Origin of the sequence: Micrococcus sp. KRD096 (genome assembly GCF_017168495.1) — a bacterium.
GTDB classification, from domain to species: domain Bacteria; phylum Actinomycetota; class Actinomycetes; order Actinomycetales; family Micrococcaceae; genus Micrococcus; species Micrococcus luteus.
The window spans coordinates 159454-214936 of record NZ_JABFAY010000018.1; the positions used below are offsets into that span (position 1 = coordinate 159454).

Sequence of the window (55483 nt, forward strand, 5' to 3'; positions counted from 1 at the left end):
CCTCCTCACCCCCGACAGGCAGGTGTCCGCATGACCCCCGTCCCCCCGTCCCGCCTGGACGCGCTGACGGCGCCGACCGCCCGGCACGCCCACCGGCTGCTCGTCGCCAAGGCGATCCGCGAGTTCACCCATGAGCGGCTCCTGACGCCGGTGCGCGGCGAGCGGGTCGACGACGCCGGCCGCCACGCCTACACGCTCACCCTGGGCGGGGTGCGGTGGACGTTCACCGCGCGTGCCCTCCCGCTCGAGCACCTCGGCGTGGATCCGGACTCGGTGTGCCGTGCCGGGGATCCGGACGCGGTGGCCGTCGACCGCTTCGTCCTCGACGCGGCCGAGGTGCTCGGGCTGGCCGGCGAGGCGCTGGACGTCTATCTCGAGGAGCTCGCCTCCACCTTCGCCGCCCGGTGCCACACCCTGGCCGGCGAGCGCCCGTCCGCCGCCGACCTGGTGGACGCGGACTACACGGCGGTGGAGGCCGCCATGAGCGAGGGACACCCGGGCTTCGTGGCCACCAACGGCCGCATCGGCTGGGGGGCCACGGAGTACGCGATGTTCGCCCCCGAGGGCGGGCGGGCGCTGCACCCGGTGTGGCTCGCGTTCCCCTCCGAGCTCGGGGGACGGTGGACCTGGCCCAAGACCGCGAGCGCGGGCGCCGCCGTGCCGGCGCCGCCCCCGCCGATCACCGAGGCGGTGGCGGGCCTGTGGGCGGAGCGGGCGGCGGCGCTCGACGTCGATCCGGAGGCGTACACGCTGATCCCGGTGCACCCGTGGCAGTGGGAGCACCGGATCCAGGTGGCGTTCGCCCCCGACCTCGCCGCGGGGCGGCTGGTGCACGTGGGCGAAGACCCGGACGCGTTCACGGCCATGCAGGCGGTGCGCACCCTGTTCAACGCGAGCGACCCGCACGCCCCGCAGCTGAAGACGGCGTTGTCCGTGCAGAACATGGGGTTCGTGCGCGGCCTCTCCCCCGCGTACATGTCCGTCACCCCGGCGATCAACGCGGTGGTGGCCGACCTCGTGGACTCCGACCCCCTGCTCGCGAGGTGGGGCTTCGGGGTGCTGCGGGAGTACGCCTCGGCCGGGTACACCGGGGACGCCTTCCATGCCGTGGGCTCGAAGGGTCCTCACACGAAGATGCTCGCCGCCCTGTGGCGGGAGAGTCCGCTGCCGCGCCTGGCGGAGGGCGAGCGGGTCATGACCATGGCGGCGCTGCTGCACCGGGACGGCGGGGGCCGCTCCGTGGCGGGGGCGCTCGTGGAGCGCTCGGGGCTGACGGCGGCGCAGTGGCTGCACGGGGTGGTGACGGCCTACGTGACCCCGCTGGTGCATCTGGCCGCCGCCTACTCGACCGTGTTCATGCCCCACGGGGAGAACATCGTGCTCCGCCTGCGGGAGGGACGGGTCACCGGCGCCTTCCTCAAGGACATCGGGGAGGAGGTGGTGGTCGGCGCGGACGGCGTCCCGCTCACGGAGCAGACCCGGCGCATCCGCATCGACCTCACCGACGAGGACCTCTCCCTCTCCTTCTTCACGGACATGCTGGACGGCGTGCTGCGCCATCTGGCCGACGTGATGGACGCGGACGCCCTGCTGCCGGCGGAGGAGTTCTACGCCGTGGTGGGGCGGGTCCTCGCCGAGTACACGGCCCTGGGGCTCGCGGATGTGGAGCGCCTCGGCCTGGACGCGGAGGACTTCGCGCACTCGTGCCTGAACCGGTTGCAGCTGCGGAACGCCACGCAGATGGTGGACCTGACGGACCCGTCGGGCTCGCTGCTCTACGCCGGTCGCCTGGCCAACCCGGTGGCCGCGCCGCTGCGCCGCGCGCTGGCGGAGCTCCGGCAGGACGCCGCGGCATGAGCGCGGACGCGTGGACCGGGACGGCGACGGGTGACGTGGCGGGCCGTTGCCACCGGGACGCGCACGGCGTGCCGACGCTCGTGGCCGCGTCCCTGCCCGAGCTGGCCTACCTCCAGGGGTGGCACGTGGCGACGGAGCGGGCCTGGCAGGTCGACTGCGAGCACCGCCGGGTCACCGGCATGGGCGCCGAGGTGTTCGGCCCGCCGGCGGTGGCGAACGACGTCGCCGCCCGGCAGATGGACCTGGACGGCGCGGCCCGCCGGGCGTTCGACGCCCTCGACGACGCGGAGGACCGGGCCTGGTTCACCCGGTTCGCCGACGGCGTGAACGCGGGGCTGGACGCCGGGGCCCGGCGCGCGCCCGAGTTCGCCGCCCACGGGGTGAAGCCGCTGCCGTTCGACCCGCACACGGCGCTCGCCCTGCACCTGGGCTACAACGTCTGGCTGACCAACGCGCCGGCCGCCCTGTTCCGCACCCTGCTGGCCGAGCGCTTCCCCGCGCTCGCCGCGGCGCTGATCTCGCCGCGCCCCGACGCGGACGGCTCGAACGCCTGGGCGGTGCGCGTCGGCGCCGAGGGCGCTCCGCTCGTGGCCGCCGACCCGCACCGGCTGCTCGAGCTGCCCGGCGTCTACCAGCAGGTGCGCCTCGTGGTGGAGGCCGAGCGTCCCCGGGACCGCGTCGACGTCGTCGGCCTGGCCTTCCCCGGTGTGCCGGGCGTCCCGCATGTGGGGCAGTCCGAGCACGTCGCGTGGGTGACGACCTCGGCGATGGTGTCCTCGCTCGAGATGGTCCTCGAGGACGCCCCCGAGGGGCCGGAGGTCCTCGACGCCCGGACCGAGCGGGTGCACGTGCGCGGCGGCGACCCCGTGGACGTGCGGGTGGCCCACACCCCGCGCGGGCGGCTCGTGGACGTGCCCGGCGCCGGCCCGGTGAGCATGCGGTTCCCCGCCTGGGACCGCGCCGACACCGGCCTGCCGAGCGCGCGCCGGCTGCTCACGGCCGCGAGCGCCGCGGAGGCCTGCGCGGTGCTGGACGGGCACGTCGAGCCGGTCAATCGCGTGATCGTCGCGGACCGGCGGACGGTGCTCACCCGGCACGCCGGGGCCGTGCGGCGCCGGGATCGACGCTCGGCCTGGGGTGCGGCGCGGGCCTCCGCGCTGGGCCGGGGCTCCGCCGACGGGTCCCTCGATCAGCGCTGGGTGCGCTGGCCCGCGCCGGCCGCGGCGGACGACGTCGTGGTGGCGGCCAACGAGCCCCACCCGGACACCGCCTGCCTCACCGTGGACGCGTGCGCGCCGTGGCGGTCCCGCCGCATCCGGGAAGCCCTCGAGGCGCTGGCACCGCAGGAGCGGACCGTGGACGCGATGGCCGCCCTGCAGACGGACACCCGGACCCCGGGCGCGCCGCGGGCCTGGCTCGCCGACGCCGTCGACGCGCTCGTCGCGGACGGCGTGCTGGCCGCGGAGTCCGTCCCGGCGTGGGCCGGCGACGCCGCCGCCGGATCGGCCGCGGCCCGCTGGTGGCTCCTCGTGGAGCACGAGGTGGCCGCCGCCCTGATCGCGCACCTGCCGCCCGCCTCGCGGGCCCTGCTCGGCGGCCCGTGGGCACCGTGGGGCGACGCCGCCGCATGGGTCGGCGCGGCGCTCGCCGAGCGCGGGCCGGAGCCGCTGCGCGCGGCCCTGGGGATCACAGCGTCGACGAGGGACCTCGTGCGGGCCGCCGTCGCCGCCGTCGACGACGCCGCCGAGCCGCCGGGCCCCGACGGCGCGGCCCGGACCTGGGGCGAGGCGCATGCCCTGGCCCCGTTCCTGTTCACGCACGAGCATCCCGGCGGGCCGGACGAGCCGGGGCTCGCCGACGTGCTCGACACGATCGGGTCCGTCCGGGTGGGCGGCACCGCGGACGCGGTCTGCGCCACCTCGCACGCCCCCGGCCTGGCCGTCGGCACCCACCGCGGGCCGGTGGCCCGGGTCGTGTTCGACCTCGGCGACCGCACCCGCAGCCGGTGGGTCGTCCCGTTCGGCGCCTCCGGTCTCGGAGGCGGGCACGTGACGGATCAGCTGGACGCGTGGGCCGCCGGCCGCCTGCTGCCCGTGCCGTCCCGTCCCGTCCCCCCGTCCGCCGGCAGCGGCGTCGCACCCGCCCGCTCCGTCCCCGGCGGGGCCCCTCCGGGACGCATCGTGGCCGAGGTCGGCGTCGGGGCGTTGGGCCTGACCATGACGCGCGTCCGCCCGGCCCTGGACGCCCCGCTGATCCACGCACTCGTCACGGAGCCGCGGGCGGAGTTCTACGGGATGCGCGGGCACAGCGTGCAGGACGTCGAGGAGGTCTACGACTTCCTCGAGTTCCAGCCCACCCACGCGAACCACCTCGTGTGGCACGGCGGGACCCTCGTGGCCCTCGTGCAGACCTACGACCCTCGCGCGGAGGAGGTCGGCGGCGCCTACGAGGTGCGGGACGGGGACCTCGGATTCCATTTCATCACCGCCCCCGGCGGCCTGCAGGGGCGCGCCCGCGCCACGGCCTACCGGAGCATTGTGGACTGGTTGGGCGCACGCCCCGGCACGCGTCGGCTCGTGATCGAGCCGGACGTCCGCAACACGCGGGCCGTGAAGACCGCCCGGGCTCTGGGCTTCACGGTGGACCGGGAGGTCGAGCTGCCGGGCAAGCGGGCGGCGCTGTGCTTCCGCGACGTGCGCTGACCCGGCCCCGCACACGGCGACGGCGCGCACCCGCCTCGGTGCGCGCCGTGATCGTGCCGGTCAGGGGCGGTGGCTCACTTGTGCTCGGCCACGCCCGTCTGGCCCTCCCGGACCAGGGCGGTCATGCGGGAGACCGTGCGGAAGTACTTCTTCATGTAGCCGCCGTGCATCATCTCCTGCGTGAACAGGGCGTCGAAGGGCACGCCGGAGGCGAGGACGGGCACGTCCTTGTCGTACAGGCGGTCCGCGAACACCACGAAGCGCAGGGCCGTGGCCTGCTCCGTGATGGTGTGCACGTCGTGGAGGGCGAGCACGTCCACGTCCTTGACGAGCTCGCGGTAGCGGGAGGGATGCACGCGGGAGAGCATCGCGGTGAGGTCCGCGAAGTCGTCCACGGCGAGCACGCCCGCGTCGGGGAAGTTCTCCTGGGCGGTGGTCTCGACGGCGGCGTCGTCCAGGGGCGACGGGGCGGCGGAGAGGCCGCGGTGGCGGTAGTCCTCGCCGTCCACGCGGATGACCTCGAACTGGTCGGCCAGGACCTGGATCTCGCGCTTGAAGTCCTGCGCCGCGAAGCGCCCCTCGCCGAGCGAGCCCGGCAGGGTGTTGGAGGTCGCCACCAGGCGCACGCCGGCGTCGGCCAGCTCGCGCATGAGGCGGGACATCAGCACGGTGTCCCCCGGGTCGTCGAGCTCGAACTCGTCGATGCACACGAGGGTGTACTCCTTGAGCTCGTCCACCGCCTTGCGGAAGGACAGGGCGCCCACGAGGTTGGTGTACTCCACGAACGTGCCGAACGCCTTGGGTCCGGGGGCCGCGTGCCACGTCGAGGCCAGCAGGTGGGTCTTGCCGACACCGAAGCCGCCGTCGAGGTAGATGCCGGCCGGCCCCGCCGCCCGCTTCTTCCCGCCGAACAGGCCGCCGAGGAACCCGCCGCCCGAGCCGCCCCGGCCGAGGTCTGCCGCGAACCGGCGCAGCCGCTCCACGGCCTGTGCCTGCGAGGGGTGCGCGGGGTCCGGGATGTAGGTGTCGAAGGACACCGTGCCGAAGCGGTACGACGGGTGGAAGCCGGCCAGCAGCTGGTCCGGGGTGACCTGCGGCGAACGGTCGGCGAGGTGGACGATCTGAGCCACGGGACACTCCCAGGGTCGACGACGGGGATTCCGGGCCATGCTATCGGGCCGCGGACCCGACCCATGTGACCTCGCGTGTCCCGGACTGAGGGGCCCCTACCCTCTTACGTGACACCGATGTGCCGTAATCTGGCGCGCAGGGCACGGACACGGAACCCGCCGTCGTCGTGCCGCCCGCCCCGGGCCCGTGCGGGCCCGCCCCGACGCGAAGGAAGGCAGTGCCATGACCGATACCGCCGCGAAGTTCTCCGAGTACGCCCACCCCGAGAAGCTGGTGTCCACGCAGTGGGTCGCCGACCATGTCGGCGACGAGGACGTCGTGGTCCTCGAGTCCAACGAGGACGCTCTCCTCTACTCCACCGGCCACATCCCCGGCGCCCAGCGCGTCGACTGGCACACCGAGCTCAACGACCCCGTCACCCGCGACTTCGTCGGCCCCGAGGCCTTCGCCGAGTTCGCCGCCTCCAAGGGGATCTCCCGGGACACCACCGTGGTGTTCTACGGCGACAAGTCCAACTGGTGGGCCGCCTACGCCCTGTGGGTGTTCACCCTCTACGGCCATGAGGACCTGCGCCTGATGGACGGCGGCCGTGACAAGTGGATCGCGGAGGGACGCGAGACCACCCGCGAGGTCCCGACCGTGGCCCGCTCCGAGTACCCGGTGATCGAGCGCGACGACCACACCGAGCGCGCCGCCCGCGAGGACGTCCTCAAGGCCATCGGGACCACCCCGCTGATCGACGTCCGCTCCCGTCCCGAGTACACGGGCGAGACCACGCACATGGCCGGCTACCCGCAGGAGGGCACTCTGCGCGGCGGCCACATCCCCACGGCGGCGTCCGTGCCGTGGGCGTCCGCGGCCAACGAGGACGGCACCTTCAAGTCCCGCGCCGAGCTGGAGCAGGTCTATCGCGCCGGCGCCGGGCTGCAGGAGGGCGACGACGTGATCGCCTACTGCCGCATCGGCGAGCGGTCCTCCCACACCTGGTTCGTGCTCAAGTACCTGCTCGGCCACGAGGACGTCCGCAACTACGACGGCTCCTGGACCGAGTGGGGCAACGCCGTGCGCCTGCCGATCGCCGTCGGCGAAGAGCCGGGCGAGGCCCCCGCGCGCTGAGCCCCCGGCACGGCGTGGATCACTAGACTGGGACACCATGACCGAGAACCACGCCGTGCCCGCCGCCCTGGCCGAGATCATCGACGACTTCGCCGGGGTGCCCGATCCCGAGAAGCTCGAGCTGCTGCTGGAGTTCTCGGACGAGCTGCCGGCGCTGCCGGAGCGCTACGACGGCCACGAGGCCGAGATGGAGCAGGTCGTGGAGTGTCAGACCCCGCTGTTCCTGGCCGTCGAGCTCGAGGGTGAGCCCGGCCCGCAGGCCCCGGTCCGCCTCTTCATCACCGCTCCCCCGGAGGCGCCCACCACGCGCGGCTTCGCCTCCGTGCTCACCCAGGGCCTGGACGGGCTGAGCGCCCTCGAGGTCGTGGACGTGCCCGAGGACATCCCCACCCGCCTCGGTCTGGCCAAGGCCCTCACCCCCCTGCGCCTGCGCGGCATGTCCGCCATGCTCGGCCGCATCAAGCGCAACGTACGCGAGCAGGCCGGGATCGCCTGAGTCCGCCGTGGGCCAGCGCAAGAAGGATCGCGGCGCCCGGCACGGGGCGGCCACGCCGGCCGTCGCCGCCCTCGAGGCCGCCGGCGTCCCGTACCGGCTGCACACCTTCGACGTGGCCCTCGACGCCGGCGGCGAGCGGTTCGGCGTCCAGGTCGCCCGGGCGCTCAGCGTGCCCGCCGATCGACTGTTCAAGACGCTGATGGTGGCGGACCCCGACGGCGCGCTCGCCGCGTGCGTGGTGCCCGTGTCCGGTCAGCTGGACCTGCGGGCCGCCGCCGCAGTGCTGGGCGTCAAGCGGCTCGCCCTGGCCGATCTGGCCGTCGTCGAACGCCGGACCGGCTACGTGCGGGGCGGCGTCTCGCCCCTGGGCCAGCGCCGGCCCCACCCCGTCGTCCTGGACTCCTCCGCTCTCGACGCGGAGCTCATGTACGTCTCCGGCGGGCAACGCGGCCTGGATGTCGAGATCGCGCCCGCCGACCTCGTGCAGGTGACGGGCGCCGTCGTCGCGGAGATCGCGGCGGACTGACGGGCGAGTCCTGCGGCGGACCGGTCAGGCGTCGTCGCGCGCCTGGCGGCGCACCGCGACCATGCGCTGGCCGACGGTGACCAGGGAGGCGGCGGCGAGCAGCCCCAAGGTGACGGCCAGGACGACCGGGGGCAGACCGAGGCCGGTGAGGCCGGCGACCACGAGGGTGGCCACGAGCCGTTCCGCTCGCTCGGCGATGCCCACGTGCGCGTCCCAGCCGAGGGCCTCCGCCTTGGCACGCACGTAGGAGACGAGCATGCCCAGGGCGAGGCAGGCCCCGGAGAGCGCGCCGACCGCGGGTGCGGCGCCGAAGCCCCACAGGCACAGCCCGAGGAACACGGCCGCGTCCTGCACGCGGTCCAGGGTGGAGTCGAGGAACGCGCCCCAGCGGCCGGTGGACCCGGCCTCGCGCGCCATGATCCCGTCCACCAGGTCCGAGAACACGAACGCGGTGATGAAGAGCGTGCCCCAGAACAGGTGCCCCAGGGGGAACAGCACGAGCGCGCCCAGGCTCACGCCGAGCGTGCCGACGACCGTCACGGTGTCCGGACTGACCCCGGCCCGCAGGAGCGTACGGGCCACCGGGGTGAACAGGCGGGTGGTGACGCCGCGCGCGTGACGGTCCAGCATCAGGCGGGGTCTCCGGCCCCCGGGCGAGGATGCTCGGCCGCGGCACGGGCGTTGGCCGCCTGGCGCACACCGTGGTCCTGGGCGGCCCGGTCCCAGACGTCCGCGAGAATCTGCCGGGTCTCCCCCAGGGTCTGCGACATGTTCTTGGTCCGGGCGATGATCGGCAGGAAGTTGCCGTCGCCGGTCCACCGCGGCACCACGTGCTGGTGCAGATGGGCTGCGATCCCGGCGCCGGCCACCGCCCCCTGGTTCATGCCGAGGTTGTAGCCGGAAGCGCCGGCGGCCTGGCCGAGGGCCAGCATCGCCGTCTGGGTCAGCTCCGCCATCTCGGCGGCCTCCTCCGTGGTGGTGTCCGTGTACAGGGGCACGTGGCGGTAGGGGCAGACGAGCAGGTGACCGGGGTTGTACGGGTACAGGTTCAGCACCACGTAGGCGGTGCGGCCGCGGTGGACGATGAGGGAGTCCTCATCGTCGCGCTGCGGGGCCGCGCAGAACGGGCAGGTGTGCTCGTCCTTGACCTGGCCCGTCCCCTTGGACACGTACGCCATGCGGTGGGCGTTCCAGAACCGCTCGAAGGCGTCCGGGGCGCCGGGCAGCTCGAAGCCGTCCGTGGCGGCGGCGTCCGCCGACGCGCGGGCCTGCGCCCGCGCGTCGGGTCCGCCGGTGCCGGGGCTGGTCATGGGGTGACCTCGCGCTCGCGCACCGCCTTCACGATGCGTTCGATCGCCTCCTCCACCGGCACGCCGTTGTCCTGGGTGCCGTCGCGGAAGCGGAAGGACACGGCGCCCGCCTCCTTGTCCTCGCCGCCGGCGATCAGCACGAACGGCGCCTTCTCCTTGGCCGCGGTGCGGATCTTCTTCGGGAAGCGGTCCGAGGAGTCGTCCAGGCGCGCCCGGATCCCCTCGGCGCGCAGCTTCGCGACGACGTCGTCCAGGTAGTCGTTGAATGCCTCGGCCACCGGGATGGCCACGACTTGCTCCGGGGCGAGCCAGGCCGGGAACGCGCCGGCGTAGTGCTCGGTGAGGACGCCCAGGAAGCGCTCGATGGAGCCGAAGAGGGCGCGGTGGATCATCACGGGGCGCTGACGGGTGCCGTCGGCGGCCTGGTACTCGAGGTCGAAGCGCTCGGGCAGGTTGAAGTCCAGCTGGATGGTGGACATCTGCCACGTGCGGCCGATGGCGTCCCGGGCCTGGACCGAGATCTTCGGGCCGTAGAACGCGGCGCCGCCCGGATCCGGGACGAGCTGCAGACCGGAGGCCTCCGCGACCTCGGCGAGGGTGCGGGTGGCCTCCTCCCAGATCTCGTCGGAGCCGACGAACTTCTCCGGGTCCTTCGTGGAGAGCTCGAGGTAGAAGTCGTTGAGGCCGTAGTCCTTGAGCAGGTCGAGGACGAAGTTGAGCGTGGTGGTCAGCTCCTCCTTCATCTGCTCGCGGGTGCAGTAGATGTGGGCGTCGTCCTGGGTCATGCCGCGCACGCGCGTGAGTCCGTGGACCACGCCGGACTTCTCGTACCGGTACACGGAGCCGAACTCGAACAGCCGCAGTGGCAGCTCACGGTAGGACCGGCCGCGGGAGCGGTAGATCAGGTTGTGCATGGGGCAGTTCATCGGCTTGAGGTAGTAGTTCTGCCCCTGGCGGGTGATCTCGCCGGTCTCGGGATCACGGACCTCGTCGATGTGCATGGGCGGGAACATGCCGTCCGCGTACCAGTCGAGGTGGCCGGACACCTCGTAGAGGTGCTGCTTGGTGATGTGCGGGGTGTAGACGAACTCGTAGCCGGCCTCGGTGTGGCGCCGACGGGAGTAGTCCTCCATCTCCTTGCGGATGATGCCGCCGCGCGGGTGGAACACGGGCAGGCCGGAGCCGAGCTCGTCCGGGAAGGAGAACAGGTCCAGCTCGGCGCCGAGCTTGCGGTGGTCGCGGCGCTCGGCCTCGGCGAGACGCTCCTGGTAGGCCTTGAGGTCGTCCTTGCTGGCCCAGGCGGTGCCGTAGATGCGCTGCAGCTGCTTGTTCTTCTCATTGCCGAGCCAGTAGGCGGCGGCGGAGCGGGTGAGCGCGAAGCCGTTGCCGATGAGCTTGGTGGAGGGCAGGTGCGGGCCGCGGCAGAGGTCGCACCACACGGCGTCGCCGGTCTTGCGGTCCACGTTGTCGTAGATGGTGATCTCCCCGGCCCCGACCTCCACGGAGGCGCCCTCGCCGGCGGTGTCCGCGGCGTCCTTCTTGCCGAGCAGCTCGAGCTTGTAGGGCTCCTCCGCCATCTCGGCGCGGGCGGTCTCCTCGTCCACGACGCGGCGGCGGAAGGTCTGGCCGGACTTCACGATCTTCTGCATGAGCGAGGAGATCTGCTTGAGGTCCTCGGGGGTGAAGGGCTCGTCGACGTCGAAGTCGAAGTAGAAGCCGTCCGTGATGTACGGGCCGATGCCGAGCTTGGCGCCCGGACGCAGCTGCTGCACGGCCTGGGCCATCACGTGGGCGGTGGAGTGCCGCAGCACCTCGAGGCCCTCGGGCTCCGTGATGTCCACCGACTCGACGGACGCGCCGGCGGGGATCTCGCGGGCCAGGTCCCAGAGCAGGCCGTCCACCCGCATCACGGCGGTGGTCGGCTTCTCGCGGAAGAGGTCGAGGCCGGTGGTGCCGTGCGTCACCTCCCGCAGCTCTCCGTCCACGGTCAGCAGGATGTTCTTCGGCTCCGACACGGTGCTCCTTCGAGGTCTGGCTTCGGGATCGGTGGCGTACGGGGGCCACCGTCGGCCGCGTCCCATTCTAGGGGCGCGGCCGGACGGCGGGGCACGGAGGCGGACGGTCTCATCTGTCCGGGGTGGGCAGCAGCTCCCACGTCTCCGGGTGGGGCACCGGGATCGGGGTGTGCTCCGGAGCGGGCCGATCGGGTGCCGCGCGGACGGGGCGGGCCCCGCCGGCCGGCCCGACGTCGGTGCGCACCTTCACGGGCCGGCCGCCCGTGCCGTGGTGCGGGATGTCCGGCAGGGGCTGCGCTCCGGTGCCCGCCCGGCCGCTGCGGCGCGCGGCGGCGGCTCGGCGGTCCGCCGCGAGCCAGTCCCGCCACTGCTGCCGGGTGGCGTCCAGGTAGTCGGGGTCCGGGAGCGTCTCGGGCCGGTGCAGGTCCCAGGCGCGCACGGCCTGGACGGACACGGCCCGGTCGCCGGTGCGCCGGACGGTGCCCTCGATCAGCAGGAGGCGGGCGGAGAAGAGCATCTCCCCGGAGGCGTGCTGGGCCTCGGTGAAGAAGGAGGCGTCCACGCAGCCGGTGCCGTCGTCCACGGAGAGGAACACCACCCGCTTGCCGCTGCGCATGGGCGGGGTCTGGGTGGCCACGCGCACCCCGGCCACGAGCACCCGGGACTGCGTGCGCAGCCCGAGCAGGTCCTTCGCCCGGGTGACGCCGAGCGCGTCCAGGTACGGGGCGTGGGAGTCCATGAGGTGGGCGGTGACGTCCAGGGCGGTGAGCTCCAGCTCGGTGCGGACCCGGGCGGCCGGGGCCGGGTCCGGGAAGAGCGGGGCGAGGGTGGTGAGCTCGGTGTCCGGCAGGTCCAGGGCCAGCTGGCCCTCCACCTGCCGTGGACGGGCGGACCGCGAGCGCGGGGCGGTGCGGCCGGGGGCGGTGCCGCGGGTGGTGGAGACCATGAGGCGGGCGGGGTACATGCCGGGGTCGTGTTCGAGGATGGCGGCCATGAAGGCGGCGGGGTGGTGGGTCTTGAGCCAGGCGGAGTGGTAGGTGGGGACGGCGAAGGCGGCGCCGTGGGCCTTGCAGAAGCCGAAGGAGCCGAAGGCGGAGAGGGTGGCCCAGACCTCGTCGATGACGTCGAGGGAGTAGCCGCGGGCGAGGGCGCCGGTGCGGAAGGCCTCTTCGACGAGGTGTTCCTGCGGGCCGCCGAGGAGGCGGCGGTGCTCGTCGGCGCGGGCCAGTCCGCAGCCGGTCATGACGTCCATGGTGCGCAGGACCTGTTCGTGGAAGACGGTGACCCCGTGGGTCTCGGCGAGGACGGGCCGCAGGTCGGGGTGCGGGTAGTGGGCGGGTGCCCAACCGTGCCGCTGTTCGAGGAAGGGCCGGACCATGTCGGACTGCATGGGGCCGGGGCGGAAGAGGGAGATGTCCACGGTGAGGTCGTTGAACTCGTGGGGGGCGAGCTTGCCGACGAGTTCGCGCTGACCCGGGGACTCGATCTGGAAGCAGCCGAGGGTGTGGGTGGTGCGGATCATCGCGTAGGTGGCGGCGTCGTCGAGGGGCACCTGTTCGAGGTCGATGTGCTCGCCCGTGGTGCGTTCGACCTCGGCGATCGTGTAGGCGATGGCGGACTGCATGCGCACGCCGAGGATGTCGAGCTTGAGGAAGCCCATGGGGTCCATGTCGTGCTTGTCGAACTGGCTCATGGGCAGGCCCATGCCGGAGGGCTGGACGGGGGTGCGGTGCAGCAGGGCGGCGTCGCCGAGGATGACGCCGCAGGGGTGCATGGAGATGTGGCGGGGCAGGCGGTCGAGGCGTTCGGTGAGGTCGACGAGCAGGTCCAGCTGGCGGTCGCCCTCGGCGCGGCCGGACTCGATGCGGCGGGAGAGACCGCCGAGTTCGGGCATGCGCTGGAGGGCCTCGCGGAAGTTCGAGGCGGAGAAGCGCCAGAGCTGCTTGGCGATGGCGTCCACCTCGGGTTCGGGCATGCCGAGGGCGAGGCCGGCGTCGCGGACGGCGCCGCGGGCCCGGTAGGCGTTCTGCATGCTCATGAGGGTGGTGCGCTCGGCGCCGAAGCGCTCGACGACGGCGTGGTAGATCTCGTGGCGGCGGGCGGACTCCACGTCGATGTCGATGTCCGGGAGGGTGGAGCGGTCAGTGGAGAGGAAGCGCTCCATGATCAGGCCGTTGGCCATGGGGTCGACATGGGAGATGCGCAGGGCGTGGTTGACGAGGGAGGAGGCGCCGGAGCCGCGGGCGGCCACGCGGATGCCCATGCCCTCGATGAGGTCGACGACGGCGGCCACGGTGAGGAAGTAGGAGGAGAAGCCGAGTCGGGTGATGATGCCGAGCTCGTGCTCGGCGCGGTCCTGCAGGTCCCGGGCCGCCTGGCTGGTGCCGGGGAGGCCTCCCCCGGTGTGGAGGTGGGGGTAGCGGGCGAGGAGGCCGGTGCGGGTGCGCTCGCGCAGCACGTGCTCCGGGGGGCCGTCGATGCCGATGATGGCGGCCTCGGGGACGCGGGGCACACCCCAGCCGAGGTCGGTCTCGGGGGGGTTGTCCCGGTTGGCGGCGGTGGGGACCCGGCCGGCCGCCGCGGCGGCGAGCTCGGCGACGCTGGCCCACGGGCTGCCGCCCGCCGCTCCCCCGGTGGTGCGGGCGTGGGCGGCGGAGACGAGCTCGCACAGGGAGCGGTAGCCGGAGCCATGACAGCCTCCTCGGGCGAGCACGACCACGCGGCCGGCGTCCTCGTCCTCGCTCCACCGGACGGCCAGGTCCACGCCCACGATCGGGGTGATGCCGTGGCGCAGGCAGGCGCCCACGTGTTTGGCCATGCCGTAGAGCCCGTCCCGGTCGGTGCAGGCCAGCAGGTCCATGTCCGCGGCCGCGGCGGCGGCCACGAGGTCCTCGGGCCAGCTGACCCCGTAGTGGGCGCTGAACGCGGAGGCGACGTGCAGGTGGGCGAAGGGTGCGGCGGTGCGTCCGGCCGCGGCGGCCCGGCTCATGCCGACCGCCTCAGGTCCTGGGCGTGCTCGTGGACGCGCACGAGCCGCCACCGGCCGGAGTCCAGGTGGTGGGCGACGTCGAGGGTCTGCAGGGGCGCGGCGCCGGCCCGGGCCAGGCGAACCTGCAGCCGCCACATCTCGTGGTCCACGAGACCGGCGCCGCGGCCCTTCTCCGCGCGGACCTCCTCCGCCCACCAGCGGCGCCGCTCGAACCAGCGCACGGGGCGCTCTGCGAGGACGTAGTCCCGCCCGTTCCAGCGCAGCCCCTTCGGGGTGCCGTCTGCCCCGTACTCCACCGCCACCGACTGTGTGAGGACTCCCATTCTGCTTCTCTCCCTGTGCACTGCTGACCGGACCGACGACGGGGTGCCGTCGCGCGATGGGAGCGCGGCCCGTCCGGCGGACCGGACGCGGGGAAGAAGTGGGAAGGTGGGGCCGCACCCCCGATCGTACTCGAACATGTGTTCGAATGCGATGGGTGCGAAGGTAGGGCGGCCGCCGGACACGTTAAGGACGCATCGCCCCCGAGACAGGAGGGGCCGAGTCCTGGCCGTGGGCCTCGACCCCGACACTGGGGTGCACATGCACGAGAAAATCGTCTCTTGGGCTGGAAGAAGTGCGCCGGCACGGTCCTGTGGACAATGCGAGCAGGACCACAATCCGTCTGCGTATACTCCGAACCAACCGGGCCTCGCATGCCACGGGCACCGCGCTGCGGGATCAGCGCGGGAGGCGCGGACACACGACGGACGTCCAGTTGGAGGGGAAATGTCTCTCACCGCACCCGGGCGCGCCCTGCGCCGCCACCGATTCGCCCAGGCCGGCACGCTCAGCGTGGCCTTGGCGCTCGCACTGACCGCCTGCGGCGGGCAGTCCGAGCCCGCCGAGTCGTCGACGACGTCGCCCTCGTCCGCCAAGCCCGCCGTCGAGACGTCCGCGCCCGCGAGCACGAGCGAGACCGCAGGCGTCAGCTCATCCTCCACGGCCACGGAGAGCGGGTCCGGCGAATACGTTCCCGCGTCTGCCGACGGTCCCGCGCGGAACGTGCCCAAGCCGGAGATGCCCGCCGCCATGAAGGAAGAGACCAAGGAGGGCGCCGAGGCGGCGATTCGCTACTTCTGGGAGGCTATTTACTACACCGACCAGACCGGAGAAACTGCTGATTTTGATTCGACATACAGCGAATACTGCGAGCTTTGCCAAGCCGTATCCGACTCAACTGCCCAGCACTACAAAGAAGGTGGCTGGTCAACGGGAGAGCGCACCTCGATCAAATCGTTAACTCTCACCCCGTCAGAGTTTGGCTACACCGCTACTCTTGTTCGTGACGCATCCGCTGTAGAGGTCTTCGACTCACAGGGCGTTAGAGACGACTCTGCCAGTGGGGCGGAAACTCACGACGAGACCTGGCTGGCCGACGTAGTCTACGAACCCTCCAAGGGCCACTGGGTGATCGATGAGATGCAAAATCACCAGGATGCTCAATAATGCCTTCCATCTCTCGTATTTTGATTGCGATAGCAACTGCCTGCATTGCCTTAACGCTGATTCAGGCGCCATCGGCACACGCACAGCGCGCGAAGACCTGCACCGATGTTCCCATTAGTGGCAAGCGAGAAGACGTCGAATTTAGGATTCGAACGCAGTGCAAGAAACAGTCGCGAACACAGCCCCCTCAGCCGGCCTCCGAACCGGTGTCCGCAGTTACCGCTCCAGGAGCCAGAGAAAAGCCGGCAATCGAGCAGCGCACTGTAGACGCCTGTTTCCCGAATCAAGAAAACAATTCCGATTTTGGGACGTGTCGCGAACAGACCGAGGCCTTTTGCCCAGAAGGAGCATGGGTACGCGAGCAGTTCATCGACACAACTCGCCCAGATAGGGATCCCTATTACAGCCGGCCGGAATGCGTTACTGCGGGTTCGCCAGCCCCAGCAGCAGACGGCGCCCCGCCCGTCTCCATCGACGAGGTCCGCACGCTCCTCGTGCTGGAGCCTGAGATCCGGTCGGACAACGGCGGACGCGGGATCCGCAATGCGGAGACCAACTTCTACGCAGACGCCGAGACGCGCACGCTCGTCACCACCCTCAACGGGGTCGAGGTCGAACTCCGCGCCACGCCGGTGAGCTTCCACTGGGACTACGGGGACGGGTCCCCCACCAAGACCACCTCGGTCGCAGGCCAGAGCCAGCCGGAGTTCAACGTCCCCACCCCCACGAGCCACGTGTACGAGGACACCGGGCAGTACACGGTCCGCCTCACCACCGTGTACATCGGCGAATACCGGGAGGCCGGGGGCGAATGGGTGCTCATCCCGGGCACCATCAGCCTCGACTCGGCCCCCGTCACTGCGAACATCTGGCGCACCATCACCCGCAATGTCGCCGATGACTGCAGCGTCGACTCCTCAGCCTGGGGCTGCACCGGCCCCATCGAATCCGCTCCGGCCGGCTGAGGACGGACCGCGGGGCGGCCGACGGTCTCCCGTCCACCGCCCCGCGGCCCCCTCGTCGGCCGGGTGCGTCAGACCCGGCGCACCCACCCCCGGGCCGCGAGCACGAGTCCCGCGCCGAGGGCCGCGAGCGCTCCGAGCGCGCCCTCCGGAACCTCACGCCCGGTCTCGACCGTGTCCGGGGTCGTGTGGGCGTCCTCCATCGCCGGCACGTTCAGGGCCCGGGGCTTCTGCCCGTCCGCGAGCAACTCGACGAGCGCGAAGACGTCGGACCGCTCCGCGTCCTGGGTGATGATGACGTCCTCACTCTTGGTCATCCCGTCCAGCGACCAGTCGAGGACGAGGCGGTCGTCGGTCGGGTATGTCGCGTCGGCGAGGTAGTGAAACCCGGTGAAGGAATCCACCGTGGTGTCGCGCCAGAGGGCACCCCAGCGCGGACCCCACGAGAGTTCCGCGACCGCCGCGTCGTCGCCCAGGCCTTCGGACCGGAACGGCAGCAGCACGCCCGGCTCGGCGTGCTGCAGCGTGAGGAACCGCTCGGGGTAGTCCCCGAACACGGGGTCGGCCAGGCTGTGCTCGCCCCACGCGTAGACGAGCCCGGCAGAGGGGCCTATGTTGCCCTCCGGAGTGCCGGCGGTCTCGTCGTAGAGAGCGGCGGCCACCGGGGTGCCGTCCACGGACAGGGTGAACAGGAGATGACCGTCTCCGGCCTCGCCGTGGCACCCCGCCGAGAGATGCGGCGCTCATACCGGCCCGGTGACACCCACGCTACGCAGAGCCCATTCTCAGGGGGAGTTCAGGACGGTCTCGGATCCGTCTCGATCCGATCACGGTGCCGCGGCACCGCGTTCCCGCGTCTCACGGGCAGGTCATCCCCGTCGCCCCGTCCTTCAGAGCAGCGTTCCCTGCTGCTCTCTCATCTCCTGGGTCAGCTCCGGCCCGTTGTTCCGGACGTTCCCCACGGCGCCCCCCACGGGCCGCAGCGACCAGCCCGCCGCGACGTCGTACGCGCCGGCGCGCACCTCGCCCACGAGGGTGTCGGCTTCTTCGGCGGACCCGAGCGTGTCCGGGGCGAGCCACCGGCCCATCGTCTCGGCGTCCATGGGCACGGGCAGCCGGTCGTGCAGCCGGCCGAGTGCGGCGAGCACCGGATCGTCGTCGTCCGCGTCGGGCGCGGCCATGGTGAGGATCGTCGTCGAGAGGACCCAGGCGTCCTCCCCCGCGGCCTTGGCCTCGGGGTCCTGCCACCACTCGTACAGGCCGGCGAACCAGATGACCGGCCCCTCGCCGTCCCCGGCCCCGGCCGGGTGCACGTAGTAGGGCTGCTTCTTCGCGGCTCGCCCGTCGGGACCCTTGGCGCCAGGCTCCGGCGTCTTCCACTCGTAGTAGCCCTCCGCCGGCACGGCGCAGCGGCGGGCGCGGACGGCGGCCCGGAACGTCGGCTTGGAGGCCACGGTCTCCGAGCGCGCGTTGAACGCACGGGACCCCACGGACAGCTCCTTCGCCCACGGCGGCACCAGGCCCCAGCGTGCCACGTGGATCCGCCGGGTCACTCCGGCACCGACGTCGTCCGCGTGCGCCACGAGGATCGGCACCTCGGCTGTCGGCGCCACGTTCCAGCTCTGGCGGAGCACCAGCTCCTCATTCGTCTCGGCATCGCCCAGGGCCACCAGGTCGCTCGTGGCGCGGGCCATCACGTAGCGGCCGCACACGTCAGCGGTCCCTCCCGTCCCGGCCACGCTCGACATACATCCACGCGATGCCGAGGGCGAAGCCCATCATCGCGCAGCCGAGCACATTGCCCCGGGGACTCTCGGTGCCCAGTCCGAACACCACCCCCAGGCCGACGCCGATCAGCAGCCCCACCAGTGGGATGCGCCACTGAGCGAGCGCCCCGGTGCCGTTCCGGGCACCGGCCGGAGCCCCGGCTGGAGCCTCGTGCGCCTCGTGCGCCTCGTCCTCGTCTCTGCCATGTCCTGCCACGGTTCGCCCCTCCGTTCACATCGGTGTTGCGGGTCAGGTTGCAGTCTCCCCCGGCCGCCATGGTGACGCCACACACCAGGCCCCCCGGCTGCTCACCGATGCGTCGCACAGAGTCCTGTGATGGGATGGGCAGAACGAGCCCGCACGCCGCGCCGCCCCACGCATGCGCGGCATCGGGCAGATCCCCACCACCAGGAGGAACAACGTGTCCCAGAAGGTCCGCGGCGTCGTCGCCATGGCGAAGGACGCCCCCGTCACCATCGAGACCATCGTCATCCCCGATCCGGGACCCGGCGAGGCCGTGGTCGACATCAAGACCTGCGGCGTCTGCCACACGGATCTGCACTACCAGCAGGGCGGGATCGGCGACGAGTACCCGTACCTGCTCGGCCACGAGGCCACGGGTGTGGTCTCCGCGATCGGCGAGGGCGTCGACCACGTCAAGGTCGGCGACACCGTGATCCTCAACTGGCGCGCCGTGTGCGGCGAGTGCCGCGCGTGCCGCAAGGGCGAGCCGAAGTACTGCTTCAACACCCACAACGCGACCCAGAAGATGACCCTCGAGGACGGCACGGAGCTGTCCCCGGCCCTGGGCATCGGGGCGTTCGCGGACAAGACGCTCGTCCACGCCAAGCAGTGCACCCAGGTCGACGGCGTCGACACGCCCGAGGAACAGGCCGCGGTCGGCCTGCTCGGCTGCGGGATCATGGCCGGCATCGGCGCGGCCATCAACACCGGCGAGGTCAAGCGCGGCGAGTCCGTGGCCGTGATCGGCTGCGGCGGCGTCGGCGTGGCCTCGATCGCCGGGGCGAAGCTCGCCGGCGCCACCACGATCATCGCGGTGGACATCGACGCCAAGAAGCTCGCCAAGGCCAAGGAGCTCGGCGCCACCCACACCGTGAACTCGAAGGACGAGGACCCCGTGGAGGCCATCCGCGCGGCGACCGGCGGCTTCGGCGCCGACGTGGTCATCGAGGCGGTCGGCCGCCCGGAGACCTACGAGCAGGCGTTCTACGCCCGGGACCTGGCCGGCCGCGTCGTCCTGGTGGGCGTGCCCACCCCCGGCATGGAGCTGAAGCTGCCCCTGCCGGAGGTGTTCGGCCGCGGCGGCGCGCTGAAGTCCTCGTGGTACGGCGACTGCCTGCCGGAGCGCGACTTCCCCATGCTCGTGGACCAGTACCGCCTGGGCCGCCTGCCGCTGGACGAGTTCGTCACGGAGACCATCGCCCTGGACGAGGTGAACGAGGCCTTCGAGACGATGAAGTCCGGCGACGTCCTGCGCTCGGTGGTGGTGCTCTGATGGCACGCATCGATCACCTGGTCACCTCCGGCACGTTCTCCCTGGACGGGGAGACGTTCGACGTGGACAACAACGTGTGGATCGTCGGCGGCGCGGAGCAGTGCGTCGTCATCGACCCGGCCCATGACGCCTCGGCCGTCTGGAAGAAGGTGAACGGCCGCCAGGTGCTGGCCATCGTCCTCACCCACGGCCACGACGACCACATCCGCCAGGTCCAAGAGTTCCGCCAGATGGTGGACGCCCCCGTGCTGCTCCACCCCGCAGACCGCATGCTCTGGGACGACGTCTTCCCCGACGAGGAGCCCGACGGCGCGCTCGCCGAGGGCGACGTCCTGCGCGTGGCCGGCGTCGAGCTGCGGGTGCTGCACACCCCCGGTCACTCCCCCGGCTCGGTCTGCCTGTACGCCCCCGCCCTGGGCGAGGCCGGCGACGACGGCGCCCCGACCGGCGTCGTGTTCTCCGGCGACACCCTGTTCCAGGGCGGGCCCGGCGCCACCGGCCGCTCGTACTCGGACTTCGACACGATCATCGAGTCCATCCGCGAGCGCCTGTTCCCGTTGCCGGAGGCCACCGTGGTCCACACCGGCCACGGCGACTCCACCACGATCGGCACGGAGAAGCCGCACCTGCAGGAGTGGATCGACCGCGGCCACTGAGGCCGCGCCGAGGTGGGGAAGAATGGTCCCCCGTGACCATCCTCCCCGCCTCGCCCCCTCCCTCCGTGATCCTGCTCGGCGGCGCGTCGGGCTCCGGCAAGTCCTACCTGGCCCGGCGGCACGGCCGGCCCCACCTCTCGCTCGATGCGTTCTACCGTCCGCAGTCCGACGACGGCGCCGCGGGCGGGCCCGGCCCCGTGTTCCCGCGCACCCCCTACGGTGAGATCGACTGGGACCACCCCGGAACGTGGGATGAGCAGGCGGCCGTGGACGCCGTCGTCGAACTGCTCGAGGAGGGCGCCACGCGCGTGCCCGATTACGACATCTCCACGTCCTCCGTCCGCGGGCACAGCACCGTCGCGCTCGAGCCGGGCGGGGTGATCGTGGCGGAGGGCATCTTCGCCGAGCGCATGCCCGCTGCCCTGGACCGGGCGGGGGTCCGCTACGCCGCCTGGTACATCGACCAGGCGCGGACCACGACGGCGGCCCGCCGGTTCGTGCGCGACGTCGCCGAACGCCGCAAGCCGGTGCCGTTCCTCGTGCAGCGGGGCTGGTCCCTGTACCGGACGGACGCGGCGCGCCGGGCGGCGGCCGTGGCGGCCGGCTTCACCCCGCGACGCAAGCGGGAGATCATCGCGGATCTCACGGCCTGACGGGCCGCCCGCAGCCGGGCCGCCCGTGCCCTCAGCCGGCGGTGCCCGCGGTGAGGACGGCGAGCTGCTCGTCCACGACCTCGAGCCCGGCGGCGGCGGCCCACGCCGTGTACTCCTCCCGCAGGGCCACGGCGAAAGCGGGGACGCTCACCCCGGGGCGCACGTCCTCGGCCGCGCCCGCCGTGCGGGGGTCCATGTCCAGGCCGAGCTCCCGGTAGACGTCGACAAGCACGGCCCGCAGCGGGGCGGGGTCGGACACCACCACGTGGGTGGAGAACAGGAACGCCCCCTTCACCACGCGCTGCGCGGAGCCGGCCAGCTTCACCGGGTAGGTCGGCGCAGGACCCTGCACGGAGAACTCACCCGGGCAGTACTCCCCCGGGATCTCGCCCACGGAGGCGGGCACGTCCAGGCGCGCGAACGCCCGCACGAACAGGTCGGCGAACTCGGCGAACCGGGCCTGCTGGGTGAGTGCCGCGTCCTCCTGCTGGCTCAGGTGGTCCACCACCAGGCAGCCGTGGTGGTAGGCCGCCGCCCGCCCGCCGGCCCGGCGCACCGCCGGCGCGAAGCCGTGGGCGCGGGCCGCCGCAGCCGCGGCCGCGAAGCCGGGCAGCCGCGCATCGCGCTGGCCGAACGCGACGGTCGGTTCGGGCACGTAGACGCGGATCAGATCGTCGAGGGCCCTTCCCTCGGCCGCGGTGGCGCGGAAGACGGCCAGCTCGCCCATGGCCCAGTCGAGGTCTTCGGCGGCCCCGAGGGTCCGCTCCTGCACGGCCCAGCGCAGCCGGGGAGCTGCGCTCACAGGCCGCCCTCGACCGGCCAGGAGCGCAGGGTGAGGGTCTGCTCGACGTGGGCGAAGGGGCCGTCGTCGTCGTGGAGGACGGTGCTGGTCAGGCCCACGCCGTCCGGGCCCACCGTGACCTGCCCCGCGAGGCCGAGCCAGTGGCCGGTGGGCTCGCGGTACAGGTGGATCTGCAGGTCCACGTTGGGGAAGAACCACCCGCCCGGCTTCGCCGGCAGGGCCGGGGCGATCCCGTTGGCCGCATCGGTGAGGCTGATCAGGCGCACCAGGTCACTCGTGCTCTCCCCCGCCACCATCTCGCGGTCCGTGGTGAGCCACACCCGGCCGTGACCCGGCCCGTGGCCGGGCAGGACGACGCCGTCGAGGGAGGCGATGTACCCGCCTCCCCATCCGTGGAGCGCGTTGTGCGACTGCGCCTGCGAGCGCGGCGGGAGGGGCTCGTCCGGCAGCTGGGCGACGGCGGAGGTGTCCGAGGTGGACAGCAGCCAGGCGCGCAGGGTCAGCACGGTACGGCCCCGGGCGTGGAGCACGGACTCGACGAGCTCGATGGTCCGGCCCGGACGCAGGGTGCGCGTGACCACCTCGAGCTCGCCCGACCAGAGCGTGCCCAGGATGTCGTAGGAGAGCCGTCCCACCCGCAGCCCGGGGGTGGTCTCGTGCGCGGCGACCTCGTGCAGCAGCAGGCCCGAGACGGCGGCCATGTGCATCTCCTCTTCCCGCCATGCGCCCTGGGCGTGCACGGTGGAGCGCACGCGGGAGGTGCGGACGCCGTCGGCGTCCACGGTGGGCTCGCCGAGGCGCACGTAGAAGGCCAGGGGATCGTCGGCGACGGAGGTCGCGGGGGTGGAGGTGATGTCGGTCATGGGCCGAAGTCTGCCAGAACGACGACGACGGCCGGTGACGTCCCCGCGGGGATGTCACCGGCCGTCGTCGTGCGGACCGAGCCGGGGTTCAGCGGCGCATGACCTTGCGGGCGATGCCGTTGCCGATCAGCTGCAGCGCCTGGACGAACACGATCACCACGATCACGGCCAGCCAGGTGACCTCCGGACGGAACCGGTTGTAGCCCTCCACGATGGCGAAGTTGCCGACGCCGCCGCCGCCGATGATGCCCGCCATGGCGGACATGTCCACGAGCGAGATGATCACGAACGTGAAGCCGAGGATCAGCGGGCCGAGGGCCTCGGGCAGCACCACGGTGCGCACGATCCGCATGCGGGAGGCGCCCATCGCGCGGGCGGCCTCGATCACGCCGGGGTCGAGGGAGACGAGGTTCTGCTCCACGATGCGGGCGATGCCGAACGTGGACGCCCAGATCATGCAGAACACCACGGCGGTGTTGCCGATGCCGCTGCCGAGCACCGCGATGGTCAGCGGCTGCAGGGCGGCGATGAGGATGACGAACGGGATGGGCCGGATCAGGTTCACGACGAAGTTCGTGACCAGGTAGACGGCACGGTTGGCGAAGATGCCGCCCGGACGCGTGGTGTAGAGGACGAGCCCGACCAGCAGGCCGAGGATGCCGCCGAGGATGAAGGCCCAGCCGACCATGTAGAGGGTGTCCCCCACGGCGGTCATCAGCTCGGGGCCGTAGTACCCCCAGTCGAGGTTCTGGAATCGCTCGATCACTGGTGCACCTCCTGCACGTCCCCGGCGCCGGCCAGGTCCGCGACGAACGCGTCCACCGCGGCGGCCTCGCCCGTGAGCGCCACGGTGAGCAGGCCGTACGCGGAGTCCTTGGTGGCGGACATGCCGCCGTGGACGATCTCGAAGCCCACGCCGCGCGTCGATGCGGTGCCGAGCACCGCCGAGACCGCGGCGGAGTCCTTGAGCGAGACCATGATCAGCCGACCCTCGGTGCGCGCCCGGATGCGGGCCACCTCGTCGGCATTCGGCCGGTCCTTGAGCGCCGTGGCCACGAAGGACGCGGCGTCGGCGGAGTGGGCGGGCCGGGAGAAGAGGTCGTAGACCTTGCCGCTCTCCACCACGCGGCCGGTGTCCATCACGGCGACACGGTCGGCGATCGAGCGGATGACCTCCATCTCGTGGGTGATGGCCACGATCGTGACCCCAAGCTCCTCGTTGACGCGGCGCAGCACGGAGAGCACCTCGTGCGTCGTCGAGGGATCCAGGGCGCTGGTGGCCTCATCCGCGAGCAGGATCTCCGGCTCGGCGGCCAGGGCGCGGGCGATGCCGACGCGCTGCTTCTGGCCGCCCGAGAGCTGCTCCGGGTAGTGCTTGGCCTTGTCCGCCAGGCCGACGAACTCGAGCAGCTCCGCCACGCGAGCGCGGCGCGTGGACCGCGGCCAGCCGGCGGTGTCCAGGGCGAACTCGATGTTCCCGGCCACCGTGCGGGAGGTCAGCAGGTTGAACTGCTGGAACACCATGCCGATGCGGGTGCGCAGCGGACGCAGCTTCGCCTCGGAGAGGTGCGAGACCTGTTGGCCCAGCACCGTGACGGTGCCCGACGTCGGCTTCTCCAGCCCGTTGATCATGCGGATCAGGGTGGACTTGCCGGCACCGGAGAAGCCGATGACGCCGAAGACCTCGCCGCGGTTCACGGTGAGCGAGACGTCGTCCACGGCTTTCACACCGGCACCCTTCTTGGCGCCGTAGACGCGGCTGACGTGGTCGAAGACGATGACCGGCTCTCCCGGGGCGCCCTCAGAGTGGCGCCCCGGGGTGACCGCGTCACGGTCGGACGTATGGGAACCTGCCATGGATCAGGCGCCCTGCTTCGCGATCGCGTCCTGGTACTGCTTCAGGGTCTCGTCGATCTGGGCGGCGTCGAGCTGCACCGGCACGCTCGTGTCGGAGGAGAGCTTCGCGGACTCGTCCAGCACGGCCTGCTCGTGGTACAGGGCCGCGACCTTCTGGTAGGTCTCGTTGTCGCGGTCCGCACGACGCACGGCGAAGCCGTTGACGAACGGCTTGGCGGAGTCGGCCTGGGGGTCGTCCTTGAACAGGGCGGTGTTCGTGTCAATGCCGGCGTCGGCCGAGAACGTGTTGTTGATGACCGAGCCCTGGACGGACTCGAGCGCGTTCACGGTCTGCTGCGCGGCCACGGGCTGCACCTTCACGGTGGAGGCGGCCTCGTCGATGTCGCGGACCTCGGGGCGGATGGTCTCGTTGGACAGCTTCAACAGGCCGGCGGCGACGAGCACGTTGATGGCGCGGGCCTCGTTCACGGTGTCGTTCGGGATGGCGACGGTGTCGCCCTTCTTGAACTCGGAGACGTCCTTGTAGTTCTTGGAGTACAGGGGCAGCGGGATGATCTCGGTGGTCCCGATCAGCGTCAGGTCCTTGCCGGAGGCCTGGTTGTAGTCGGCCAGGTAGGCGATGTGCTGGAACCAGTTCATGTCGATGTCGCCGTTGTCCAGCGCCGGGTTCGGCTGCGTGTACTCGGTGAAGTTGCGGATCTCGACGTCGATGCCGTGCTTCTCCTTGGCGAGCTTCACCAGGGCGCGGTGCGTCTCGTTCTCGGACACGACGCCGATGCGCACGGTCTGCGCGCCGTCGTCGCCCTTCTCCTCGGCCTGCGAGTTGCAGGCGGTCAGGGCGAACGCGCCGACGGCGGCCAGGGACAGGCCGGCGAAGGAGCGGCGGGAGATGTTCGAGGGGGTCGTCATGGGGTTCTCCTTGGAGGACGGTGCGAGGCCGCCGGCGCGGGTGGGCACGGCGGGTGCGGAACGGTGCGGGGTGGGCCGTGCGGTGGCTGATTCCCCGCGGGGCACAGCACGGCGGGCGGGGGCGGGAGACGCCCCGAGCCGGAGGCCGGGATCCTTTCGAACGCTGCTCTTGCCCGTCCCCCAGTCACCGCGGGCTCCCCTCGAGGGGTCTGCACGCAGCGGAGGCGGGCCGCTTCTCGGTCCGTTGCCACCCGTGAACATGGGGTTGGCGAGCGGCTCGTCGTGGGACCACGTGGACCCGCCGAGGCGGGGTCCACAGCCGCTTCTCCTGAAGCTGGGCCCAAGCCTATCGCAGCGTGTGCGCTCCATCGGGCAGGGCGGTGACGCGCAACGTCATACTGCGGGGCCCGGGGCCGACGTGTGATGCCTCTCGCGAGACGACGACGGCCGGGCGCCTCCGTGGGGAGGCGACCGGCCGTCGTCAGGACGGGGCTCAGGCGGACGGGATCAGAAGTCCCAGTCCTCGTCCTCGGTGTTCTCGGCCTTGCCGATCACGTAGGAGGAGCCGGAGCCGGAGAAGAAGTCGTGGTTCTCGTCCGAGTTCGGGGAGAGCGCGGAGAGGATGGCGGGGTTCACGTTCGTGGTCTCGGCCGGGAACATGGGCTCGTAGCCCAGGTTCATCAGCGCCTTGTTCGCGTTGTAGTGCAGGAACTTCTTCACGTCCTCGGCCAGGCCGACGGCGTCGTAGAGGTCATGGGTGTACTCGACCTCGTTCTCGTACAGCTCGAACAGCAGCTCGAAGGTGAACGCCTTGAGCTCCTCCCGCTTCTCCTCCGGCAGGGTCTCGATGCTCCGCTGGTACTTGTAGCCGATGTAGTACCCGTGCACGGCCTCGTCGCGGATGATCAGGCGGATCAGGTCGGCGGTGTTGGTGAGGCGGGCGTGCGCGGAGAGGTACATGGGCCAGTAGAAGCCCGAGTAGAAGAGGAAGGACTCGAGCAGGGTGGAGGCGATCTTCTTCTTGTACGGGTCCTGGCCGTCATAGCGCTCCACGATCAGGCCGGCCTTGGCCTGCAGGTTCCGGTTCTCACGGGACCAGCGGAACGCCTCGTCGATCTCCGGGGTGGAGGCCAGCGTGGAGAAGATCGAGGAGTACGACTTCGCGTGCACCGACTCCATGAACGCGATGTTCGTGAGGACGGCCTCCTCGTGCGGGGTCATGGCGTCCGGGATGAGGGAGACGGCGCCCACGGTGCCCTGGATCGTGTCCAGCAGCGTCAGGCCCGTGAACACGCGCATGGAGAGCAGTCGCTCCTCATCCGTGAGGTGGGACCAGGACTGCACGTCGTTGGACAGCGGCACCTTCTCCGGCAGCCAGAAGTTGTTGACGAGGCGGTTCCACACCTCCACGTCCTTCTCGTCCTGAATGCGGTTCCAGTTGATCGCCTCGACGAGGTGGGACTGCTGGGTCTCGGTCACGGCAGGGCACATCCTTCAGAAGAATTCGTTGAGAATCCGCGGATTCCGGGGGCTCACGGGAGCACGGTCATCGGGGCGCGGGTTCGGGACAGTCTAGGCCCGCAGGGGCAGCGGCAGCCACTCGGGCAGGTCCGGGCTCACGACGTCGTGGGCCCGCCCCGCCCGTCCGTGCGCGCCGCCCCACTTCGAGGCGGGAAATCGAGCGCACCCGCGCTCAGAAGCGCGGAATACTCGGGATTTCCCGCCTCGAATGGCCGGCTGTCAGAGCATGCAGCTGACGCAGCCCTCGACCTCGGTGCCCTCCAGCGCGAGCTGGCGCAGGCGGATGTAGTAGATCGTCTTGATGCCCTTCCTCCACGCGTAGATCTGTGCGCGGTTCAGGTCACGGGTGGTGGCCGTGTCCTTGAAGAACAGCGTCAGGGACAGGCCCTGGTCCACGTGCTGCGTCGCCGCGGCGTACGTGTCGATGATCTTCTCGTAGCCGATCTCGTACGCGTCCTCGTAGTACTCGAGGTTCTCGTTGGTGAGGTACGGCGCCGGGTAGTACACGCGGCCGAGCTTGCCCTCCTTGCGGATCTCGATCTTCGAGGCCACCGGGTGGATCGAGGAGGTCGAGTTGTTGATGTAGGAGATCGAGCCCGTCGGCGGGACGGCCTGCAGGTTGCGGTTGAAGATGCCGTACTCCATGACGGAGGCCTTCAGCTCACGCCAGTCGTCCTGCGTGGGCAGGGCGATCCCGGCCTCGGCGAACAGCTCGGCGACGCGCTCGGTGGCGGGCGCCCACTCCTGGTCCGTGTACTTGTCGAAGAACTCCCCCGAGGCGTACTTCGAGTCCTCGAACCCGCCGAACCGCTGGCCGGTCTCGATCGCGATCCGGTTCGAGGCCCGCAGCGCGTGGAACAGCACCGCGTAGAAGTACATGTTCGTGAAGTCGATGCCCTCCTCCGAGCCGTAGTGGACGCGCTCGCGCGCCAGGTAGCCGTGGAGGTTCATCTGCCCCAGGCCGATGGCGTGGGAGGCCGCGTTGCCCTTGGCGATGGACGGCACCGACTGGATGTCGGACATGACCGACACGGCCGTCAGCGCACGGATCGCGGTCTCCACGGACCGGCCGAAGTCCGGCGAGTCCATGGTCTTGGCGATGTTCATCGAGCCGAGGTTGCACGAGATGTCCTGGCCCACGTGGGCGTAGCTCAGGTCCTCGTTGTACTCGGAGGCCTCGGAGACCTGCAGGATCTCGGAGCACAGGTTGGACATGGTGATGCGGCCCTTGATCGGGTTCGCGGCGTTCACGGTGTCCTCGAACACGACGTACGGGTAGCCGGACTCGAACTGGATCTCGGCGATGGTCTGGAAGAACTCACGCGCGCTGATCTTGGTCTTCTTGATCCGCGCGTCGTCGACCATCTCGTAGTACTTCTCGGTCACGGAGATCTCGGAGAACGGCACCCCGTAGACGCGCTCGACGTCGTACGGCGAGAACAGGTACATGTCCTCGTTCTTCTTCGCCAGCTGGAACGTGATGTCCGGGATCACGACGCCGAGGGAGAGGGTCTTGATGCGGATCTTCTCGTCCGCGTTCTCGCGCTTGGTGTCGAGGAAGCGGTGGATGTCCGGGTGGTGCGCGTTGAGGTACACCGCGCCGGCGCCCTGGCGCGCGCCGAGCTGGTTGGCGTAGGAGAAGGAGTCCTCGAGGAGCTTCATCACGGGGATGACGCCGGAGGACTGGTTCTCGATCTGCTTGATGGGCGCGCCGTGCTCGCGGATGTTGGTCAGCGAGAGGGCCACCCCGCCGCCGCGCTTGGACAGCTGCAGGGCGGAGTTGATGCCGCGGGCGATCGACTCCATGTTGTCCTCGATGCGCAGCAGGAAGCAGGAGACGAGCTCGCCGCGCTGCTTCTTGCCCGAGTTGAGGAACGTGGGGGTGGCTGGCTGGAAGCGGCCGGCGATCATCTCGTCCACCAGATGGGTGGCCAGCTCCTGGTCGCCCCGGGCCAGGTGGAGGGCGACGACGGCGACGCGGTCCTCGTAGCGCTCGAGGTAGCGCTTGCCGTCGAAGGTCTTCAGGGCGTACGAGGTGTAGAACTTGAACGCGCCGAGGAAGGTCGGGAAGCGGAACTTGGCCTTGTAGGCACGATCGAACAGGCCCCGGATGAACTCGAAGGGGTACTGCTCGAACGTCTCGGTCTCGTAGTAGTCGTTCTTCTGCAGGTAGTCGAGCTTCTCCTCCAGGTCGTGGAAGAACACCGTGTTGGTGTTGACGTGCTGCAGGAAGTACTGGCGCGCGGCCGCGTGGTCGGCCTCGAACTGGATGCGACCGTCGGCGCCGTAGAGGTTCAGCATGGCGTTGAGCTCGTGATAGCCGAGGTTCTGCCACTCGGCGGGCATGTTCTTCGCCTGGCGGATGAGGTCCGCCTCGGTGGGTGCGGTGGTGGTCATGTCCACAGTCCTTCCAGGCCGCCGCGGACGCGTTCGACGTCGTCGGGCGTGCCCATCAGCTCGAATTTGTACATGAGAGGCACCTGGCACTTGCGGGAGATGATGTAGCCGGCCAGGCAGTAGCCCTCATGGAAGTTGGTGTTCCCGGACGCGATCACGCCCCGAATCCAGTGACGGTTCTCCGGGACGTTGAGGAACTTGATCACCTGCTTAGGGACCGCGCCCGGCCCGCTGCCCCCGCCGTAGGTGGGGGTCATCAGGACGTACGGGGCGGTGGCCCCGAGGGTGGGCTCCCGGGTGATCAACGGCAGTCGAGCCACCCGGTCCTCGGGCAGCTCGAGCTTCTCGACGAAGCGGTGCGTGTAGTTGGAGGCGGAGGAGAAGTAGATCAGTCCCGCGTCGGTGGGGACGAGCCCCTGCGCCTCGGCCGAGCGGATGTGGCTCGGGTCCGCGGCGACGGTCATGTCGACTCCGGTCAGGCCACCGATGCCGCGGCGGACTCGGCGAGCTCGGCGATCTTGTCCGGGCGGAAGCCGGACCAGGAGTCGGTCTCGGTGACGACGACGGGGGCCTGCATGAAGCCGAGGGCACGGACGCGCTCGAGGGCGGCGGGGTCCTGGGACATGTCCACGACCTCGTAGGCGATGCCCTTCTTGTCCAGTGCACGGTAGGTGGCGTTGCACTGCACGCAGGCCGGCTTGGTGTACACGGTGACGGTCATGGCGATCCCTGTTCCTTCGTGGTCTCTGGTGGTCTGCGGGTGTCGGCGCGGCGCCCGCGAGGTGAATCACGGGGCGTGCCGAACATCTGCGTCGATACTACATCTAGTGATCACAGCCGGGAACCATCCCTACATGTAGTAGTCACACCGCTGTAGTTACGTATCCCCACCCTCTGCCCATCCTGTCCACACCCTGCTGTGCGAGACGATCCGCGCGGACATGCGGGACACGCCGGGACCGAGGTCGACTGTCCACAGCCGGTGGAGATCTCGGGGCCGGGTTCCCACAGCCGGAAAGTCGGGTTCGCCACGTCCGCGAGCGGCGTGTCCGGCCCCCGCGGACCACTACATGTAGGAGCCCGCCGCCGGCCGGCGTCGGAATACCCCGTCACCACCGGGGGTTGCCCCGGCATGAGCACCTCCCCCACCGTCACCCGCAATGACGCCGAGTCCCGCTACGAGCTCCACGACGGCGGCACACTGCTCGCCGTCCTCGACTTCCGGGACAACGGCGCGGCCGTCTCCCTGAACCGCGCGTTCACCATCCCGGTGCACCGCGGCCGGGGCCACGCCGCCGCGCTGACCGCGGGCGCCGTCGAGGACATCGCGACGAACGGCGGCCCCGCAGGGGGCCGCCGCATCGTGCCGATGTGCTGGTACGTCGCCCAGTGGTTCGACGAGCACCCGGAGAAGAGCGCGCTGCTCGCGCCCCACTGACCGGCGCGGTCAGGCCGCGACGCGGTGCCGGCGCACCACGGCCAGGACGCCCGCGGCCAGCACCGCGACGGCGACGGGCCACGCCGCCGGACCACGCCCGGTCTCGACCGTGTCCGGCACCGTGTGCTCGCCGTCGGCCGGATCCGCAGGGGTCTCGGGCTCCGCCGGCGAGGTGGGAGTGTCGGGATCGGCCGGCTGGCCCGGAGCGTCGTCGAACGGGCCGGCCACGGGGAAGGTCACGAACCCCGGGATCCGCCCGTTCTCCCAGTCGTAGAGGTCCACGCGGGGATCGCCGAACCGCACGGTCACCGTCCGCGTCGTCGTCACGCCGTCCCTCGTGGCCCGCAGGGTGACGGTGTCGGATCCGGTGAAGCCCTCGGGCGCCTGGTACACGTAGCCGCGCGGCCCGCCGGTCTCCTCCTCCGTCACCTCGACGACCCGACCCTCGGCCGGGCCCGCGACGAGCGTCAGCGGCGCCGCCTCATCGCCCGTGTACGAGGAGATGAACACGTGTCGCTCCCCCGGCGCCGCGAGCAGGGTGGTGTCCCAGGCGGTGGGGAGCATGTGGAAGCCGAGCTCATGACGCTGGTCGGCGCGCAGCGGCTCGCCCGGGTCAGCGTCGGTGAGGTCGGCGTCCGGACCGTAGGTGAGGGCGGCCACCTCGCCGCCCAGGACGTAGAGGGTGTAGACGACGGGACCGGTCCCCGACTCGCCCAGGCTCCGCCGGGCCGCGGCGACGTCGAAGTCACCGCGCTCCAACTCGTCGTCGTACGTGAACGGGACCTCGGTCTCGGCGCCGCGGGCCTCCCCCTCCAGCACCGGAGCCACCGTCAGGCGGACGTCGGACTCGTCCACCTCGAACTCGGTGCCGAAGGAGGCACCGGTCTCACCCTCCGCGCCGGCCACGAGGAAGGATCCGCCGGGCAGGCCGTGCTCGGCGGTCCATCCAGCGGGGTGGGCGGGTGAGGCGAGGGCAGGGGTCGCCCCCAGGCCGGTGAGAAGGACGCCGGCGCCCAGGGCGGCGGCAAGGCGGGTCGGTCGGGCGGTGCGCATCGTGCTCCTCCAGGGGTGCGGTGCTGCGACGGGCCGAAGGGTTCTCCGGCTCGGACGCCCGAGGTCGACCGGATGCCGCACTCGCCGCGTCGGCACGAATCTACGCCGCACGGACGTGAGGCGGGTCACCATCCGGTGACGAAGCGCTATCGACTCGGTCACGGCGACGCGCGATGCGGATCGGGCCGCCCGGCCGGCCGGTGTGTCAGCGGGATGCGCTGGGCGAGGGGCTTGCCCCGGAGGAGGGGCGCGGGGTGGCCTGCGCCGTGTCGGCCGGGCTGGGCGACGGGCTCGCCGATGCGGTGTCCCGCCCCCGCTGGTCCTCGGCGTCCCGGCCGGACGCGCTGGCGGAGCCCGACGCGCTGGAGGAACTGGGCGAGCTCGACGACGGCAGCACCGGCTTCTGGGTGGCGCGGAAGTTGCGCACCCGCTGCAGCGGCTCCGGGACGAAGTCCGAGGGGACGGAGCCGCCGTCGGCGCCGGTGCCCTCGATCTTGATGGGGCCGGTGAACCCGGACGGTTCCGCCGTGCGCGCCCCGCTCGACCCGATCACGCCCATCTCCGCGAGCGTCGCGGCCAAGCTCTCCAGCTCCTTGCGGTGGCCCTCGACCACGCTGGAGGCCAGCTCCTTCGCCGCGTCGTCCGAGCCGTCCTCCGCCTCCGTGGCGGAGATCGTCAGCGCGCCCTGATAGAGGCGGCGCATCTGGAGCAGGTAGATCCGTCCTGCCTCCTCCGGCTCGGCGGCGGCCAGCACGTTCTTCTCCCGGTCGGACAGGAGTCCGGCGCGCAGCTCGTCGCCCACGATCTCCGCCGGCTCCGCGTCCTCCGTGGACTCGGGCTGCGCAGACGGGGTCGCCTCGGCACCCGCACCGCGCACGTCATCCGAGGGGACGCCCCAGCCCTCGAGCATCGACTCGAGCCGGCCCGCCCGCTCCTCGTGCTCGGACTTCATCCGTTCGGCGGTGGCCCGGATCTCCTGGTCCACGCCGTCCTTGCCCAGCACCTGATCGGACTGCTGGATCGCGTCGCGGTGGTTGCGCAGCAGCAGACCCGCGAACTGGATGTCCGCCGCGAGCGGGTCGGCGGACGTCTGGCTGGGGCTGGCCAGCACGCCCTCCAGGTAGGTGTTCCCCGCCTCCGTGCCACCGGTCTGTCCGGGCTCCTCGGCGACGCTGCAGCCGCCGGTGGCCAGGGTGATGCTCAGGAGCGCCCCTCCGACGGCCACGCTCCAGCGGCGGGGGTGCACGCGGGCGGGGGCGATGTCGGCTCGGCTCATGGGCGCAGGTCCTCTCGGCGGTCGTCACCCGGTCACGGGGTCAATGGCGGTCCGACGCGGTCGGCCGCCCCGGCCTCCCCAGGGTACCCCTCCGGCCTCCCTGCCCCGGGGTCACCGCGGCCTCAGGCGACGCGGGTGGCCTGCACCACCCAGTTGTTGAAGGCGTTCCCGGCCATCCCGGTGCCCGGCACGAGGTCGCACGTGATCAGCGTGACCTTCGCGTCGTCGCCCCCGGGCTCCCAGGCCCAGCGGTGCGACGGATCCTGGGTGAGCGCCTCCTTCTCCACCGAGACCGCGTCCGCGTCCGCCTCGAAGGCGGCCTGCGTGCCGTCGTCGTATGTCACCACGACGACGGCACCCGCGCGCACGTCGCCCAGGTTCCAGAACACGTCCCGCACGCCGTGGTAGACGACGTGCCCGGCCAGGACCCCCGCGTACCGGGACCGCTCCCCCGGCGTGGTGCCCCACTGCGGCGGGCCGTACCAGCCGACCGTCTGTGGCTCCGGGTCCAGGTCGCCGCCCTCATCCAACTGCGTGAGGTCGATCCCCGCTCCGACGATCTGCTCGCCGTCCTGGTGGACGTCCACGTGCACGGGCGTCGCCGTGACCTCGTCCCACGGGGCGGCGGGGCCGGAGGGTCATGGGGTGCTCCTCTGGCGGGGACGGGGCATCGGGCGGGGCCCGGGTGAATGCCGTTCATTTAGAGTGTCGGCGCTCACTGTACGGGCCGCGCGCCGGGAAGGGAAGGCTGGTCCGTAGCCGGCCTGACACCTCCTGCCCGTCCGACGGGTCAGAATGGCCGGATGGACGAGACCACTGAACCGCCCCGGGCGCGCCGCCGCCGCGGACGACCTCTCTCCCCCGCTCTGAGCCGCGAAGCGATCGCGGACGCGGCGCTCGCGGTCGCCCGCACCGAGGGATACGAAGGGCTCACCATGGCGGCGGTCGGCCGTCGCCTGGGCGTGGCGCCGAGCGCGCTCTACAACCACATCAGCGGCAAGCATGAGCTGCTCGTCCTGCTGCAGGACGCCGTGATGGGCGAGGTCTCGCTCGTCGAGCTGGAAGCCGCGATCCGGGGCGAGGTGCCCGTCGTCGCCGCCCTGCGGGCGTGGGCGCGCTCCTACCGCGACGTCTTCGCGGCCCATCCGCCGCTGATCCCGCTCATCGCGACCCTGCCGATCGAGGGAGCCCCGTCGACGCAGCGGGTCTACGAGACGGTGTGCGCGGTGCTGGCCCGGACCGGTCTGGCGCCGGAGCAGGTGCTGGCCCGGGTGATCGCGCTCGAGTCGTTCATCTACGGGTCTGCGTACGACGTCGACGCTCCGGCCGACATCTTCGAGGTGGCGGGGGCGCAGGAGCGCCTGCCCGCGCTTGGCGCGGCCGCCGAGGCCTTCCGGGCGGGCGGGGGCACGCGCGCGACGGGGGCGCGGAACCCCTATGCGGACGCACCCTTCGAGGAGGGACTGGACCTGCTGCTCGCGGGCCTCGGCGACTGACCCGCGGACTGCCGGCCACGTGTCAGGCCGGCACGGACGCGCCGCCCCTGTGTGTGAGAGGGGCGGCGCGTCGACGGATCTGTGCGCGGCGGATTTTCAGTCGGTCAGGCCCAGACGACGGCGGGCCGCGACCAGCACCCCCGCGGCGGCGGCGCCGAGGCCGGCCAGCCACCAGCCGGTGGACTGCCCCGTCTCGACGGTGTCCGGGGTCGTGTGCTGCTCGTCGGCGTCGTCCTCGACCGGAGCGGGCTGCTCCTCCTCGTCCTCCGGAGCCGGGGCGGCCTCGTCGCCCCGGAACGCGGCGAGCGCCGCGGCGGTGTCCGGGTCGGTCAGGTCGAGCGGCTTCCCGTTGAGGACGCCGTCCTCGGCATCGAGGAAGCCGTCGTACGCGGCGGGGATCTCCTCGCCGACGTGCACGGTGACGGTCTGGACATGGGCGACGTGATCGCTGTGGAAGTCGACGGTGAAGGTGTCCGTGCCGACGAAGCCCTCGTCGGGGATGTACCAGGCACGGAGCTCGGAGTGCTCCGAGTCACGGAACGCGAAGACCTCACCGTGGGCCGGCTCGGCCACGACCGCCGCGTAGGTGTTCTCCATCGTCGGCGCGGCGACCAGGTGGACGATCTCGGCGCCCGCCACCCCGGGTGCCAACTGCATGGCCGAGTCCCAGGCCAGGGGCCGGTCCCCGAGGTGGGCCATCTGCGGGCCGTCGACAGAGTGCACGGCCGCCCCCTGATCGTCGGCGAGGTCGGTGTCCGCCTGGAGCGTGATGCCCATGTTCAGCATCTGCCCGTCGGCCACGACGTCGTACCGCACCAGGCCTGCACCGGCCGCGCCGAGCGCGCGGCGGGTCTCCAGGACGTCCACCGCACCGCCGTCGATGACGTCCAGGGCGGTGAACTCGACCTCCTGGCCGCCCTCCAGGCGGGTGCCGTCCTCGGCCACCGGGGTGAGCGTGAGCGTGAGGTCCTCCGGGTCGTAGCCGTCGTAGGTCTGGAAGAGGGCGGTGGTGACGTTCTCGTGGTCGACGGCCTGGAAGTAGCCGGCCTGGGGGCCGTGGGCGTCGTCCCAGGCGGCGGCGGGGCCGGCGAGGGCGACGGTGGTGACGAGGCCGGCGGCGGCGACGGCGACGGGCAGGTGACGGAGGGAGGGACGACGGGTACGGATGACGGACATGGCAGCTCCTCACTGAGTCGGCCGGACAGGGCCGGCGGCCCCCGCCTCTGCAGCACCGGTGTTCCGGGCTCCACGGGTGGGGACGCCTCGAGTCTGTCCGCCGAGAGCCTGCCATGAAAGAGCTATGCGACGTCGATGCGTGATCGACACTGGACCGCAACCCGGCCGTGACCGGTGGTTCTCGACGGCGAGCTGGCCGTCACGACGACGAAGGCCCGGTCCGCACGGACCGGGCCTTCTGACTGGTGGAGGTAAGGGGATTCGAACCCCTGACCTTCTGCATGCCATGCAGACGCGCTACCAACTGCGCCATACCCCCAGGTGGGTGGTGACTCCGTTTCCGGCGGACCGGCCGGAGCACCTGAACAGAATACCCGGCCTGCGGCAACCGCGCAAACCGGCCGGGCGGCGTCGATGGACCGCCGCGACGCCACGGCCTAGCGTGCAGGAGACGCCCCCATGCCCCCCCCCCGCCAGCCCAGGAGGTCCTGCATGTCCCGCACTGACGCACCGATCCGCACCGCCCTGATCGGCTATGGGTTCGCCGGGAAGACGTTCCACGTCCCCCTGCTCCACGCCACGGAGGGACTCGCTCTCACCCATGTCGTCTCGAGCCGCCCGGACGCGGTGCACGCGGATCTGCCGGACGTCGTCGTGGTGCCCGACGTGGACGCGCTCCTGGCGTGGCACGACGTGGACCTCGTGGTGATCGCCGCCCCGAACGACCAGCACACGCCGCTCGCGCGCGCCGCCCTCAGGGCGGGCAGGCACGTGGTGGTGGACAAGCCGTTCACGCTGAGTCTCGCCGAGGCGCGGGAGCTGCGCGACCTCGCGGCCGAGACGGGGCGGGTGCTGCGGGTGTTCCAGAACCGCCGCTTCGACAGCGACTTCCTGGGCATCGCCGAGCTCGTCCGCTCCGGCCGGCTCGGAGACGTCGTCCACCTCGAGTCCCGGATCGACCGCTTCCGCCCGACCGTCCGGAGCCGCTGGCGGGAAGCCTCGGTGCCCGGGGGCGGCATCTGGTTCGACCTCGGACCGCACCTGGTCGACCAGGCGCTCCTGCTCTTCGGCGTCCCCGAACGCGTGGACGCCGACCTCGCGGCCCTGCGTCCGGGCGCCCCGGTCGAGGACTGGGCGCACTGCGTGCTGCAGTATCCGGGCCGGCGCGTGGTCCTGCAGGCGTCGATGCTCGTGGCCGGCGGCAGCCCGCGCTTCGCGGTCCACGGCACGCGTGGCACCGCGGTGAAGGAACTGCCGGATCAGCAGGAGGCGCAGCTGCGCGCGGGTCTGCTCCCCGGCGCCGAGGGCTGGGGCGTCGACCCGGACCCGATCCTCCTGCACGACGGGGAGGGGAACACCGAGCGCGTCCCCGCGCCCACCGGAGCCCAGCAGCGGTCCTACACGGGTGTGCGCGACGCGATCCTGGGCCGCCCGAACGGTGACGCCGCCACCCCCGACCAGGCCGTCGCCGTGATGGCGGTGCTCGAGGCCGCCGTCGCCTCGGCGCGGGAGGGCCGTGCGGTGGAACCCGCACTCACGGCGGTCGAGCGCGCCGCGTACCCCGGCGTGTCCCCCGCACCGACCGCGGCGGAGCGACATCACCGCAGTGCCGCAGCGCGGTGATGTCGCAGGGCGGCGGTCGCCGCCCGGGCCCGCACGGGAGCCCGACGACGACGAAGGCCCGGTCCGTACGGACCGGGCCTCCTGACTGGTGGAGGTAAGGGGATTCGAACCCCTGACCTTCTGCATGCCATGCAGACGCGCTACCAACTGCGCCATACCCCCAGATGTGTGCGTCACCCGCGATGTTCACGCGCCGTTTCCGGGCCGTTCGCCTCGCTGGCAACTCGACCAGCGTACACGGTCCCCGCGCGGGCGCCAAATCGGCGTCCGGGCCGAGGCGCGCTCAGATGCCGTAGCCCTCGAGGGTCCAGTCGCCCCAGCCCTCGGCCCCGGTGTCGGCAGTGAACGCGCCCTGCAACACGGCGGCGCGGGCGTTGCCGATCCGCGCCATCGCCGCGAAGGCCTCGCCCTCGTGACGCAGGAGCAACCCCGTGGCCGCGCGGATCAGCGCACCGTGGGCCACGGCGAGCAGGGTGTGGGCGCCACCGTCGCGGGGGGTGTCCGCCCAGTGCGGGGGCACGTGTCCGCGCAGCGCACGCAGGGCCCGCTCGCCGCCCCCGCGCAGGGTCTCCCCGCCGACGGGACCGGCGTCGAGCGCCGGCTCGGCCCGCCAGAGGCGGTGCTCGTCCGGCCAGCGTTCCGCGATGGCACTGAGCTCCAGGCCCTCCCACTCTCCCCCGGCCAGCTCCATCAGCTCCGGGTCGACGGCCACGGGCGCCGCGCCCACCCGGGCCTCGAGCACGATCTCGGCCGTGCGGCGCGCCCGGGCCAGCGGGGAGCACACGGCCACGAGCTCCTCCGCGTCCTCGAGCAGATCGCCCACGGGCCCACCGGCGGCGCGGCGGGCCTGGCGCTCCCCCTCGGCGTTCAGCTCGATGTCCGTGTGCCCCTGGTAGCGGTCCAGGACGTTCCAGTCGGTCTCGCCGTGACGCAGCAGGATCAGGCGCATCTCCCGGCCCGCTCAGGAGGCGTGCGAGGCGGAGGCGCCGTCGTCCTGGGTGGCCGCGTCCGGTCGGGTGCTCTCCTCCGGCAGGCCGAGGTCGATCGCCGGGGTGTCCTTCCACAGGCGGTCCAGCGCGTAGAACTCGCGGTCCTCGCGATGCTGGACGTGCACCACGAAGTGTCCGTAGTCGAGCAGCACCCAGTGGCCGTCGGACCGGCCCTCGCGACGCAACGGCTTGAGCTGCTCGTCCTTCAACAGCGCCTCCTCGACGCCGTCGACGATCGCGTTGACCTGACGCTCCGAGGCGCCGGAGGCGATCAGGAAGGCGTCGGTCAGGCCGAGCCGCTCGGCGACGTCGAACGCGACGATGTGCGTGCCGAGCTTGTCCGCGGCGGCGGCCGCGGCGGTGGTGAGGGCGTCCAGGGTGGTCTGGGGAACGGTCACGAGGTCTCCTCTTCCGAGACGTAGAGGTGGTGCTTGGCGATGTATTGGACGACGCCGTCCGGGACGAGATACCAGACGGGCCGGCCCCGGCGGACGCGCTCCCGGCAGTCCGTGGAGGAGATCGCCATGGCGGGGATCTCCATCAGGGAGACGTCGGCGCCCAGGCCCATGTCCGAGAGGTCGTGGCCGGGACGGGTGACACCGACGAAGTGCGCCAGGTCCCAGAGTTCGTCCACGTCCTTCCACGTGAGGATCTGGCCCATGGCGTCCGCGCCGGTGATGAAGAACAGCTCGGCGTCCGGGTGCAGGCGGCGCAGGTCCCGCAGCGTGTCCACGGTGTAGGTGGCGCCGGGGCGGTCGATGTCCACCCGGGAGACGGTGAACCGGGGGTTGGAGGCGGTGGCCACCACGGTCATGAGGTAGCGGTCCTCGGCCGGGGAGACCTGCCGGTCCGACTTCTGCCACGGCTGACCCGTGGGGACGAAGATGACCTCGTCCAGCGCGAACTCGGCGGCCACCTCAGAGGCGGCCACGAGGTGCCCGTGGTGGATCGGGTCGAAGGTGCCGCCCATGATGCCGAGGCGACGACGGCGCACGCCCCCGGCGGTGGGCTCGGGGACGGGGGTGCGGGAGGCGACGGTCATGCGCACAGGAGACGAACGGACGGCCCGCCGCGTCGCCCCCGGCGGAGGCGGCGACGCGGCGGGCCGGTGAGACGTCAGTGACCGGAGGTGTGCGAGCCGCGGCCGGTGCCGTGGTGCTGGACCGCGGTGGTGGGCTCGGGCAGGCGCAGCGCGCGGGAGCGCATGGACATGGTGGCGGCCAGGGCGGCCATCAGCAGCGCGAAGACGAGCAGGCCGTACCAGATGGGGTCCATCGGCAGCTCGTTGACGACGTGGTGGCCCTCGGCGGCGGCCAGGATCAGGGAGGTGTTCAGCATGGATGCTCCTCGGTGCAGCGGGTCAGACGGCCGGGCCGGGGCCGGGCCGAAGGGGTCCTGGTGTCCATCGTAGCCCGGCTCAGCGGCGGATCTGCCCGTCGCCGCACAGGATCCACTTGGTGGTCGTGAGCTCCTCCAGGCCCATGGGCCCGCGGGCGTGCATCTTCTGGGTGGAGATGCCCACTTCGGCGCCGAGGCCGAGCTCGCCGCCGTCGGTGAAGCGCGTGGACGCGTTCACGATGACGGCCGCGGCGTCCACCTCGGTGATGAACCGCTCGGCCGCGGCCAGGTCGTTCGTGACGATGGCCTCGGTGTGGCCCGTGGACCACCGGCCGATGTGCTCGATCGCCTGGTCGAGGGAGTCCACGACGCGCACGGCCATCTCCATGTCCAGGTACTCGGTGCCCCAGTCCTCCTCCGTGGCGTCCACGGCGTCCCGGGCGTGGTCGCCGCGGTCGGCGAGCGTGGGCAGCCAGGCCCGCGCGGCCTCGTCCACGTGCAGCAGCACGCCGGCACGGGTGAGGGCGCGCAGCACTTCGCGGCCCGCCTCCTCCGCGTCCCGGTGGAGCAGCAGGGTCTCGGCCGCATTGCACACGGAGGTGCGGTGGGTCTTCGAGTTCAGCGCGATGTCCACCGCCATCTGCTTGGGTGCGGAGGCGTCCACATACAGATGCACGTTGCCCTCACCCGTCTCGATCACGGGCACCCGGGCCTCACGGACCACGCGCTGGATCAGCTCACGGCCGCCGCGCGGGACGAGGACGTCCACGGCGCCACGGGCGGCCATCAGCGCGGCGACGCCGGGACGTCCGAGATCGTCGATGCCCTGGATGATGTTGGGGTCGAAGCCCTGATCCACGAGCGCCTCGCGGAGCACCTGGATCAGGACCGCGTTGGTGGACTCCGCGGCCGAGCCGCCGCGCAGGATCACGCCGTTGCCCGACTTCAGGGCGATGCCGGCGATGTCCACCGTGACGTTCGGACGGGCCTCGTACACGGCGCCCACGACGCCCAGGGGCACCCGCACCTGGCTCATCCGCACACCGTTGGGCAGCGGACCGCCGCGGACCACGGTGCCCACGGGGTCCGGCAGGCCGGCCAGGGTCTCCAGGGCGAGGGCCAGCGCCTCGACGCGCGCCTCGTCCAGCTTGAGGCGGTCCAGCAGGGCCGCCGAGGTGCCGGCCTCGCGGCCGCGGCCGCGGTCCTCGCGGTTGGCCGTGATGATCGCGGCCGCGTTGGCGCGCAGGGCCTCGGCCATGTGGCGCAGGACGGCGTCCTTGCGGGCGCGGCCGGCGGTGGCCAGCTCGGGCACGGCCTGACGCGCCCACTCGGCCCGCTGGCGGACGGCCTCCTCGACCTCGGGCGTCGGCGCCTCGGCGTCCTGGCGGCCGGACTGATCCTGGGGTGCGGTGCTCTCGGTGGTCTGCATGCCGCCAGCCTATCGAGCGCCCCGGACGAGGCACGAGGCCCGGTCCGTCGACTCGGCCGGAGCCCGTGCCGGTCAGCGCTGCGGCGGAGCCAGGCGCACCCAGTCGTCGGCGTGCACGACGACGCCGTCGTAGCCCGCGCCGAGGTCCTCGCGGAGGTCGGCGGTCGTCCGCCCGAGCATGGCGGGCAGCTGCGACGAGGAGTACTGCACGAGGCCGCGCGCCCGCACCCGGCCGTGCGCGTCCACGATCTCGACGACGTCGCCCGGCGTGAAGTCGCCCGTGCAGCCGGTGATGCCCGCGGCCAGCAGGGAGCGGCCGCGGTCGATCGCCCCGGCCACCGCGCCATCGTCGATGACGAGCCGGCCCCGGACCTCCGCCGTGAGGCCGAGCCACGCCGCGCGTGCGGACCGGCGGCGGCCGGTGGCGGAGAACCACGTGCCCACGTCCTGCCCCGCGAACGCGGCGCCCGCGTTCGCGGCCGAGGTGAGCAGGGTCGGGATGCCGGTGGTGGCCGCGATGCCGGCCGCGTCCACCTTGGTCACCATGCCGCCCGTGCCCACGCCCGCGGAACCGGGCACACGCACGTCGACGCCGGCCAGATCGTCGTCCGAGGCGACCTCCGGGATGCGCCGCGCGTCCGGGTGGGAGGGGTGGCCCGTGTAGAGGGCGTCCACGTCCGAGAGCAGGACCAGCAGGTCCGCCTTGCAGAGGTTGGCGGTGAGGGCCGCGAGGCGGTCGTTGTCGCCGAAGCGGATCTCGCGCGTGGCCACGGCGTCGTTCTCGTTCACGATCGGCATCACGTCGAGCGTGAGCAGCCGCGACAGGGCGCGGTGCGCGTTCGTGTACTGGGTGCGCCGCATGAGCTCCTCGGCGGTCAGGAGCACCTGGGCCACCTCGGTGTCGTGCCGGCCGAAGCTCGTGGTGTAGTGCGCCATGAGCTTGCTCTGGCCGACCGCCGCCGAGGCCTGCTGGGTGGCGGTGTCCTTGGGGCGTCGGCCCAGCCCGAGGTGGGGGAAGCCGGCCGCGACGGCACCGGAGGACACGAGCACCACCTGGGTGCCCTTCTGCCGCTCGGCGGCGAGGACGTCCACGAGCCGGTCGATGGCCGCCACGTCCAGGCCGTCCGGGGTGGTCAACGAGGACGAGCCGATCTTCACGACCACTCGGCGTGCGGCCTGCATCGTCTCCCGCGAGGTCACGGGGTTGGCCTGCGGGTCCTCAGAGCCGCGCGTGGCGGGGGTCGGATAGCGGGTGACGACGGTGCGCCGCACGGACATGGATCATCCCTCTCGATCGTCGGTGTCGGTCCACAGGCCGGAGCGTCGCTCGGCCTCCATCTCGGCCCGGGTCGCCGCACGGGCGGCCCGGCGGGCATCCTGCTCGGCGCGCTTCTCCGCGCGGGTCGCGCGGGTGCGCTCGTCGAGCCGCAGGTCGGTGCCACGGGGCCCGGCGAGCAGCTCGGCTCCCGCGGACAGCGTGGGCTCCCAGTCGAAGACGACGCCCGTGACGTCGTCGCCGATCACGACGGCGTCGCCCGGCCTCGCACCGGCCTTGAACAGGCCGTCCTCGACGCCGGCCCGCTGGAGCCGGTCCGCAAGGTAGCCGATCGCCTCGTCGTTCTGGAAGTCCGTCTGGGCGACCCACCGCTCGGGCTTCTCGCCGCGCACGCGGAACAGCGGCTCGAGGTTGCGCTCCTCGCGGCGGATCGTGAATTCGGCCCGCTCGCCACGGCGGCGATGCCGGCGCGGCACCTCGACGGGCGCGGCCGGCGCGGGCTCGACCACCCGGGAACGGGCCTCCGCCACGAGCTCGGCCATGGCGTACTTGAGGGCGTCCAGGCCCTCGCGGGCCAGCGCGGAGATGTCGAAGACCCGTAGGCCACGGCCCTCGAGCTCGTCGCGGACCATGTCCGCCATCGCGGCGCCGTCGGGCAGGTCGGTCTTGTTCAGGGCGATGAGGCGGGGCCGCTCGTTCAGCGGTACGACGCCCTCCCCGCCCTGGGAGAAGACGGGCTCCACCGCGTAGGCCTCGAGCTCGGCCTCGATGGCCTCGAAGTCGGCGATCGGGTCGCGGTCGGACTCGAGGCTGCCGCAGTCGAGGACGTGCACGAGCGCGGCGCAGCGCTCGACGTGGCGCAGGAACTCCAGGCCGAGGCCGCGGCCCTCCGAGGCACCGGGGATCAGGCCCGGGACGTCGGCCACGGTGAAGCGCACGTCGCCGGCCTGCACGACCCCGAGGTTGGGCACGAGCGTGGTGAACGGGTAGTCCGCGATCTTGGGACGGGCCGCAGACAGGGCAGCGATGAGGGAGGACTTGCCGGCCGAGGGGAAGCCCACGAGCGCGACGTCCGCCACGGTCTTGATCTCGAGCGTCAGGTCCCGGCTCTCCCCCGGCAGGCCGAGCAGCGCGAAGCCGGGCGCCTTGCGCTTCACGGAGGCCAGAGCCGCGTTGCCGAGGCCGCCCTGACCGCCGGCGGCGGCGACGTAGGTCGCGCCCTCCCCCACGAGATCGGCCACGATGTTGCCCTGCTCATCCTTGACCACCGTGCCGTCCGGCACGGGCAGCACGAGCGACTGGCCGTTCTTGCCCTCGCGGTGGTCGCCCATGCCCGGCTGGCCGTTCTCAGCGGACCGGTGCGGGGCGTGGTGGTAGTCCAGCAGCGTGGTGGTCTGCGAGTCCACCACGAGGGTGATGTCGCCGCCGTCGCCCCCGTCGCCGCCGTCGGGGCCACCCAGGGGCTTGAACTTCTCGCGATGCACGGAGACGCACCCGTGCCCGCCGTTGCCGGCGGTGAGGTGGAGGACCACGCGGTCCACGAAGGCTGCCATGGGAGTGCTCCTAGGGGCTGGAGGGATCGGACTCAGACGGCCCAGGGGCCGGAGACGCCGACGGCGGGGGCGGGTCCGGTGGATGCCGGGCCCGCCCCCGCCGGGGCGTCAGGGGGTGCGGGTGTCCTCGCCGGGCGAGGGTCCGCACGCAGACCGCACGAGTGTCAGATCACTCCGCGGCGGGGACGATGTCCACGACCTTGCGGCCGCGGCGCTGGCCGAAGGCCACGGAGCCCGCGGACAGCGCGAAGAGGGTGTCGTCCTTGCCGCGGCCGACGTTGCGGCCCGGGTGGAACTTGGTGCCACGCTGGCGGACGATGATCTCGCCGGCGTTGACGTCCTCGCCGCCGTAGCGCTTGACGCCGAGGTACTGCGGGTTCGAGTCGCGGCCGTTCTTCGAGGAACTGCCGGCCTTCTTATGTGCCATTGCTGTTGCCTAACCTCTCGGATGCTCGGTTTCGCCGGTGCCGGTGACGGCTCAGGCGATCCCGGTGATCTTGACCGTGGACAGCTCAGAGCGGTGGCCCTGGCGCTTCTTGTAGCCGGTCTTGTTCTTGTACTTCATGATGACGACCTTCTTGCCACGGGAGTGGGAGACGACCTCGGCGGTCACCTTCACACCGGCGGCATCGGCGCCAGCCTTGACCTCGTCCCCGTCCACCAGCATCAGAGCGGGCAGCTCGACGGAGCCACCGGTCTCAGCGGGAACGCGGTCAAGGGTAACGAGGTCTCCGACGGAAACCTTCTCCTGGCGGCCGCCAGCGCGGACAATCGCGTACACCACTTGGGACTCACTTCTCTCGACGTTTCAATGGATCAGATCGGGTTCTGCTCGCCCGCACCTCGACCGCGGCTGCGTCCGGGTCCGGCGGTCCCTCACCGGGACATGCGGGAGCGTGCGGGCGGTGAACACCGATTGTCCAGCATACTCGCTGCCGGGCATCCGGACCAAACAGAGGCGTGTCGGCGCGTCGCCGCCGCCCGGGGCAGGCCCGGGGCGGCGGCACCGACGACGGTCAGCGGCCGCGACGGGCCAGGTCGGCGGCCTTCACGCCGACGCCGAGCATCACCGGGGCGGCACCCTGCGGCTCGGCGGGGGTGGACGCCTCGGCCACGGCCGCCGTGAAGCGGCCGCCCTGGGCGCCGCCGGGCGCGGCCTGGACCTGGACGTGGACGCCGTCGGACGACACGGCACGACGCGAGCGCCGGCGCGGCGATCCGGGCGCCGGGGCCGCCTGGGCCTCGGTCGGGGCGTCCGCGGCGGACGCCTGGTCCGCGTCCGCCGTGGGCTCCGCCGTCGGCTCGGTCGCCGCAGGCTCCACCATCACGGCCTCCTCGACGGCGGCCGGGGCGGCGGGCTGCTCGTGGACCTCGGTGGCGTCCGTGGACTCCTCGGGCGAGGGCTCGGTGGCCTCCACCGGAGCCGCGTCCGTGCGGTCGGCCGTCCGCTCGGCGGACGCGTCCGCACCGGCGGCCGGACGGACGACGCCGTCGCTCGAGGCCCGGCGGGACCGGCGGCGCCGGGGCGCCAGGGCATCCTCGGCGGGCACGGGCGCCGAGGCATCCTCGACCGGCTCCGATGCGTCCTCCGCGGGCGCGGCCGCCGAGGACTCGGCGTCCGCGGCGTCGTGCCGCGACGGCGTCGCGCGCTCCGCGCCCTGGTCCTCGGCGTCGGTCTCGGTCGAGGCCGCGTCGCCGTCCCGCCGGGACCGCCCACGGCCACCCCGACGACGCCGGGACCGGCGGGGACGGTCGTCCTGCGCGTCCGCGTCCTCCGGGGACTCGGCCTCGGCGTCGGCCTCCGCCTCCGCGACGGCGGCCACGGCCTCCTCGGCCTGCACGACCGGGTCCTGGTGCTCGGGGGCCGCGGCGGCGGCCGGCTCGGCCGCCTCCTCCTCGGTCTGACGGGTCTGACCGGCGGACTCGGCGGGGCCGTCGTCGTGCGACCGCGCGGCATCCTCGGAGCCGGCATCCTCGGCGCCGGTGTCCCCCGACTCCTCAGCGCGGCCCCGGCTGCGCCGGCGGCCCCGACGGCGCCGGCGACGCGGCGTCTCCTCCTCGTCCGCCGCGGCCGGCTCCCCGGCCTCCGCGGGCCCGGTCGACGCGGCCTCGACGGCCTCGGCCACTGAGTCCTCGGCGGCGTCCGCCGCCTGCTCGGCGGGGGCGGGCTCCTGCGCGGGGGTCTCGTCCTCGGCCACCTTGCCGGAGGCCTTCGCGATCGAGTGCAGGGCGACCCGGGCGGCCTCGGCCCGCTCACGGCGCTGCCGCTCGTCCTCGGAGTCGGCGTGCTCGGCGCCCGTCGTCGTGGCCGCGGCGGCGTGGGCGTGCTCGCCCTCGCCGTTGCCCCGGCGCCGGCGACGACGGCGGCCCTCCGCCTCGCCGCGCTGCTCACCGCCGGAGCGGCCCCGCTCGACGGGGGTGTCCTTGATGATGATGCCGCGGCCGGCGCAGTGCTCGCAGGTCTCCGAGAACACCTCCACGAGCCCGGTGCCCATGCGCTTGCGCGTCATCTGGACCAGGCCGAGCGAGGTCACCTCGGCGACCTGGTGCTTCGTGCGGTCCCGGCCCAGGCACTCCACGAGACGCCGCAGCACGAGGTCGCGGTTGGCCTCGAGCACCATGTCGATGAAGTCGATGACGATGATGCCGCCGATGTCCCGCAGGCGCAGCTGCCGGACGATCTCCTCGGCAGCCTCGAGGTTGTTCTTGGTGACGGTCTCCTCGAGGTTGCCGCCGGAGCCCGTGAACTTGCCGGTGTTCACGTCCACCACGGTCATGGCCTCGGTGCGGTCGATCACGAGCGAGCCGCCGGAGGGCAGGTACACCTTGCGCTCGAGCGCCTTGTGGAGCTGCTCGTCCACGCGGTGGGTGGCGTACAGGTCCTCGCCGTCGTGGTCCTCCGGCACCCAGTGGTGCAACCGGTCCAGCAGGTGCGGGGCCACGTAGGTCACGTAGGCCTCGATGTTGTCCCACGTGGCCTCGCCCTGCACGAGCATGGCGGAGAAGTCCTCGTTGAAGACGTCGCGGACCGTCTTGATGGTCAGGTCCGGCTCGGCGTAGAGCAGCTCGGGGGCGAGCACCTTGGTGCCGGACGCCTTCTCCTGGATGCCCTCCCACTGGGCGCGCAGACGGTTGATGTCGTTCTGCAGCTCCTGCTCGGAGGTGCCCTCGGCCGCGGTGCGCACGATCACGCCGGCGTCCTGCGGCAGGTGGTCCTTGAGGATCTTCTTCAGACGCGAGCGCTCCACGTCCGGCAGCTTGCGGGAGATGCCGGTCATCGAGCCTCCCGGCACGTACACGAGGTAGCGGCCGGGCAGGGAGACCTGGCTGGTCAGACGGGCGCCCTTGTGGCCCACCGGGTCCTTGGTGACCTGGACGAGCACGGTGTCGCCGGACTTGAGCGCGTTCTCGATCTTCCTCGGCTTGCCGTCCAGCTGGGCGGCGTCCCAGTTGACCTCGCCCGCGTAGAGCACGGCGTTGCGTCCGCGGCCGATGTCCACGAACGCGGCCTCCATGGACGGCAGCACGTTCTGGACCTTGCCCAGATACACGTTGCCGATCATCGAGTCCTGCGTGGTGTGCGAGACGAAGTGCTCGGCCAGCACGCCGTCCTCGAGCACGGCGATCTGGATGCGCTGGTCGCGCTGGCGCACCAGCATCTTGCGGTCCACGGCCTCGCGGCGGGCCAGGAACTCGGCCTCGGTGATCACGGTGCGGCGACGCCCGCCCGAGCGGGAGTCGCGGCGGCGCTGGCGCTTCGCCTCGAGCCGGGTGGAGCCCTTGACGCTCTGGACGGTGTCCGAGGCGGTGCCGACGGCCTGGCGCGGCGCGCGCACGCGGGTGACGGTGTGCTCGGGATCGCCGGCCTCGCCGCCGTCGAGCTCCATGTCCACCTCGCCGCGGCGGCGTCGGCGGCGCCGCCGGGAGACCACGGCGCCCTCGGCCCGGTCCTCGGACTCTCCGGCGTCCTCGTCCTCGGAGCGCTGCCGGGACGTGGTCTCGGTGCGCAGGACCTCGATCAGGTTCGCCGGCACGGCGAACGGGTCGGTCGGGTCGACCTGCAGCGTCGGCGCGCTCGGCTCCTCGGCCGGGTCCGCGGCGTCGTCGGACGCGGCGGTCCGCTCCGGCTCCGCCCCGTCGGCGGTGTCCGCCGCGGTCTGCGTCACGGCCTGCTCGGCCGTCTCTTCCACGCGTTCGTCTGCGCGGGTCGTGTCCTCGTTGTTGGCCGCCATGGCAGCACCTCCCGCCGACCGACGACGCCACACTCGCCGCCGCCCGGCGTGTCCGCGTCCGCCGCCGGCCGCGTTGCCCCGGGCGCCGTGCGCCACGGGTGCGCCGGGAGGCGGACTCCGAGAAGTCATCGGGTGGACCGCGTCGACCGTCAGGGCCCGGCGCGGAACCGCTGCGCCCTCGAGATCGGGGCCTGGGCGTCACGTGCCGTCCGCCGGCCGGCGCACGGACGCACACGGGCGAGGCCCGGCGTCCACCTCCCGCACGATGCTCGACGCGGGGGCGCCTCGGCGGCGGCCCGACGTCGGGCGCGCAGCGGGCTGCCCCGCGGTGTGGCCACGGGACGGCCAGGGCCGATTCTCTCACATCCGCCCCGGGCACGCGCCTAGAATCGTGTCCATGCCTGCGACCCCGCTGACGGACGACATCCGCCTCTCCCCCGCCGACGACATCCCCGCCGAGGAGGCCCGGCTCACCTGGTACGCCCGGCCCGCGGGCACGGCGGCGCTGCTCCTGATCACCTCGCTCGTGGCGCTGACGGCCACCATCATCATCATCGTCGAGCGCGCCCTCCTCACCGCGGACCCGACGCACCGCACGTCCTGCGACCTCAACCCGTGGGTGTCCTGCGGCCAGGTGATGCAGTCGTGGCAGGCCCACACCTTCGGCTTCCCGAACACGTACATCGGCGTGGTCGCGTTCTCCGTGCTCATCACCGTGGGGATGTCCCTGCTCGCCGGCGCCCGCTTCGCCCGCTGGTACTGGCTGCTGATGAACGCGGGGATCCTGGCGGGCTTCGCGTTCTGCGTGTGGCTCTGGTACTCGGCCGTCTACAGCATCGGCACGCTCTGCCTCTACTGCATGATCGTGTGGGCCATGGTCATCGCCCAGCTCGTGCTCGTGACGTCCCGGAACCTGCAGACCGGCACGCTGCCGGCCCCGGCCGGTCTCGTCCGCCTCGCCCGGGAGCTGGCCTGGCCCGTGATCGTGCTCCTCTACGTCCTGGTGTTCGCCTCGATCCTGCTGGAACTGGGCCTCGGGGTCATCGGGATCGACTGAGCCCGCGCTCCCCCACCGGGCACGACGACGGCGGCCGGTCACCCCACCAGGGTGACCGGCCGCCGTCGTGCGGGCCCGGAACGGGCTCAGCCGAACCAGATCGCGAGCTCGCGCTCGGCCGAAAGGGTCGAGTCCGAACCGTGGACGAGGTTCTTCTGGACGGCCTCGCCCCAGTCCCGGCCCAGGTCGCCGCGGATGGTGCCCGGGGCGGCCACGGTGGGGTCGGTCTTGCCGGCCAGCGAGCGGAACCCCTCAATCACCGAATCGCCCGTGACGCGCGCGGCCACCACGGGGCCGGAGGCCATGAACGCCACCAGCGGCTCGAAGAACGGCTTGCCCTGGTGCTCCTCGTAGTGGCGCTCCAACATGGCGCGGGTGGGCGTGAGCATCTTCAGGTCGGCGATCACGTAGCCCTTGCGCTCGATGCGCGCGAGGATCTCGCCGACCAGGTTGCGGGCCACCCCGTCCGGCTTGATGAGGACGAGGGTCTCTTCGGTGTGGTGCGTCATGGGGTGTGCTCCTAGCGTCGTCGGACGGCCGCGAGCGCGGCCCGGTTCCCGCTCCACCCTAGTGGGGCCCGGGTCTCAGCGTCCGTGCTCGGCCTCCCAGGCGGCCTCGAGGCGGTCGCGCTGGGCGTTCTCGACGTCCATGGCCCCGCCCTTGATCACGGCGTACGCCCACGTCAGCGCGAAGAGGGCCCCCACCACGAACATCGAGTACTCCCAGAAGCCGGAGGCCAGCAGGACGGCCTGGATCGCCCAGCCGATCGCGATGCCGACGGGCCTGCGCACCAGGGCGCAGGTCAACACCGCGACGACGGCCAGCGCGGAGTAGCCCGCCACGAACCACCAGGCGCCCGGCTCGTCCCGGTGCATGCCGAACAGCATGAGCCCGAGGAAGAAGATGAGCACCGCCTCGAGCATGAGGATCGTGGAGGTGAACAGGGCGCGCACGGAGCGGCGGCGCCGACGAGTGCCGGGGCGCCACTGCCGCTGGGCTCGCGTCTCACGCGCGGGGCGCCAGGACTCATCGCCGAAGCGCCCCTGCTCCGTGGCGCCTCCGGTCTCCGGCTGGTCGGGGGTCATCGGTCCTCCTCCGGCCGGCGGCGGGCGCCGGCGTCGTCGCGGTCCTCGAGCAGCTCGAGGATCTCCGGATCCAGATCGTCCTCGTCGGCGTCCGCCAGCCCGACGGCGTCGAGCAGGTCGGCGGGGTCGAGGCCGCGGGCGGCCACGGTGACGGGGCCGGCGTGGCGGGGCTCGCCCACGAGGGTGCGGACCTCCGCGGCCAGGGTGATCGAGCCGAGCACGAGCACGCCGCCGCCGGTGCCAGAGGCCAGTTCATCCGCACTCGTCTCCAGGGCCTCCGCGCGGCCGACCGCCCACTCCAGGGCGTCCGGCACGGACTCGGTGGCGTACACGTCATCCTCGGGCCAGCCGGCGTCGACGGCCATGCGGGCCAGCTCCCCGGCCGGGATGGCGCGGGCCGAGGAGGACTGCGTCACCGCGAGGTCCTCCACGTCGTCGCCGAACGCCCGGTAGAGCGCCGCGAGCATGCCCGGCGCGTCCTTCTCCTGGAGGATCCCGACGACCAGCGAGAGGCGGGTGAAGCCGAACGCCTCCTGCACCGCGCGGGCCGTGGCCCGCACGCCGTCCGGGTTGTGGGCGGCGTCCACGATGAGCGTGGGGGCGGTGCGCAGCACCTCGAGCCGGCCGGGCGAGGTGACCTGGGACAGCCCCTCGCGCAGCAGCTCCTCGTCCAGCGGTCGCTCGCCGCCGCCCAGGAACATCTCCAGGGCCGCCACGGCCACCGCGAGGTTCTGCGCCTGGTGCTCCCCGAGCAGCGGCAGGAACAGGTCCCGGTACTCGGCCGCGAGGCCACGCACGGACACCTGCTGGCCGCCCACGGCCAGGGAGCGCTCGAGCACGCCGAACTCGACGCCCTCGAAGCGGAACGGCACGTCGGCCGCTCGGGCCGCCTCGAGCAGCACCTGGGCGGCGTCGCGCTCCTGGGCGGCGGAGACGAGGGCGCCGCCGGGCTTGATGATGCCGGCCTTCTCCTCGGCGATCTCGGCCTCGGTCTCCCCCAGCAGGTCCGTGTGGTCCAGGGAGATGGGGGTGACCACGGAGACGACGGCGTCCGCGACGTTGGTCGCGTCCGTCACGCCCCCGAGGCCCACCTCGAGGACGACGACCTCGACGGGTTCGTCCGCGAACACCGCGAAGCCCAGCGTGGTGACCGCCTCGAAGTACGTCAGCGGGACCTCGCCCGCGGCTTCGAGCTCCGCGTCCACGGTCTGCACGATCGGGAGGATCTCCCCCCACACGCGCACGAAGGTCTCGTCGGCCACCGGGGCGCCGTCGATGCTGATCCGCTCCGTGACGCGCTGCAGATGCGGCGAGGTGTAGCGCCCGGTCCGCAGCCCGTAGGCGCGCAGGACAGCCTCGACCATCCGCGCCGTAGACGTCTTGCCGTTGGTGCCGGTCAGGTGGATCACCGGGGCCGCGTGCTGCGGGTCGCCGAGCAGCGCGAGCACGCGCCGCATCGGCTCGAGCCGCGGCTGCATCTTGTTCTCCGGGGCGCGGGCGAGCAGGTCCCGGTAGACCTCCTCGACCGTGCCCGGGGCGTCCGCGCGCATCACGCGTCCGCCTTCGCGACGGTGACGGCCACGGTCTTCATGGCGTCGTCGGCCGGGTCCTTGCGCGGGTCGGCCGCGCCGGAGTCCACGAGCTCCAGGTCCACCGTGAGGGTCTCCTCCGCGACGAGACCGCGGTGGGCCTCGAGCGCCGCCACGACGGTGGTGGGGCCTTCGATCCGCGTGCGCACGCGGTCGGAGACGTCCAGGCCGGCGGCCTTGCGGGCCGCCTGGACGGCGCGGACCACGTCCCGGGCGGTGCCCTCGGCGGCCAGCTCCGCGGAGACCTCGGTGTCCAGCACGAGGAAGCCGGCGGTGCTGGGCAGCACGCCCACCGCGGTCCCCTCGGGGGCACCGGTGGAGACGGTGCGCAGCTCGTAGAGCGCGGGGGCCAGGGTCACGGTCTCGCCGTCGGCGAGCGTGACCGCCAGGCCCTCGGCCGTCTCCTCGTACGCGCCGGCGTCGACCGCCTGCTTCACGAGCGGCACCTGCCGGCCGAACGCCTTGCCGAGCTCGCGGAAGTTCAGCTTCAGCTCCGTGCCGATGCCGTAGCGGGCGATCGCCTCCTCCGAGAGCTCGGTGAGCTCGACGTCCTTGAGGTTCAGCTCGTCCGCCACGATGCGGGCGTAGGTGCCCTCGAGGCCCGCCGCGTCCGGGACGACGACGGACAGGCGGGGCAGCGGCAGGCGCACCCGGCGCCCGGCCCCCTTGCGCAGGGCCGAGCCGGCCGAGCTGATGCGGCGCACCGCGTCCATCCGGGCCACGAGGGAGTCCGCCTCGGGCCCGTGCGGGAACAGGTCGGCGTCCGGGTAGTCGGTCAGGTGGACCGAGCGGCCGCCCGTGAGACCGCGCCAGATCTCCTCGGCGATCAGCGGCATCAGCGGTGCGGCGGCCCGGGCGAAGGCCTCCAGGACGGTGTAGAGGACGTCGAAGGCGACGGTGTCCTCGTCGAAGAACCGCTCACGGGACCGGCGGATGTACCAGTTGGTCAGGGTGTCCATGAAGCCGCGCAGCGCGTCCGTGGCGTCCGAGACCTCGTAGGCGTCCAGGCTGGTCTTGACCTCCCGCAGCATGCGGCCCGTGGCGGCCAGGATGTACTGGTCCAGGGGGTCCTCTGCGGTGTGCCGCTCCTGCGCGCGGTACCCCTCGGGGCGGGCGCCGCCGTCGTGCGCGGTGTTCGCGTACAGGGTGAAGAAGTGGTAGGCGTTCCACGCCGGCAGCAGCACCTGGCGGACGCCCTCGCGGATGCCCTCCTCCGTGACGATCAGGTTGCCGCCGCGCAGGATGGGGCTGGCCATGAGGAACCAGCGCATGGCGTCCGCACCGTCGCGGTCCAGGACCTCCGTGACGTCCGGGTAGTTGCGCAGCGACTTGGACATCTTCTGTCCGTCCGAGCCGAGCACGATGCCGTGCGAGATCACGTTGGAGAACGCCGGCCGGTCGAACAGGGCGGTCGCCAGGATGTGCATGGTGTAGAACCAGCCGCGCGTCTGGCCGATGTACTCCACGATGAAGTCCGCCGGGTTGTGCGTGGGGAACCAGTCCGCGCGCTCGAACGGGTAGTGCACCTGGGCGTACGGCATGGAGCCGGAGTCGAACCAGACGTCCAGCACGTCCTCGACGCGGCGCATGACCGCACCCGCCGCGGCGGCCTCGGGGTCCGGGTGGGGGCGGGTGAGGTCGTCCACCCACGGGCGGTGCAGGTCCACCTCGCCCTGGGCGTTGCGCGGCAGGCGGCCGAAGGCCTCCTCGATCTCCGCGAGCGAGCCGTAGACCTCCTGGCGGGGGAAGTCGGGGTGGTCGGACTCCCACACCGGGATGGGCGAGCCCCAGTACCGGTTGCGGGAGATGGACCAGTCGCGCGCGTTGGCGACCCACGTGCCGAACTGCCCGTGCTTCACGTTGCCGGGGATCCAGGTGATCTCCTCGTTCAGCTCGAGCATGCGCTCCTTGACCTGGGTGACCTTGACGTACCAGGACGTCACCGCGCGGTAGATCAGCGGCGTGCGGCACCGCCAGCAGTACGGGTAGGAGTGCTCGTAGGAGGCCTCCCGCGCGAGCCGGCCCAGCGAGCGCAGGGCGCGGATGATCGTGCGGTTGGCCTCGAAGACCTGGACGCCGGCGATCTCGCGCAGGTCGCCGCGCCCGACGTCCTCGCGGGCGAACAGCGGCAGGAACCGGGCACCGGAGTCCACGGAGAGCAGCACGGGGATGCCGTTGGCCTCGCACACGCGCTGATCGTCCTCACCGTAGGCCGGCGCCTGGTGGACCACGCCGGTGCCGTCCTCGGTGGAGACGTAGCCGTCCACGAGGATGCGGTGGGCGCCCTCGACGCCGAGGTCACGGCCGTTGACGGTGAAGGTCTCCCCGCGGTGGGCGTCGAACACGTCCGTGAACAGCGGCGCATAGGCCAGGCCGCCGAGGCGGGCGCCGGGGATCGTCTCGGTGACCGCGGCGCGGGCGGCGTCGGCATTGGCGTAGCCGAGCTCCCTGGCGTGGGCGCCCACCAGGTCCACGGCCAGGAGGAAGCGGTCCCCGTCCGCGGTCGCGCCCTCGGGGCCGGCCGGCACCACGGCGTACTGGATCTGGGGGCCGACGGCGAGGGCCGCGTTGGTCGGCAGCGTCCAGGGCGTGGTGGTCCAGGCCAGGACGTGGACGCCGGCCAGGTGCGCGGCGAGCGCCGCGTCGGCGCCGCCGTCGGGCACGAGGGCGGGGTCCGCCGGGAGGCCGGTGATCGGGAACGTGACGGTGACCGAGGGGTCCTGGCGCATCTTGTAGACGTCGTCGTCCATGCGCAGCTCGTGGTTGGACAGCGGGGTCTCGTCGTTCCAGCAGTAGGGCAGGACGCGGAAGCCGCGGTAGGTCAGGCCCTTGCGGTGCAGCTCGGAGAAGGCCCAGATCACGGACTCCATGAAGTCCGGGGTGAGGGTCTTGTAGTCGTTCTCGAAGTCGACCCAGCGGGCCTGGCGGGTCACGTAGTCCTGCCACTGGTCCGTGTACTTCAGGACCGAGGAGCGGCAGGCGTCGTTGAACGTGTCGATGCCCATGGCCTCGATCTCGGACTTGTCCGTCATGCCCAGCTGCTTCATCGCCTCGAGCTCGGCGGGCAGGCCGTGGGTGTCCCAGCCGAAGCGGCGCTCCACGCGGCGGCCCTGCTGCGTCTGGTAGCGGGCCACGAGGTCCTTGACGTACCCGGTGAGCAGGTGGCCGTAGTGCGGCAGGCCGTTGGCGAAGGGCGGGCCGTCGTAGAAGACGAACTCGTTCTGCGAGCCGTCCTCGTTCCGGGTGGGACGCTGGTCGATCGAGGCCTGGAAGGTGCCGTCCTCGTCCCAGTACGCCAGGATGCGGCGCTCGATCTCCGGGAAGCGCGGGGAGGCGGGGG

At 72.3% G+C, this 55483-nt stretch carries 50 protein-coding genes, 2 tRNA genes and 1 pseudogene; 15 read left to right on the plus strand and 38 right to left on the minus strand.

All coding sequences use genetic code 11. The annotated features are described in order from the left end of the window. Window positions 1-30 precede the first annotated feature (30 nt). Together J1M41_RS09605 and J1M41_RS09610 are read left to right on the plus strand one after the other, a co-directional pair. Window positions 31-1857: an IucA/IucC family siderophore biosynthesis protein gene (locus tag J1M41_RS09605; RefSeq protein WP_145015932.1), complete on the plus strand. Its 1827-nt coding sequence runs from the start codon at window positions 31-33 to the stop codon at window positions 1855-1857. Further along, complete coding sequence (locus J1M41_RS09610; RefSeq protein WP_206451638.1) at window positions 1854-4559, plus strand: GNAT family N-acetyltransferase; 2706 nt, start codon at window positions 1854-1856, stop codon at window positions 4557-4559. The genes J1M41_RS09605 and J1M41_RS09610 overlap by 4 nt, the downstream gene beginning before the upstream one ends. Window positions 4560-4633: 74 nt before the next feature. Here J1M41_RS09610 and zapE read toward each other — a convergent pair whose 3' ends face one another. Further along, window positions 4634-5689, minus strand: a complete 1056-nt coding sequence (zapE, locus tag J1M41_RS09615; RefSeq protein WP_020624759.1) for a cell division protein ZapE — start codon at window positions 5687-5689, stop codon at window positions 4634-4636. A 223-nt stretch (window positions 5690-5912) separates the two neighbouring features. Between zapE and J1M41_RS09620 the strand changes: the two genes are divergently transcribed. The 3 genes from J1M41_RS09620 to J1M41_RS09630 are packed head-to-tail and all read left to right on the plus strand — an operon-like array spanning window position 5913 to window position 7828. After that, the gene (locus tag J1M41_RS09620) at window positions 5913-6806 is read left to right on the plus strand and encodes a sulfurtransferase (RefSeq protein WP_115165008.1); all 894 of its coding nucleotides are present in this window, start codon (window positions 5913-5915) and stop codon (window positions 6804-6806) included. A 37-nt stretch (window positions 6807-6843) separates the two neighbouring features. Then, window positions 6844-7302, plus strand: coding sequence for a SufE family protein (locus J1M41_RS09625; RefSeq protein WP_020624761.1), 459 nt, complete (start codon window positions 6844-6846; stop codon window positions 7300-7302). Window positions 7303-7309: 7 nt separating this feature from the next. After that, window positions 7310-7828: an aminoacyl-tRNA deacylase gene (locus J1M41_RS09630; RefSeq protein WP_069941367.1), complete on the plus strand. Its 519-nt coding sequence runs from the start codon at window positions 7310-7312 to the stop codon at window positions 7826-7828. Between the two features lie 24 nt (window positions 7829-7852). Here the strand turns inward: J1M41_RS09630 and pgsA are convergent, their stop codons facing one another. From pgsA to J1M41_RS09655, 5 genes are all read right to left on the minus strand, one after another. Further along, window positions 7853-8458, minus strand: a complete 606-nt coding sequence (pgsA, locus tag J1M41_RS09635; RefSeq protein ID WP_206451639.1) for a phosphatidylinositol phosphate synthase — start codon at window positions 8456-8458, stop codon at window positions 7853-7855. Beyond that, a complete protein-coding gene (locus J1M41_RS09640) occupies window positions 8458-9138 on the minus strand; it encodes an HIT domain-containing protein (RefSeq protein WP_206451640.1) in 681 nt (226 codons plus the stop codon). Before J1M41_RS09640 ends, pgsA begins: the two co-directional genes overlap by 1 nt. After that, window positions 9135-11153 (minus strand): threonine--tRNA ligase, encoded by a 2019-nt coding sequence (gene thrS, locus J1M41_RS09645; RefSeq protein ID WP_206451641.1) that lies wholly within the window; start codon window positions 11151-11153, stop codon window positions 9135-9137. The genes J1M41_RS09640 and thrS overlap by 4 nt, the downstream gene beginning before the upstream one ends. A gap of 109 nt (window positions 11154-11262) precedes the next feature. After that, window positions 11263-14142, minus strand: coding sequence for a PHP domain-containing protein (locus J1M41_RS09650; protein WP_206451642.1), 2880 nt, complete (start codon window positions 14140-14142; stop codon window positions 11263-11265). After that, entirely contained in the window at window positions 14139-14465 is a 327-nt protein-coding gene (locus J1M41_RS09655) for a DUF6504 family protein (RefSeq protein WP_206451643.1), read from the minus strand. Before J1M41_RS09655 ends, J1M41_RS09650 begins: the two co-directional genes overlap by 4 nt. Before the next feature lie 445 nt (window positions 14466-14910). Here J1M41_RS09655 and J1M41_RS09660 point away from each other — a divergent pair, with 445 nt between their 5' ends. Both J1M41_RS09660 and J1M41_RS09665 read left to right on the plus strand, forming a co-directional pair. Further along, window positions 14911-15630 carry a DUF6318 family protein gene (locus J1M41_RS09660; RefSeq protein ID WP_206451644.1) on the plus strand — a complete coding sequence of 240 codons (720 nt, stop codon included), beginning with the start codon at window positions 14911-14913 and terminating at the stop codon, window positions 15628-15630. A 494-nt stretch (window positions 15631-16124) separates the two neighbouring features. Continuing rightward, a complete protein-coding gene (locus J1M41_RS09665) occupies window positions 16125-16595 on the plus strand; it encodes a PKD domain-containing protein (protein WP_004167595.1) in 471 nt (156 codons plus the stop codon). 68 nt (window positions 16596-16663) lie between these two features. Here the strand turns inward: J1M41_RS09665 and J1M41_RS12100 are convergent, their stop codons facing one another. The 3 genes from J1M41_RS12100 to J1M41_RS09685 form a co-directional block, all read right to left on the minus strand. Beyond that, window positions 16664-17269 (minus strand): hypothetical protein, encoded by a 606-nt coding sequence (locus J1M41_RS12100; RefSeq protein WP_241247897.1) that lies wholly within the window; start codon window positions 17267-17269, stop codon window positions 16664-16666. Between the two features lie 213 nt (window positions 17270-17482). Continuing rightward, window positions 17483-18304: an SOS response-associated peptidase gene (locus tag J1M41_RS09680; RefSeq protein WP_206451646.1), complete on the minus strand. Its 822-nt coding sequence runs from the start codon at window positions 18302-18304 to the stop codon at window positions 17483-17485. A gap of 1 nt (window position 18305) precedes the next feature. Then, entirely contained in the window at window positions 18306-18575 is a 270-nt protein-coding gene (locus J1M41_RS09685; protein WP_206451647.1) for a hypothetical protein, read from the minus strand. 205 nt (window positions 18576-18780) lie between these two features. Between J1M41_RS09685 and J1M41_RS09690 the strand changes: the two genes are divergently transcribed. The 3 genes from J1M41_RS09690 to J1M41_RS09700 are packed head-to-tail and all read left to right on the plus strand — an operon-like array spanning window position 18781 to window position 21184. Further along, window positions 18781-19875, plus strand: a complete 1095-nt coding sequence (locus tag J1M41_RS09690) for an S-(hydroxymethyl)mycothiol dehydrogenase (RefSeq protein WP_043282502.1) — start codon at window positions 18781-18783, stop codon at window positions 19873-19875. After that, entirely contained in the window at window positions 19875-20531 is a 657-nt protein-coding gene (locus tag J1M41_RS09695; RefSeq protein ID WP_004167600.1) for an MBL fold metallo-hydrolase, read from the plus strand. Before J1M41_RS09690 ends, J1M41_RS09695 begins: the two co-directional genes overlap by 1 nt. A gap of 32 nt (window positions 20532-20563) precedes the next feature. Further along, entirely contained in the window at window positions 20564-21184 is a 621-nt protein-coding gene (locus J1M41_RS09700; protein WP_036338950.1) for a uridine kinase, read from the plus strand. Between the two features lie 31 nt (window positions 21185-21215). Here the strand turns inward: J1M41_RS09700 and J1M41_RS09705 are convergent, their stop codons facing one another. The 9 genes from J1M41_RS09705 to nrdH all read right to left on the minus strand — a co-directional run bounded on the left by J1M41_RS09705 (window position 21216) and on the right by nrdH (window position 30254). Then, window positions 21216-21986, minus strand: a complete 771-nt coding sequence (locus J1M41_RS09705) for a lipoate--protein ligase family protein (RefSeq protein WP_206451648.1) — start codon at window positions 21984-21986, stop codon at window positions 21216-21218. Continuing rightward, a complete protein-coding gene (locus tag J1M41_RS09710) occupies window positions 21983-22849 on the minus strand; it encodes a thioesterase family protein (protein ID WP_095695658.1) in 867 nt (288 codons plus the stop codon). The genes J1M41_RS09705 and J1M41_RS09710 overlap by 4 nt, the downstream gene beginning before the upstream one ends. Window positions 22850-22937: 88 nt before the next feature. After that, entirely contained in the window at window positions 22938-23615 is a 678-nt protein-coding gene (locus J1M41_RS09715; RefSeq protein WP_206451649.1) for a methionine ABC transporter permease, read from the minus strand. Beyond that, window positions 23612-24706 carry a methionine ABC transporter ATP-binding protein gene (locus J1M41_RS09720; protein ID WP_206451650.1) on the minus strand — a complete coding sequence of 365 codons (1095 nt, stop codon included), beginning with the start codon at window positions 24704-24706 and terminating at the stop codon, window positions 23612-23614. The genes J1M41_RS09715 and J1M41_RS09720 overlap by 4 nt, the downstream gene beginning before the upstream one ends. Window positions 24707-24709: 3 nt before the next feature. Continuing rightward, entirely contained in the window at window positions 24710-25615 is a 906-nt protein-coding gene (locus J1M41_RS09725) for a MetQ/NlpA family ABC transporter substrate-binding protein (RefSeq protein WP_206451651.1), read from the minus strand. Window positions 25616-26122: 507 nt separating this feature from the next. Then, window positions 26123-27094 carry a class 1b ribonucleoside-diphosphate reductase subunit beta gene (gene nrdF, locus J1M41_RS09730; protein ID WP_036313177.1) on the minus strand — a complete coding sequence of 324 codons (972 nt, stop codon included), beginning with the start codon at window positions 27092-27094 and terminating at the stop codon, window positions 26123-26125. Window positions 27095-27355: 261 nt separating this feature from the next. Next, window positions 27356-29533, minus strand: coding sequence for a class 1b ribonucleoside-diphosphate reductase subunit alpha (nrdE, locus tag J1M41_RS09735; RefSeq protein ID WP_061873095.1), 2178 nt, complete (start codon window positions 29531-29533; stop codon window positions 27356-27358). Next, window positions 29530-29997 (minus strand): class Ib ribonucleoside-diphosphate reductase assembly flavoprotein NrdI, encoded by a 468-nt coding sequence (gene nrdI, locus J1M41_RS09740; RefSeq protein ID WP_004167610.1) that lies wholly within the window; start codon window positions 29995-29997, stop codon window positions 29530-29532. The genes nrdE and nrdI overlap by 4 nt, the downstream gene beginning before the upstream one ends. 11 nt (window positions 29998-30008) lie before the next feature. Further along, a complete protein-coding gene (gene nrdH, locus J1M41_RS09745; RefSeq protein ID WP_036313172.1) occupies window positions 30009-30254 on the minus strand; it encodes a glutaredoxin-like protein NrdH in 246 nt (81 codons plus the stop codon). A gap of 411 nt (window positions 30255-30665) precedes the next feature. Here nrdH and J1M41_RS09750 point away from each other — a divergent pair, with 411 nt between their 5' ends. Next, entirely contained in the window at window positions 30666-30971 is a 306-nt protein-coding gene (locus tag J1M41_RS09750) for a GNAT family N-acetyltransferase (RefSeq protein ID WP_095354181.1), read from the plus strand. A gap of 9 nt (window positions 30972-30980) precedes the next feature. Here the strand turns inward: J1M41_RS09750 and J1M41_RS09755 are convergent, their stop codons facing one another. From J1M41_RS09755 to J1M41_RS09765, 3 genes are all read right to left on the minus strand, one after another. Beyond that, entirely contained in the window at window positions 30981-32024 is a 1044-nt protein-coding gene (locus tag J1M41_RS09755; RefSeq protein WP_036338930.1) for a hypothetical protein, read from the minus strand. A 205-nt stretch (window positions 32025-32229) separates the two neighbouring features. Continuing rightward, window positions 32230-33300: a DUF305 domain-containing protein gene (locus J1M41_RS09760; RefSeq protein ID WP_036338927.1), complete on the minus strand. Its 1071-nt coding sequence runs from the start codon at window positions 33298-33300 to the stop codon at window positions 32230-32232. Between the two features lie 122 nt (window positions 33301-33422). Continuing rightward, window positions 33423-33887, minus strand: a complete 465-nt coding sequence (locus J1M41_RS09765; RefSeq protein WP_342214097.1) for a class F sortase — start codon at window positions 33885-33887, stop codon at window positions 33423-33425. Window positions 33888-34103: 216 nt separating this feature from the next. On the opposite strand from J1M41_RS09765, the gene J1M41_RS09770 reads away from it, so the two are divergent. After that, window positions 34104-34796: a TetR/AcrR family transcriptional regulator gene (locus J1M41_RS09770; RefSeq protein ID WP_036381598.1), complete on the plus strand. Its 693-nt coding sequence runs from the start codon at window positions 34104-34106 to the stop codon at window positions 34794-34796. 96 nt (window positions 34797-34892) lie between these two features. Here J1M41_RS09770 and J1M41_RS09775 read toward each other — a convergent pair whose 3' ends face one another. Both J1M41_RS09775 and J1M41_RS09780 read right to left on the minus strand, forming a co-directional pair. After that, entirely contained in the window at window positions 34893-35972 is a 1080-nt protein-coding gene (locus tag J1M41_RS09775) for a hypothetical protein (RefSeq protein WP_098092940.1), read from the minus strand. Between the two features lie 243 nt (window positions 35973-36215). Beyond that, window positions 36216-36291, minus strand: a tRNA-Ala gene (locus J1M41_RS09780). Between the two features lie 173 nt (window positions 36292-36464). On the opposite strand from J1M41_RS09780, the gene J1M41_RS09785 reads away from it, so the two are divergent. Then, window positions 36465-37595, plus strand: coding sequence for an oxidoreductase (locus tag J1M41_RS09785; protein WP_044659077.1), 1131 nt, complete (start codon window positions 36465-36467; stop codon window positions 37593-37595). An 86-nt stretch (window positions 37596-37681) separates the two neighbouring features. On the opposite strand, the gene J1M41_RS09790 is transcribed toward J1M41_RS09785, so the two are convergent. The 11 genes from J1M41_RS09790 to J1M41_RS09840 all read right to left on the minus strand — a co-directional run bounded on the left by J1M41_RS09790 (window position 37682) and on the right by J1M41_RS09840 (window position 48412). After that, window positions 37682-37757: transfer RNA gene (locus J1M41_RS09790), tRNA-Ala, on the minus strand. Window positions 37758-37878: 121 nt separating this feature from the next. Continuing rightward, window positions 37879-38544, minus strand: coding sequence for a histidine phosphatase family protein (locus J1M41_RS09795; protein ID WP_069941376.1), 666 nt, complete (start codon window positions 38542-38544; stop codon window positions 37879-37881). A 12-nt stretch (window positions 38545-38556) separates the two neighbouring features. After that, on the minus strand, window positions 38557-38982 hold the full coding sequence (gene rsfS, locus J1M41_RS09800; RefSeq protein WP_036316941.1) for a ribosome silencing factor: 426 nt from the start codon (window positions 38980-38982) through the stop codon (window positions 38557-38559). Further along, window positions 38979-39626: a nicotinate-nucleotide adenylyltransferase gene (gene nadD, locus J1M41_RS09805; protein ID WP_144825544.1), complete on the minus strand. Its 648-nt coding sequence runs from the start codon at window positions 39624-39626 to the stop codon at window positions 38979-38981. The genes rsfS and nadD overlap by 4 nt, the downstream gene beginning before the upstream one ends. A gap of 74 nt (window positions 39627-39700) precedes the next feature. Beyond that, on the minus strand, window positions 39701-39922 hold the full coding sequence (locus J1M41_RS09810) for a hypothetical protein (protein ID WP_010078833.1): 222 nt from the start codon (window positions 39920-39922) through the stop codon (window positions 39701-39703). Between the two features lie 79 nt (window positions 39923-40001). Further along, entirely contained in the window at window positions 40002-41351 is a 1350-nt protein-coding gene (locus J1M41_RS09815; RefSeq protein ID WP_129866979.1) for a glutamate-5-semialdehyde dehydrogenase, read from the minus strand. Between the two features lie 72 nt (window positions 41352-41423). Further along, window positions 41424-42629 (minus strand): glutamate 5-kinase, encoded by a 1206-nt coding sequence (gene proB, locus J1M41_RS09820; RefSeq protein WP_020622078.1) that lies wholly within the window; start codon window positions 42627-42629, stop codon window positions 41424-41426. Window positions 42630-42632: 3 nt separating this feature from the next. Then, window positions 42633-44180 (minus strand): GTPase ObgE, encoded by a 1548-nt coding sequence (gene obgE, locus J1M41_RS09825; protein WP_020622077.1) that lies wholly within the window; start codon window positions 44178-44180, stop codon window positions 42633-42635. A gap of 169 nt (window positions 44181-44349) precedes the next feature. After that, window positions 44350-44607 (minus strand): 50S ribosomal protein L27, encoded by a 258-nt coding sequence (gene rpmA, locus J1M41_RS09830; protein WP_002853915.1) that lies wholly within the window; start codon window positions 44605-44607, stop codon window positions 44350-44352. A 51-nt stretch (window positions 44608-44658) separates the two neighbouring features. After that, window positions 44659-44964 carry a 50S ribosomal protein L21 gene (gene rplU / locus J1M41_RS09835; protein ID WP_002853919.1) on the minus strand — a complete coding sequence of 102 codons (306 nt, stop codon included), beginning with the start codon at window positions 44962-44964 and terminating at the stop codon, window positions 44659-44661. 232 nt (window positions 44965-45196) lie between these two features. Next, window positions 45197-48412, minus strand: a complete 3216-nt coding sequence (locus tag J1M41_RS09840; protein ID WP_241247898.1) for an Rne/Rng family ribonuclease — start codon at window positions 48410-48412, stop codon at window positions 45197-45199. A 397-nt stretch (window positions 48413-48809) separates the two neighbouring features. Here J1M41_RS09840 and J1M41_RS09845 point away from each other — a divergent pair, with 397 nt between their 5' ends. After that, on the plus strand, window positions 48810-49469 hold the full coding sequence (locus J1M41_RS09845; protein WP_044659082.1) for a vitamin K epoxide reductase family protein: 660 nt from the start codon (window positions 48810-48812) through the stop codon (window positions 49467-49469). Between the two features lie 86 nt (window positions 49470-49555). Here the strand turns inward: J1M41_RS09845 and ndk are convergent, their stop codons facing one another. Next, complete coding sequence (ndk, locus tag J1M41_RS09850; protein ID WP_012750845.1) at window positions 49556-49978, minus strand: nucleoside-diphosphate kinase; 423 nt, start codon at window positions 49976-49978, stop codon at window positions 49556-49558. Between the two features lie 75 nt (window positions 49979-50053). Continuing rightward, a complete protein-coding gene (locus tag J1M41_RS09855) occupies window positions 50054-50398 on the minus strand; it encodes a DUF4233 domain-containing protein (protein WP_354403124.1) in 345 nt (114 codons plus the stop codon). Here J1M41_RS09855 and J1M41_RS12350 point away from each other — a divergent pair. After that, window positions 50391-50435, plus strand: a pseudogene (locus J1M41_RS12350) (hypothetical protein); the annotation flags it as partial. The gene J1M41_RS09855 and the pseudogene J1M41_RS12350 sit on opposite strands and share 8 nt — an antisense overlap. A 115-nt stretch (window positions 50436-50550) precedes the next feature. On the opposite strand, the gene J1M41_RS09860 reads toward J1M41_RS12350, so the two are convergent. Beyond that, window positions 50551-52104, minus strand: coding sequence for a folylpolyglutamate synthase/dihydrofolate synthase family protein (locus J1M41_RS09860; RefSeq protein WP_060973659.1), 1554 nt, complete (start codon window positions 52102-52104; stop codon window positions 50551-50553). Then, on the minus strand, window positions 52104-55483 hold a 3380-nt coding region (gene ileS / locus J1M41_RS09865), incomplete at its 5' end, for an isoleucine--tRNA ligase (RefSeq protein WP_206451652.1). The genes J1M41_RS09860 and ileS, both read right to left, overlap by 1 nt.

Bases quoted from the DNA above. Each gene is read 5' to 3' on its own strand.
- J1M41_RS09760 (WP_036338927.1), bottom strand. From the start codon at position 33,300: ATGAGCCGAGCCGACATCGCCCCCGCCCGCGTGCACCCCCGCCGCTGG.
- J1M41_RS09695 (WP_004167600.1), top strand. From the start codon at position 19,875: ATGGCACGCATCGATCACCTGGTCACCTCCGGCACGTTCTCCCTGGAC.
- J1M41_RS09860 (WP_060973659.1), bottom strand. From the start codon at position 52,104: ATGCGCGCGGACGCCCCGGGCACGGTCGAGGAGGTCTACCGGGACCTG.
- J1M41_RS09610 (WP_206451638.1), top strand. From the start codon at position 1,854: ATGAGCGCGGACGCGTGGACCGGGACGGCGACGGGTGACGTGGCGGGC.
- nrdE (WP_061873095.1), bottom strand. From the start codon at position 29,533: ATGACCACCACCGCACCCACCGAGGCGGACCTCATCCGCCAGGCGAAG.
- obgE (WP_020622077.1), bottom strand. From the start codon at position 44,180: ATGGCAGCCTTCGTGGACCGCGTGGTCCTCCACCTCACCGCCGGCAAC.
- J1M41_RS09720 (WP_206451650.1), bottom strand. From the start codon at position 24,706: ATGGCAGGTTCCCATACGTCCGACCGTGACGCGGTCACCCCGGGGCGC.
- nadD (WP_144825544.1), bottom strand. From the start codon at position 39,626: ATGACCGTCGCCTCCCGCACCCCCGTCCCCGAGCCCACCGCCGGGGGC.
- J1M41_RS09785 (WP_044659077.1), top strand. From the start codon at position 36,465: ATGTCCCGCACTGACGCACCGATCCGCACCGCCCTGATCGGCTATGGG.
- J1M41_RS09770 (WP_036381598.1), top strand. From the start codon at position 34,104: ATGGACGAGACCACTGAACCGCCCCGGGCGCGCCGCCGCCGCGGACGA.
- J1M41_RS09815 (WP_129866979.1), bottom strand. From the start codon at position 41,351: ATGCAGACCACCGAGAGCACCGCACCCCAGGATCAGTCCGGCCGCCAG.
- pgsA (WP_206451639.1), bottom strand. From the start codon at position 8,458: ATGCTGGACCGTCACGCGCGCGGCGTCACCACCCGCCTGTTCACCCCG.
- J1M41_RS09620 (WP_115165008.1), top strand. From the start codon at position 5,913: ATGACCGATACCGCCGCGAAGTTCTCCGAGTACGCCCACCCCGAGAAG.
- J1M41_RS09755 (WP_036338930.1), bottom strand. From the start codon at position 32,024: ATGCGCACCGCCCGACCGACCCGCCTTGCCGCCGCCCTGGGCGCCGGC.
- J1M41_RS09650 (WP_206451642.1), bottom strand. From the start codon at position 14,142: ATGAGCCGGGCCGCCGCGGCCGGACGCACCGCCGCACCCTTCGCCCAC.
- J1M41_RS09660 (WP_206451644.1), top strand. From the start codon at position 14,911: ATGTCTCTCACCGCACCCGGGCGCGCCCTGCGCCGCCACCGATTCGCC.
- J1M41_RS09845 (WP_044659082.1), top strand. From the start codon at position 48,810: ATGCCTGCGACCCCGCTGACGGACGACATCCGCCTCTCCCCCGCCGAC.
- rpmA (WP_002853915.1), bottom strand. From the start codon at position 44,607: ATGGCACATAAGAAGGCCGGCAGTTCCTCGAAGAACGGCCGCGACTCG.
- ndk (WP_012750845.1), bottom strand. From the start codon at position 49,978: ATGACGCACCACACCGAAGAGACCCTCGTCCTCATCAAGCCGGACGGG.
- J1M41_RS09840 (WP_241247898.1), bottom strand. From the start codon at position 48,412: ATGGCGGCCAACAACGAGGACACGACCCGCGCAGACGAACGCGTGGAA.
- J1M41_RS09640 (WP_206451640.1), bottom strand. From the start codon at position 9,138: ATGACCAGCCCCGGCACCGGCGGACCCGACGCGCGGGCGCAGGCCCGC.
- J1M41_RS09795 (WP_069941376.1), bottom strand. From the start codon at position 38,544: ATGCGCCTGATCCTGCTGCGTCACGGCGAGACCGACTGGAACGTCCTG.
- J1M41_RS09625 (WP_020624761.1), top strand. From the start codon at position 6,844: ATGACCGAGAACCACGCCGTGCCCGCCGCCCTGGCCGAGATCATCGAC.
- J1M41_RS09775 (WP_098092940.1), bottom strand. From the start codon at position 35,972: ATGTCCGTCATCCGTACCCGTCGTCCCTCCCTCCGTCACCTGCCCGTC.
- J1M41_RS09810 (WP_010078833.1), bottom strand. From the start codon at position 39,922: ATGCTGAACACCTCCCTGATCCTGGCCGCCGCCGAGGGCCACCACGTC.
- J1M41_RS09750 (WP_095354181.1), top strand. From the start codon at position 30,666: ATGAGCACCTCCCCCACCGTCACCCGCAATGACGCCGAGTCCCGCTAC.
- J1M41_RS09605 (WP_145015932.1), top strand. From the start codon at position 31: ATGACCCCCGTCCCCCCGTCCCGCCTGGACGCGCTGACGGCGCCGACC.
- proB (WP_020622078.1), bottom strand. From the start codon at position 42,629: ATGTCCGTGCGGCGCACCGTCGTCACCCGCTATCCGACCCCCGCCACG.
- J1M41_RS09710 (WP_095695658.1), bottom strand. From the start codon at position 22,849: ATGACCGACATCACCTCCACCCCCGCGACCTCCGTCGCCGACGATCCC.
- J1M41_RS09725 (WP_206451651.1), bottom strand. From the start codon at position 25,615: ATGACGACCCCCTCGAACATCTCCCGCCGCTCCTTCGCCGGCCTGTCC.
- nrdH (WP_036313172.1), bottom strand. From the start codon at position 30,254: ATGACCGTCACCGTGTACACCAAGCCGGCCTGCGTGCAGTGCAACGCC.
- J1M41_RS09655 (WP_206451643.1), bottom strand. From the start codon at position 14,465: ATGGGAGTCCTCACACAGTCGGTGGCGGTGGAGTACGGGGCAGACGGC.
- nrdI (WP_004167610.1), bottom strand. From the start codon at position 29,997: ATGACCGTCGCCGCGGACCCGAGCCACATCCGCTCGGCCGAGGCGCAG.